The following is a 57,671-nucleotide window of genomic DNA, read 5'->3' on the forward strand; positions in this document are numbered from 1 at the left end:
GGATTTCTAACGTATCAAGGCTCATTCAATGGTAGTAAAATCGTAGTAATTTGAAGTATTTCAACCCTTGAAAATGCTGATAGATACAGTGTTTTAGCGGACAATCAGATTTTTAGTTGTTTATTATTATACAATTTCTGTGCATATAGGACAATAATAAATCTATAGTTGCACATAGATATGGCAATATTAAAAAAGAAAAAGATGTACATACATCTTTTTCTTGCACTATTCTGAAATAATGTCCATTTTCACATACTATTGATGATTGATGAAACGGATACAATATTTCAGACAGTTATTCCTTGCTGTTTCTCTATTTGAAAATTTCTTGACACTTCTTGAAACAGCCCACTAGAATTAACTCCTATCTTTATATCCTTAGTATACTATCATATATGCATGCTGTATAGCATAGTGGTAAAACCTGTATAAAAATTGGCATTATTGTATAATGGAATAATACGGAAGTGTAATTGTTTCTTCTTTATTCGTAATAGATTCATAGATTGCCATAGAGTGCAGGCATATAACTAATTTTTGAAAAAAAGATAATACATCGCTTGGTATGCTTTTACTTGCTTGAATAGCTTTTTGCAAGAGTTGCAGGCATATCTGTGCATCACCAGCTAAAATATTTAGATAATAAGCACCTAATTTCTGTGAAGTCAATGAAGTGTTTTGATTTTCATAAAATTGAATCAGCTGATATAAAACAATAAAATCCTGTTCATGTATATAACAATGACCATCCAAGCTTTTTTTTGCTCTTTCCAGCATATCTAATAATTGCTCGATTGTATCATAATGGATATGCATATAATAATGTTTGGTAATGTTCAATAGAATGCTTAGTTTTGCGATAGTCTGCTTGCAATCCAGTATTAAATCATCTTGATAAATTGATGTCCCCTCATTGAACTGCTTCATATAATCCCCTCTTTAAAATGCGCATTTCTTAGAAATCCGCGATTATTATTGCATAAATACATCAAAAAGTCTATGTATTTTTTTCTATATATAAAAAGAATGCTCATTGAGCATTCTTATTGCAAATCCGTTAACATTTTGTCAACAGCCGGGTGAATCAGCGAATCAATCTCTAACAATGTGCGTGCATCATATGTTTGATCTTTATGAATATTCATGATTGCTTTTAGCATTGGCAACTCACAATATAAATGCAGATCATTTTCACTCAAGAATTCTTCCATGTCACTTTGATCATATAAACGAATGATTTCATTGCAATTTGGACATTGAATGTAGCTCATATTTTCTACAACTCCAAGAACACGAATCTTTAGCTGTTTGCACATATTGATTGCTTTTGAAACAATCATAGAAACCATTGGCTGCGGTGTTGAAACCATTACCACACCAGTTACAGGCAGTGATTGTAAAACGGTTAAAGCCACATCGCCAGTTCCTGGAGGCATATCGATCAATAAGTAATCTAATTCTCCCCAAACAACATCCGTATAGAATTGTTTTACTGCATTCGCAACGATCGGACCACGCCATACAACCGGCTGATTTTCGTCCTCCATCAAGAAATTTAATGATATGCATTTGATACCTTCTTCACTGATGACTGGCTCAATGGCATCATTGGTTCCATATGCTTGTGATTTTTCCAATCCTAATAAACGAGGAATGCTAGGTCCTGTAATATCGGCATCCATGATACCTACTTTATATCCGCGTTTCGCAAGATCTTTCGCAAATAACACAGTGACGCTTGATTTACCTACTCCCCCTTTGCCGCTCATGATACCTATGATTTTATGGATTTTGTTTTTCGGATTATTGACAACCCCACATGATGCGGCATTTTTTCCGCAATTACCTTTACTTGGACAACCTTCACAACTCATTTGTAATTCCTCTCTTTCTAATATAGTTTATCAAATAGAAATAAAACATCAATCATTTTTCTTAAAAATATCGTCAATTTCTTTATTAGCGAATGGATGGTATGCATTATATGCATTGCGGATACGTTTGTTCTGCACATGTGTATAAATCTGTGTTGTTTGAATATCGCTATGACCTAACAGCTCTTGTACAACACGCAAATCGGCACCTCCATCCAATAGATGCGTTGCAAAACTGTGACGAAAGCTATGTGCAGAGTAAGAAGTATCCATTCCTAAGGATTTCAATTGTTCTTTGATCATATGATGGACGTATTGTCTGGTCAAAACATGCCCTTTGCTGTTGATAAATACATATGAAGTACGAGAACTTTCCCATTGGGGACGGACATACGTCAAATACTGCCGCAGGACATAGATGCCTTCTTTATGCAATGGAATCATGCGCTCTTTGTTTCCTTTTCCTACTACACGCAACAGGGCTTGATCTAAATGTAATTGAGATAGTTTTAAATCACAACATTCGCTTACACGCAGACCGCAACCATATAATAATTCTATGATGGCTTTATGAAAGATATCAAGATCATGGTTTGAAAAACTCTTTAATATAGATTGAATTTCTTTTTCATTCAAATAATGCGGCAAATGTGCCAGTTTCTTCCTGCCCTTTATAAATCTTGTTGGATCTAAATCATGCGTATTATTTTGTGATAAAAAATGATGAAAGGAACGCAAAGTAGATAGATAACGATTGACAGTAGAAGATTGGTATTCTTCGCTTAGATCAATCAAGAAATCTTGCACTTGTTCTTCTGTGATTTCATCTGTTTGATGAATACCCATATCATTTAGATAAGACTGATAGCGATGCAGATCGCTCAAATATGAATCAATCGTCCGTTTTGATTTATGTTCTACCATGTTAAGATAGTATTGATAATCAGATATGGCTTCTTTGATATTCATCAGTATCCCCCTTTGCTTACTTATTTTATCATAAATTGAGTTTAGAACACTATGCGTATGCTTAAATGAATAAAAAATAAGAGGTTTGCTTCAAGTTTCCCCTCCTATTTGTATTTTCTAAATGATGATTACTCTTTTGTAAGGTCTTTTAATGTATAGTTGACAGATGTTCCATCTGGCCGCAAAAGAACAGGATGTGGAATTTGACAAAGCGGTGATCCTCCAAGAACAGCTTCGACCAATACATTGACGGCTAATTCTTTCCGGTCATCAAATACAAATTGCATTGTTTTTATCTCTAAACGATTCTTTTTGCATTCAGCAACGATTTCTGTAATTCGCTCACTTCGATGGACCATATAGAAACGACCGTTTTCTTTTAGTGCTTTTCCTACACCTAACAGTAATTTCTCTAAAGGCAAAAAGAACTCATGTCTGGCAATGGATCGATAACTTTGTTCTGCACTGCGGTGACTTCCTATTTGAAAGAATGGAGGATTGCAGATGATCACATCAAAATTTTTTAAATCAGATTTTGTGAAATCAGCACAGATGATCTCTGCATTATTAATGCCATGATCCATCAGATTTTTTTTGGCAAGTTCACAAGCATCTTTCTGAATGTCGATGCCGCATAGATATGAAGGACAAAATTGATTTGCAAATAAGAGCAAGGCACCATTGTTTGTGCCGATATCCAACACACGATCCCCTTTTTTTATCTTCATAAAATGTGCCAACTGTGCAGTATCGGTATTGATGCGAAACATGTCTTTTCTTTGCCATAAATAAATGTTGCTATTTGGAATATAATCATATGTATAATTTTTTTTATTCATGCATTTATTATACACTGTTTACATCAAATTAAACAACTTGATAAATTCAATTCCTAAAGTGGCTTTTAAATAGGAACCAACTAATACAAAGAAAAAACAAAGAAAAATATCATTTAGTAATGAATTCATTAACTTTTTAAGATCTAATCGTTCACGATTTGTTGTGCTATAACAGATATACATGGAACATTGGATGGCACTTGCACTGATCAGATATAAAGCGAGAACATCAAAAAAGACCTGTGGGATCAGTGTGAGAAAAATACCTATCAATCCTTTTAATTGATAGCTATACAGAAATAAGGAACAAGAAAAACCAATCTGAACACCTTTGGTGAATACGATAAAACTGATGATCGGGATACCGATTAGGCTTGTACCAAATAGAAAAACAACAACGATCAAAAGAATTCCCAAGAAAAATTGATGAATAAAAAAGCTATATTGATCCATATCTTCTGATATCGTTGTCAATAAACTGGAAAGTGCCTGTATGTCTGAAGAGCGTATGTACGCAGAACCCAAACATCCTATTAAAAAACCGCCAATCACAAGAATAGAGATAAATACATAAACATGACGGTATTTATGTATAAAAGAATGATGTTTTTTCATTTTATATTTCAAGGGATTCACCTCACACTGTACTATATGCAAAAAGAAAAAACGATACAACTCGTATCGTTCTTCAAAGTCATTCATTTTTCGACTTTGTTCGTTTTGCATGTGCTGCTGTTGTCAAATTTGCGTTTGGCAGGAGATCATTTAATTTTGCAATTACATTTTCGATCGAATCTTCTTGCGGTTGTTCAAATACGCTGTATTGCGTAATGATTTCTTTCTTGCTTTTTAAAGATCCCAGATGAATCCCCAGATGCCGCACAGGCTCACCATTGTAATTTTGATCAAATAACCACATGACATGTTCATATATGCGATGTTCATCGTTTGTATATTCAGGCAAAGTCTTGCTGCGGATAACATTATGAAAATCACTATAACGAATGCTAGCAGATATCAGTTTCCCGCAAATCCCTTCTCTTTTTGCTTTTTGAGAAAGTCTTTGTGCCAGATGTTTAAATATAACGGAAATTTCCTGATAATCTTTGATATCTTCATCCATCGTTGTTGATTGTGAGATAGATTGAACACTGGTTGTAAAATCTAACATATTTTCGCCATTTCCTCGTGCATGCTGAATCATGCTATAAGCATGTTTTCCCAATATATGCATGATCAATGTTTCGTTTTTTGGATCTGCCATATCTTTGATCGTTGTGATACCGGCTTTTTGCAATACGGGAATACTTTTTTTTCCGATACCGAACATTTCTTCGATACCGAGAGGCCATAATTTTTTAGCGATCTCTTGTTTGCGCAAGATCGTGATTCCTAAAGGTTTGCGCATATCACTAGCCATCTTTGCTAAAAACTTGTTTGGAGCCACACCAATGCTGACAGGGAGGCGTAATTCATCTAATAGGCCTTGCTGGATTTGCCATGCCAGATCCATTGGACGGCGATAATGTTTGATCGTATCTGTTACATCCAAATATCCTTCGTCAATGCTAGCAGGTTCTACCAAAGGAGTAAACCGACGCAGATATTGAAAAAAACGATGGCTCAATTCTTCATACCACTCATAATCACCAGCAACAACTATCAAATCAGGGCATAAACGCAATGCTTCGTGAAGAGGCATTGCACTGTGCACACCATAAGCCCGTGCTTCATAACTTGCTGTGGTGACCACACTGCGTCTGCTCAATCCTGCAACGGCAACCGGTTGCCCGAGCAATGCGGAATTCTTCAATAATTCTGCACTTGCAAAATAGGCATTGATATCTACATGAAAAATTACTCTTCCTGCCACATTATTTCCTCCAAACACCAGTAGGAAAATTATAGCATATCTCTATCCTTATCGGTACTGTGGTACAAATACTTTTTTATTTTTTAAACGATGTTCCAGTCGCAATTTATCTGCAATCATCGCAATAAACTCTGAATTGGTCGGTTTAGCTTTTGAAGCGGATATCGTATAGCCGAATATATCATCGATAGCATCGATATTTCCTCGATTCCAGGCCACTTCGATAGCGTGACGAATGGCACGTTCCACCCGGCTTGCTGTCGTCTCATATTTTCTTGCGATTTCCGGATAAAGCACCTTTGTAATTTGTCCTAAAAAATCTACATTGAGATATGTTTCTAGTATTGCTGTTCGTAAGTACATATATCCTTTGATGTGGGCAGGTATCCCAACTTCATGCAATAATGATGTAATCTCACTTTCCAATTCAAGCTTTAAGATCCGCTGTTGTTCCTGTTCATCTAAATTCACTTGGATCATGGCATCTTTTGCGGCTTTATTTATGTTGAATCCGCAAATAATCCGTAATCTTTGTTCCAATGATTGCAGTTCAAAAGGTTTCATTAATATGTAGTCAACAGCATATTGTTGAATTTGTGATATGATAAAATCATTTAATAATGGCGTCGTACAAAGAATATGCCGGGGATGGATGGCATGTTCCTTTAAACTGGAAAGTACCTCCATACCATCTACACCAGGCATGATCAAATCTAAGATCAGTACATCGATGGAATGTCCATTAAGTTCATGCAAACATTGTTCTCCGTTTGTTGCACTGCCGATTACCTCAAATAAGCGGCTATTCTTTAAACAATTTTTCATTCTCTGAATCATTTCACTACTGTCATCTACTAAATATACTTGAAGTTTATTCTCCATTTTTTCCCAACTCCTCAAGTCTCATTATAAAAGAGTAGATTGCGAACTATGTCGAAGAACGATGAAAATGATTTTTTTATTCATGAAAAAGAAGAAGAATCGACGATTTCAGATTGAATCATCATCAAAATTCAAAAGAAAGTCGATTTTGGTCGTATTAAGACGAACGTGTATATTGCAGCATGTGTTCAATCAAAACACCATACCCTTTTTTAGGATCTGAGGTAACAACATGAGTGACTGCACCAACGATTTTTCCATTTTGTACGATAGGAGATCCGCTCATTCCTTGAATGATTCCGCCAGTTGTATGCAGCAAGTGCGTGTCGGTTACGACAAATTCAATACCTTTCATATCATCTTGTGTATTTGGATGAAGATCGGTAATTTCAATCTTGAAATTTTCAACTTTTTCTCCATCTAAAACTGTGTACATCTCAGCTTTCCCGATCATAACTTCCTCGCTCTTTGCCCACGGCAAGGAAATAAGATGATCCGGTAAGAATTGATAATTTCCATAGATGCCGATCGAGGTATTCTGGTCAATAGTTGCAATTACGTTGTCATAGTTAATATCTGCTTGTTTTTTTCCGGTTGCAGATGGAAATGCTTTTGTGTAAGAAATCACTGCCGCATCATATAGATAACCATTTCCCCTTCCATCCCATTTTTCTATTGTATGGCCTAATGCACCAAAACGCTGGGAAGAAGGATCATAATAAGTCATTGTCCCTACTCCGCTCATTTTTTCTTTGATGTAAAGACCACAGCTGACACTATGTCGTTTGGTATCATAAATACTATGCATGGAAGCACGAATAGTTTCTCCATCACGAAGCAAAGTCACGTCCAATGTGTTTATAGGGTTTTTATGTTCTTTGAGTATCATATAAAATGTTTGGATGTCCGTTACTTCTTGATGATCGATCTGTTGAATGATATCTCCCGGTGAAAAGGTATCAGAAGGATCGATCGATTCGTTGATCGGATAAGTTCCGCTCACATAAACGCCATTATATTTAATTTCGATGCCGATGCTGTTTCCTCCCAGATATAGTTCATCCTGTGCCAAGATTTGTATTGGAGAGAAACATAAAATGATAGCAAGGATACAATACCATTTTTGTTTCACAAAAAAACACCTCCTAAGAGGTATTTTGGACGATATAAGAGATTTACACACATTGTAAATATTACCTATGTGCCATTTCATATAACTCGCTTGCAGCCTGCAAGGAAGCTTCGCTTTGCGAACTGGAGGCAATCGATGCTAATTCATGAATACGTTCTTCTTCATTCAATTTTTTGATGGAAGTAGTGGTATAGGATCCATCATCTTTTTTTGAAACAAAGAGATGATGATCGCCGCAGGCAGCAACCTGTGCCAAATGGGTTACACAGAATACTTGGATATCTTCACTTAATAATTGCATTTTTTTGCCAATGGCTAAAGCTACTGGACCGCTCACTCCTGTATCTATTTCATCAAAGATGACAGTATCAATCCCCTGCAATTTGGTAAAAATACATTTTAACCCTAACATCAAACGAGATAATTCACCACCAGAGGCAGTTTTATGCAAAGGCACGAATCCGCTTTGTCTATTCATTTCAATTTGAAATTCTATCTGATCAACCCCTGTTTGAGCAGGCTGGCTTTCATGAAATGATATGCGAAATTGAGCATGCGGCAGCATCAAATCCGCTAGCTGCTGATTAACTAATTTTTCCAGTTCTTTTGCTTTGCTTTTTCTGATTTTGCGCAATTTCATGCTGAGCGTATCAAATTTTTGCCTTTTAGAGTCTAATTCTTTTTCTTTTTTCTCTATGTAATCTTGTCGATGCAGGATACGGTCAATTTTTGATTCGATAGATTGTTTTTCTTTCATTACTTCCTCATATGAGCCGCCGTATTTGCGATATAAACGGTGATAAAGAAAAATGCGTTCTTGTACCTCGTTTATCTTTTCCTCGTCATAATCGCTGTTTTCCAAAGCCGTACGCAAGGATGAAATCAAATCTTCAATTTGATAATAGGCATCCAGCAGCTGAGTATGAATCACATCGAAAGGCGCGATATCTTCAATGCTTTCCAATGAACGGATAGCTTCATATAAAGAGGGATTGCTGCCATGGTCCCCATCTAAGGACAACAATGCAGCAGCAGCTTGTTTTTGAATCGTTTCAATGCGGTTCATGACCTTGATTTCTTCTTCTAATGCAGGTAGTTCCTCTTTTTTTATTTTTGCATCTTCTATTTCATTGAAAGATGCAGTCAGATCATCAAGATCATCGGCATTCATATCTTCTTTTAAAGCCTGCTCCATTTCTGCTTTTAATGAGGCATATGCTTTATAAGCTTTCTTCACGTCATCCAATAAAGTTTTTACATCACAATACTGATCTAACAGAGAAAGATGATATTTAGGCTGTAATAAATATTGATTATCATGTTGTGAGTGGATATCCACGACATAGCTCATCAGTTCACGCAGGAAAGCGGCTGTACACGTACGTTGACAAATGCGAATCGTACTTTTCCCCATAGCAGTGATTTCACGAGAAACTATCAGGTCTTCTCCTTCTAAATCAAATCCTTGTTCTTTCAGCAAAGACAATGCTTTTTCATTCTTCTCAAGATCGAACACACCTTCGATAATAGCTTTGTCTTCTCCTTTTTTGACATAAGAAGCAAAAGCTCTATCTCCGCATAAAAGACCGATTGCATCGATCAACAGTGATTTTCCTGCACCAGTTTCACCGGTAAACACGCTCATTCGATCGCTAAAATCTAGATTTACTTGATCAATGAGCACAAAATTTTTTACATAGAGATGTGTCAACATCCACTTCACCTCCACTCACATGATTGATGTATAAATAATTGTATCTATCGCTTTTCTTTGTTATTTTTCACGATATTTCGATAGTCGTAAGTCAGTATACGTTTTTCGTTGGTCAGATGCATTAAAAATTCACGATTCCCGTCTCTTCCTTGAATGGAACTCTCTTTTAAATGCTTTACACAGTATCCTAATCTTGTTGTTTCTTCTACTACGTGACGAAGTACACGTATCAATACATTATCATCCTTAATGATGCCATGTTTATTCAAATAAGAAGGGCCTGCCTCAAATTGAGGCTTGATCAATACCAATGCCTCCACATCAGGAAATAATGGATAAATGCACTGCAGAGCAGTGATACACGAAAGGAAGGATACATCCATGCAGATAAAATCAATCTTTTCTTGAAACCATTCGGATCTGATATCGCGAATGCTGTGTCCTTCCATATTGATACATCGCGGATCATGCAATAGACTTGAATGCAATTGTCCGTGCCCAACATCTAAAGCATATACTAAACGAGCATTTCTTTTTAAACATACATCGCTGAAACCGCCTGTGCTTGCTCCTACATCCAGGACACATTTATTATTTAAATCAATAGAAAATGCATCTAACACATCAAAAATCTTTTTTCCTGCACGCGAGACGAACTCATGTTCTTTGCTCAATACATCAATTGTATCTTCAGCATATATCGGATAACTGCTCTTTAATATCACAACTCCGTTTACTTTTATTCTTCCTTCCTTGACTGCATCTTGTGCTTTGCTTCGAGAAGAAAAGTATTCATTTGCCAGCCATTGATCTAAACGCATGTTAAAAGCTCCTCTATTTTACGGAATAATGAATTGATATCGATTTTTTCTGCTTTTCGTAACTGCGCGATACTTCCCTGTTCTACGAAATGATCCCGAATTCCCATGCGAATCAAATGTTTATGTATATCATGATCATTGATGTATTGCAGCATTGCGCAGGATAAACCGCCATCTAGCATATCACTCTCGTATACGATGATTGGTATGTCACGATAAAGTATATAGTCTAGCATTTCTTCATCCATCGGTTTGAAGTAACGTGCATTGATCACTTCAATCGGCATTTCATTTGCTTTTGCTTTCGCGAGTATGCGATCGACATCAGTCCCATATGTGACGACACAGACTTTGATCGTATCACTTGAACAATAAGAGGTCCATGTTCCTATCGGGGCAGAAACATGCTGGTCACATGCAAATAGAGCACTTCCTCTTGGATAACGTATACAGAAAGGGTGATCTTGAGAAAAAGCTTCTTGTAACAGCGCCCTTGCTTCAATTGCGTCTTTTGGTTGTGAAAGGATCAAGTTAGGCAGCGAGTGGAGCATGGTGATATCAAATACACCATGATGGGTCGGTCCATCTTCTCCTACCAGGCCGCAGCGATCAATACCGATGACGACTGGCAGATCCATACGAGCTACATCATGATTCAGCTGGTCATACGCTCTTTGCAAAAAGGCAGAATAAATGGAAAGGAAGGGCCGCTTTCCATTTGCTGCCAATCCAGCTGCAAATGTCATCGCATGTTCTTCTGCAATACCGCAGTCAAAGAAACGATTTGGAAATTCCGTTGCAAAATTATTTAATTTTGATCCGCTTTTCATAGCAGGGGTAATCGTAACAATATTTCGGTTTTTCCTTGCAAGATCGCAAACATTGCGTGATATGATTTCGCTCCAGCTGCAGTGACCGGCGGGAAGTTTTGCTAAGGATTGGCCAGTTTTGGGATCAAATTGTGATACACCATGCCAAGTTCCTTCTTTATCATTTTCAGCATATGGATAGCCTTTACCTTTTTTAGTTAATACATGAATAACAATAGGTCCTTTATGACGTTTAGAAGCTTCTAAAACTTTGATCAAAGAAGCAAGATCATGTCCATTGATCGGACCGATGTAATCCAGATTAAATTCGCCAAAAATAGAAGTGTCGACTACATTTTCTTTGATTGCATTTTTTACGTTTTTCATTCCCTTTAAGACGGTTCGCCCTACTTTTGTTCCTGAGAGGCCCTGCTGCAGATCACTTTTTAAAGCTGCATACGGACGGCTTGTACGCAATTTTGTAAATGCAATATCCATTGCACCGACATTCTGTGAAATAGACATTGAATTATCATTAAAGATGATGATCATATTTCGCTGTTCTCCACCGATTTGATTCAAGGCTTCCATTGACATGCCGCTGGCCATGGCGCCATCTCCAATAACAGGAATTACTTGATAATCATCCCCATTCAGATCTCGTGCAACCGCCATTCCTAAAGCAGCGGATAACGAAGTTGAAGAATGCCCTGCTTCCCAGCAATCATGTTCGCTTTCATAGCGCTTTTGAAAGCCGGAAAGGCCTTTGTATTGACGAAGGGTAGAAAAACGACGAGAACGTCCTGTCAATATCTTATGCACATAACTTTGATGACCAACATCAAATAAGATCTTGTCTTTCGGAGAATGAAATACATAATGCAAGGCAATAGTCAGCTCTACCACTCCCAAATTGCTTGACAAGTGTCCTCCGGTTTTTGAAATGGACGATATCAAAAAATCACGAATTTCTTGTGCCAGTTCATTCAGTTCGTCTATCGTCATATGTTTAATATCTTGTGGACCTCGTATGTCATAGACATGCATCCTGCAACACCCCTTTTAAATCAATTTCGCCGTACCATCAATTTTTGTAAAAATGTACGTAACCCTATTGTATCAGCATGTATTTGATCGAGCATCTGTATTGCTCTTTCATAGTATTGATCACAAAGCGATTGAGCCTGTTCAATACCGAGCAATGAAACATAAGTAACTTTATGATTTTTTTCATCGCTTGTTGACTTTCCCAGCTCTTCCTGGGTTGCGATCACATCCATTATATCATCTTGTATTTGAAAAGAGAGACCTATATCATCTCCAATTTGTTTTAAAAGATCGATATCTTCTAAGTGATTTGATAATAAAGCCGCACACAACAATGGTAAAGTCAGAAGTTTTCCCGTTTTGTGCCGATGCACTTCTTCTAATTGTTCAATAGATAACATAGATGCTTGTTCTGCTTCCATATCATAAGTCTGACCTAAAATCATACCATCAATTCCTGCATACTGACTTAGCAATGTCACTAAACCAACTTTTATATCATTAGTACATGTGCTCCGCAATACTACTTGAAAAGCTTGCGTCAACAATGCATCTCCGGCTAAAATTGCAGTTGCTTCGTCGAAAGCAATATGGCATGTTTTTCTTCCTCTGCGAAGAGTGTCATTATCCATTGCTGGCAGATCATCATGAATTAAAGAATAGGTGTGGATCATTTCAATCGCAGCTGCACAGGGATAACCAAATTCTTCGCTTTGTCCATATCCTTTTAACAACTCAAATAACAGCCTAGGCCGAACTCTTTTACCTCCGGCAAGCAAAGAGTAAAACATGGCATCTCTTGTACGAGATGGCTGAAAATCCTGTTCTAGAGAGGCAAGATAGCTTTCAAATTTCTCCATCCGTTGCTTCCTCCTCATTTTCCTGTGCAATCAAGATATTCATTTTGTTTTCAAAAGTTTTTAGTTGAGCATCACAATCTTTTACTAAATGCAATCCTTCTTCAAATAAATGCATTGCTTCTTCTAGTTCTACTGTATTTTGATCCAAAGCAGCGATGATTTCATCTAATCGTTGCATCGATTGTTTAAATGTTGCTTTCTTAGCCATGATTTTCCTCCTTTTCTAACAAGCATGCCCTCCATTTGCCATCATGAAAACGAATGGATATTTGCGCTCCCGCTTGTAGATCTTCAGCATTTTTTATCAGATGTTGTTCATTTTCCACCAATGTATAACCGCGTTTTAGGATGGATAATGGACTATATGCATCCAACAGATGTATATTTCTATTTAATAACTGTTTTTGCTGATTTAAAAATTCGAACACCTTTTCTTCGATACTGTTTTTTTTCAATTTCGTTTGTGTCTGATAGAACAATAGATGCCTTCTCATCGCTTGAAACAATAAATCGTTTTTATGTAACAGATCACTTTGCTTTTTTTGCATCGCATCGCTATAACGTTCGAACCGGGTCGTGATGGTAGCTAAATGCATTTGCTGGTCTTTGATAAAACTGAGCGGATCTTGTAAATATTTTGTCTGTGCGCGATTAGATAATTGCTGTTTGCATGATTCGATCCGTCGCTTCATAATGGAAGACAATAACTGCTGTTTTGCAGACAATGCCTGCATGACTTCCTGTATGTCAGCTGTAGCTCTCTGGGCCGCTCCCGTTGGAGTTGCAGCACGTACATCACAAACGAAATCAACTAAAGTTGTATCACTTTCATGGCCTACGCCGCTGATGATCGGTGTTTTTAAATGGTAAATGCAGTGCACTAATTCCTCATTGTTAAATCCCCAAAGATCTTCAATGCTGCCTCCGCCTCGGACCAACAGCAAACAATCATGATGATGACGGTCCGCTTGCTGCAATGCTTTCATGATCGAGGAAGAAGCTTGTGCTCCTTGCACATAGGCTGGATACAACGTCAGCTTTGCAATTGGCCAATGCTTTTGTATTGTGCTTAAAACATCTTGTAAAGCCGCGCCTTCTTTTGCCGATATGATTCCAATATCGCTTGCATAAAGAGGAATCTTCTTTTTATGTTGCTCATCAAACCATCCTTCAGCGAATAATTTTTTCTTTAATTCCTCAAAACGGAGATAAAGATCTCCAATGCCATCATTGCGGATGGCAGTAACATAACATTGGATGCTGCCCTGTTGCTCATAAAGGGAGATAGATCCTTTAATGACCACTTTGCTTCCATCTTCTACTTTTGCTTTGCAACGCAATGCATAAGAAGCGAACATGACACAGGATAGCCGCGCTTGTTCATCTTTTAATGTAAAATACCAATGACCGCTTCGATGTTTTTTTAAGTTTGATATTTCCCCTTGTATCAGGATGCCGCTGAGATAGGGATTTTGATCTAATGTACTTTTTATGTATTTTACGATACTGCTGATCGGATAGATAGTTTCACTCATCTTATAGCTGATCTAAAACACCGTTAATCAATTTATAGGCATCCTCATCACAATATTTTTTGGCCAGATTAACCGCTTCATCAATTACAATTGCTTTGGGAACCAATTCCAGATCAATTTCACAACAAGCCATCAATAAGATAGCCTGCTCTACATATCCTAATCGATCAAATGTCCAATCCTTATTTAATTTATCGCTGATTTTATCAATATATGTATCTTTATATCGAATCGTGTCCATCGTGATCGTATAAAGAAAAGGATCTATTTCATTGCTGTCACAGTTTTCATAAACACATTCTCGAATGTCTTTGCCTAATAATAAATGTTGATACAATGAAGTCATTGCTACTTCTCGCATTTTATGCCGATTCATTTCCATCGTATATTCCTCCTGGTATTTATAAATATCTGTTCAATTAAACCTTTCACATTTTTAAGTCTTGCTCTTGTATGGAACACGAGCGCTCGGTACGACCTCACTTGCCTTTGATGCATGTACCTCCTGATCATCAAAAAAGATGTGCGCACCAAATTTTTCTAATACATCCTTTTTAGGGATACCTCCTAAAAAGAATGCTTCATCAATTCGTACATTCCATGCACGCAGGGTTCGAATCACGCGTTCCTGTGCTGGTGCATTTCTTGCTGTAACCAATGCTGTTCGGATAGGCGCTTGTCCAGGTGGAAAGCTCTCCTGCAGTTTAGACAAAGTCTTCAATAAATTCGCAAATGGTCCTTTTGGCAAGGGCTTTTTTGCATTTGCCCGCTCATATTCAATAAATGCTTTTAAACCTTGCTCTTGATAGATACGCTCTGATTCATCAGAAAACAAGACCGCATCTCCATCAAATGCAATTCGTATTTCTTGAATTTTAGCAAAGGGATATTGGTTCTTGTGCGGATAGATGATCCCAGCAGCAAATCCTGCGTCGATTGCTGCCTGTACATCCTCTTCATCTGCAGAAAGAAACAGATCGACACCAAATGCTGCTAAATAATTAGCAATGCTTTCCCCTCCGCTTAATACAGCCCTGGTAATATCCAGGTGATAATGCTCAATAGATTGAAAGATACGCAGGCTTGTTTCTGCTCCATTACGAGATAATATCAATACTTCAACTAAATGGGAATTGCTCAATTCATTTAGTTGTAACAATGCCTTCACCAATGCAAAACCACTTCCCGGCTGTAATATATCATCCTCGTGTTCGATTTGATAAGTACGATATGCATCTAAACCTTCTTTTTCAAATATCGCATTTTCTTTGCTCAGATCAAATAAGGCTCTTGAAGAGATTCCTACGACCAAACAATTTTCTAAAGTAAACGGCATATCCTTCCTCCTTAATAGTAAAAAAGAAATCCGTTAGGATTTCTTAAAAGACAAAACCAACCACCCGAATATCGATTTTTTCCGGAGTATATTCGCTCATATGAGATATGCTTTCAAAGATCTTTTTCTGCAGTTTACTGCATGCATCGCTAACGTTTACTGTATATTTTACTTTGATATCAATAGTTAACACCATCTTGTTGTCTACCAATTTACAACTGATAGGGTATTTGAACAATCCGCCACCCTCATTTAAGATGATTGCATCATCTTCATCTACCGCGATTTTTGCTATCGTCGTAAAAACAGATTTATTCAGCGCTACGATACCTATATCATTCTGTGGCTGAATCACAATATAATCCTGAGCCATAATTATCACCTTCTGCCATCATTATAGCAAATATTATGATGTTTTGAAAGTAACTTCCAATAAATAATTATCATTTACGACAGCATAAGCTTCTTTCATGACCGTATTGACATTTTCCTTGTTTTCTTCGCAATCAAATAACGTGATGCGGCAGGTACCATCGCTGATTTCTACGACAGAAGTAAATTCTTTTTTCTTTAGATTTTCCTGTATTTTTTGTTGTTGGTCTCTAACATTTTCCAATGTTTCAATCTTTTGCAAAGCAGCTTGTTTATCTTCTTCACTACTATCGGTATCTGCCATCACTGCATTTGCCTCATTTAATTGTTCATTTATGTTTTTGGTAATCGAATCTTGTAACGCTGTACTTTCATCTTGTTGCGATGTATCTGCTTTTTCTTCTTCTGCTTGCTCCGTATTTTCACTGATTACTGCTGTGACATCATTTGGTAATGTCACGTAATAGACAGAAAGCATCAAAATTAATGAGAACAATGTGAGAAAAGCCAACGCCTGCTTGTTCATAGGAATTCCCTCCTCTGCTATTGTATCCTATGAAAAAAGCAGGAGCCTTATGCCTTATCTGTGATTTGATTTACTCTTTATGAAATATCTCATCGACACGGCGAAGCCAATCAGCATGATATGCATCTTTGTATTGCATGAAGTCACGATATGAAATCGTTCGTTGTTCCAATTCTTCTACAAAATGGACAAAACAACGATTGATCCTTTTCATTTTGTCGTCATGCAAAATATGGATCGTACCGATGTATACCAAAGAGTCTGCCAGCATTTGCATGCATTCATGATGCAATATATCTGCTTCTGCCATTGAAAGTTTGACAAAACTTGTATTCAGCCAATAGTCATCGACCAAATAATTTTTGATTACTTGCAAGAACATGACAAAATCATGAATATTATTGCCTGGCTCAATGGCAAACAGCATACGGAAAAAGACATACCAATCATAATCATCATTTATGATAGATAACAAGTAACTGCCTACTCTTTGAATGAAAACATCGTCACTTTGCAATTGTTCTTCCATCATGATCTCATCTGTAAAATCGATCTGGATGGAATTCAATTTACGGAAAGTATGAAAAAGTGCTCCGATATGATCACTTCCTTGCCGATTATTTTGCAGATCATTCAAAAAAATGTAATGACCTAAAATAGTAGATGTATTTTTTATATTCATCGTAAATCCGACGGAATCTAACATTTTCATTGCGAATATATCGTTGATCCCTTTCGTGATCAGACTTTCAAATCCACTTTGTGTCACTTTTAAATTGTTTTGTGAAGTATCCTGCATTTGATTAAATAGAATGCTCATTTGCCGGTCGACGATTGTCAAAGAAGCTTTTAGCGAAGACAGCAGCTCTTTCATGAAATCATCGTACACATAATAATTTGAATTTTTATAGACTAGCTTGTGCTCGATCTCGCTCCAGAATGTGTTTACTAATGATTTGATCTGCAGCTCGACATTTACTCGATGCCCTTGAAAAATATAACAACCGTCAATCCGGTAAATAGAAAAACCATTTTTTTGGATCTGCGGCTGCTTTGATTGGATATCAAAACGCAAAGCAGGAAGATCTTCTCGATAATACAGATTCTCTTCATCGCAAAGTGTTAATTGTTCGCGTAACTGCTTTAATAACAAAAACTCTTCTTGTATAAAACGACATTCGATACTAACGCCGATCAGGTCACTCAGATGATTTAATATATCCTGTGCATGATCATACTCCATATAAAAACGATTACGTATGATTTTTTCTCGTAAGCTCTCTTTGGTTTTGATACGACCGCGAATATCTACGACCATTTCGTTGTGCTGACCTAATATGGTGTACAAGCCCTGATAGACCTCCGTTAAACATTGTGTATATAACGGCTGATTTTCTGACAACAATTGAAGCGTGTCATCAATAACAGAGAATACTTTTAAACGCATAAAGAATCCTCCTTCCAGTTTGGATGTTTCAAAAATAAACAATGAATATGTTCTTGATCATTCTTTAACTGCCAGATTAAGTCTTGTTGAGATTCAAAGCGCTTTTCTTCTCGAATAAACTGAACAAAATAAAAGGTAACGGGCTGATCATAGATCATTTCATGAAAATCAAATAGATTTGCTTCAATCGTCACATTATCATTTCCAAATGTCGGATTATTCCCCACGTTGATCATCGCTTCATAAATAGTATCCTCTGCTAAAACAAGACCAGCATACACTCCATTTTTTGGAATCAAGTAATTGGCATTCAATGCCAGATTAGCAGTAGGAAAATGCATCGTAGTTCCTCGGCGGTATCCCCGTGCGACAATGCCTCTTAAAAAATAATAACGTCCTAACAATACAGAGGCTTTATATACATTCCCTTCCATGATCAGCTGTTCGATAAGCGTTGAGGAAATACGAACACCTTCATATGTAATTGGATCAATGACAGATACCTCAAAATCATGCTGCTGCCGCAATGTCTGCACGCTGCCGCTGCCATATTTTCCATAATGAAAATCATATCCACAAATTAATTTTGTAATGTGATGCTTCACAAGCAAACTGTGAAATGCAGGAATCTCCATAGAGGCCATTTCCTTTGTAAAATCTAAGATGAGAAATAGCTTTATGCCCATTTTTTCGGCAATCTTTTCTCGATCTTCCATTGTGGTAAGATGAGCAGGATCATGCATCCCGCGCAAAACAACCCAAGGATCTGGATCAAATGTGATCATGGCAGGCAGCGTCCCGTCTTTTGCGGCGCTTTCTACCACCTCTTTTATAAGTTGCTGATGTCCTAGATGCAGACCATCGAAATAACCGATACAGGCAGTTATCATTTGATTTAAGAAAGGCTCTGTATCAAGAGAAATCACTTTTATCTCCATTTTATTCACCTACCATATTCCTCTTGCACAACGATATACATCGCCATGGCTATATTGATAAATTGCAATGGTTTGTTTTTGATCTTGAATGCGGATCCAACCCTTTTCTGAACAATTTGGAATATGCACACTTTTTCCATTATAAATATCTTCTAGTTTTTGATAACTGACGATAGGGATATGATCCAGCACAGCATCGAAAGGAAGTAACTGATAATTCCCTTCTTCCACATCTTTTAAAGTTTGGCTGTCCGCAATAGAAAAACGTCCTACTTTTGTTCTGGTCAGTTCAGACATACATCCTACATTATTGCTTAAAGCAGCCATATCACGACACAATGCACGTACATAAGTGCCGCTGCTGCAGGCAACGCGAAAGCGAAGGTTTGCTGCATCCAAAACATGGATGTCATAGATCTTAACTTTGCGCGGGGGAATTTCAATGCTCTGATGTGCTCGTGCATATTCATACAGTTTCTTACCATTGATCTTAATACTTGAGATCATTGGTGGAGTCTGCTCAATTTCGCCAAGAAAAGAAGAACAGATCTTTGCAAAATCTGAGATAGGTCGTATTTCTTTTTCCTCTATTACCTCGCCCCATATATCATCGCTGATTGTTTTTTTTCCTAATCTTAACTGACTTTCATATTCTTTATCCGTATCACTTAAAAAAGGTAATAATTTGCAAGCTTTTCCAATCATTACTAATAATACACCGCTCGCTTGTGGATCCAGTGTCCCGCTATGGCCGATCTTTTTTTCGTGCAAGATCCCTCTTAAACGGGCAACCACATCATGAGAGGTCATCCCTCTATCTTTATTTATGATCAAAATTCCATCCATCGTATATCACCTTCGCCTATTATAACATAAAAGGAAAGAACATGCTCTTTGATTTATTTATCACATCATTTTCTACCTTTCGTTGTTTTTTTTCACTATTCTAGATATAATTAAAAATTGTGAAGGAGGAATGCTATGAATTTACAAACGATCCTTCGTAAGATTCGAAGAGCGGATCATGATTATCATTTGATTGCAGACGGAGATGTAATCGCTGTAGGTGTTTCCGGAGGAAAAGATTCTATGGTCCTGCTTTGTGCCTTGCACATGTATTCAAAATTTAAAGATAAGAATTTTAAAGTCGTGGGCATTCATATTGAAATGGGATTTCCCAATATGGATTTTGCACAAGTAGATCAATTCTGTAAAACCTGGGGTATTGAATTACACCATTTCCCATCTCAAATTTATGCAATTTTAAAACGCAACCTGGCAAAAAACGGTGCATTGCAATGTTCACTTTGTTCTAAATTTAAAAAAGCAACCGTCATTACAGCAGCAAAAGAGCTTGGTTGTACGAAAGTAGCTTTTGGTCATCATAGTGATGATGCAGTAGAAACATTATTTTTAAATATGATTCATGGCGGCAAGATTGCCACATTTTTACCAAAAATGTATATGAGCCGTACGGATACCACATTTATTCGGCCTCTGATTTATTGCCATGAAAATGATATCGTACAAGCACAAAAATCAAATGATATTCCTTTTGTAAAAAGTACTTGTCCAAATGATGGTTTCACACAAAGACAGGACATCAAAGAATTATTGCAAAAATTATATGTAGAATATCCGATGGCAAAAGGCAATTTCATCTATATGCTTCATAACAAAGAACAAATCGCTCTATGGGATAAAGAAAACGATGATCAATAATGATCATCGTGCAGACTGTTGACAAAGTGGTACTTATAAATAAGTATCGCTTTTCTTTTTCCTTAAAATAGCTAATAATTATGTTTTTTTACGTAATATCGTGTGGTTTTAGAGATGCTTTTCCATCTCCATTTGGACATTCTTTTTAGATTATGACACGCAAAAATCATCAGCGATTGATGCTGTTTTTTTTCTAATCCTCTTAATCTGGTATATCTCAACGTATGATGTTCCTTGCAGTCTGCGAATACTCTCTCTATGCTTTCTTTTCGCTTAGGATAGATTTCCTTCCACTTTGGTGTATGCCGTATCTCATCCATTACTTCTTCCCGGTATTTCTCCCATACATGCCGTGTCACTACTTTCTGGAAGTTCTTTGATGATGTGCATCTTTTTCTTAGCGGACAGTTCTCACAATCTTTTGGATCTGATTTGTATTCTTTATATCCAAGCTTGTTTGTCGTGCTGTAGGACAGTACTTTATGATTCGGACACAGATAACAGTCGTATCCTTCATCATATACATATTCGTATTTCTTGTAATATCCCTGCTTCGTCATCGGTCTTTTATAAGGCGCATACATTTTTTGTCCATTTTCTAATATCGTCTTGCATATTGCCGGTGTTAGATATCCTGCATCCAAACATATATTTTTTATTTGATCCGTATATTTTTCATTCAATACTTTATATGCTGAAAAGAAAGATACGCTATCATGTATGTTTCCCGCAACACATACGCTTGCCAGCACAAATCCGTTTCTGTCACAAAACGTTTGATGTGAATATGCAAAACATTTTTCCTTTTCCCCTTTATGGAAACAGCCGCTTGCCGGATCCGTTTTGCTCATTTTTATATGTTTTGTTTCTATGTCCCGTTTTAATTTTCATCAAAATTCAATTCTTCTTTTTCATTCTTTTTGATTGGTTTCTTGCCATGTTCCTCACGATCTTTGTTTATCTCCTCCAGCAGATCGTTTTCATAAACCTTCTTCATGATTTCAACTTCTTCGTCGGTATACTTGTTTTTATTCGCATTTGCCTTTTGATGCGTGGAATCTCCATATACGCTATCCATATCCACAAAACCATAAGAGACCGCTTGTTTCAGTATCTGATCAAAGATTTTTTCAAATACTTCGCTATCGCTATATCTGCGGATATAATTTTGGCTCCATGTAGAATAATTTGGTACCTTTTCATCCATGGAGATCCCCAGAAACCAGCGATATGCAAGGTTTACCTGTATTTCTCTGCAGGTCTTTCTCATAGAGCCTATTCCGAAAATGATATTGATGAAGATCATTTTAAAAAGCACCACAGGATCTATGCTCGGTCTGCCAACATCGCTGTAAAGATTCTCTACAAGAGGGTAGATAAAATTCCAGTCAATGCAGCTTTCCAGCATTCTGACATCATGATCCTGTGGTACCAGTTCTTCTATCGTATTTAATATAATATTATCGTTTTTGTTGTTTCTTCTTGTCATTGCCATATCTTATCACTCCTATTTCACCCACTTTTATTATACCAGTTCAAGCATTATAAAAGGCAAAAAGAATCATATGTTTTTGGGTAAAATAGGAATCCTTTTTGCCTTTTTTATTCTATCATATAAAAAATAGACTGTCGACTCCTTTGTCAACAGTCTGAACGATGATCAATAATGATCATCGTGTTTTTTTTGCGCCTTAAGAAGCGAGATCTTTTCCCTGTATATACAGGTGGGTAACCTGTGTAAATTTTTAGGATTCCCGCGCGTAGCGGGCTTTCACACCAAATTACAACATCCGGTTTCCCGTATCTCAAATTGTCGGAAAAATGTGAACTTCTTAAGGCAACTTTAGTATAGCAAATTTTTTTTGAAAGTATACTCTTGACATTCTGAAAAACATATGAAATAACAATTTTAGGTAAAACAGGTTTAAATATTGGTAAGAATTGGATGTGACATTATGACAAATAAAGAAAAATTTATCGAGATTTATCAAACTCAAATACATCGTGAAGGAAGCAGTCGCTTATTGGAGTATTTATGCAGTCGTTCCTGTGATTTTTTTGAAGCACCTGCAAGTACTCGCTTTCACGGTTCTTATAAAGGCGGATTGCTGGAGCACAGCTTAAACGTCTATGCATGTTTAAAAGACTATCTTTCCAGGGATCGGGTGCAGCAAATGTATGGATTAAAAGATGTTAGTGAAGAAAGTATTGCAATTGTTGCATTATTGCATGATATCTGCAAAGTAAATGTATATCATCCCTCTAAACGCAATGTAAAGGTCAATGGACAATGGCAGAGTGTAGATACCTTTGAATTTCAAGATGATCTTCCTTATGGACATGGAGAAAAAAGTGTGTATATGATCACTGGTTTTATGCGTTTGACGCGGGATGAAAGCTTTGCTATTCGCTATCACATGGGTTTTGCAAATGAATACGACAATCCCCGCAGTATCAGCTATACTTTTGAACACTTCCCTTTGGCGTTTGCTCTGAGCACAGCCGATATGGAGGCTACTTATTTTCTAGAAGGTGAAAAAAAAGAAAATAAATAAAAAGGATCGATTCTTGTACCGGCCTTTCATCGTTAAACTTTTTGTCTAACTTTTCGGGATCGGCATAATGCAGGAATCAATCCTTTTTTCTATTCGTTTAACAAATACATTGCTTTATTCTTTGATCGAGATATGCAATTCATCTAATTGCTTCTTATCAACACCACTTGGTGCTTCGCTCATTAAATCACTTGCGCTGGCAGTCTTAGGGAAAGCAACTACATCACGAATATTGTCCGTTCCGGCTAGGATCATGACCAAACGTTCCAAGCCAATTCCAACACCTCCATGTGGAGGTGTACCATAACGGAATGCTTCCAAGAAGAATCCAAAGCGCTCTTTTGCTTCTTCTTTGCTTAGACCAATCGCTTCAAATACTTGTTCTTGCAGCTTTTGATCATGAATACGGATGGATCCGCTTAGCAGTTCATATCCGTTCAAAACAAGGTCGTAAGCACGAGAGTAACAATTTGCTTTATCCTCTTTTAATTTGTCGATATCCTCCAAATTAGGGGAAGTAAAAGGATGATGTGCTGCTACATAACGTTGTTCTTCTTCGCTGTATTCAAACATTGGAAAGTTGGTTACCCATAAGAATGCAAATTTATCTTGATCGATCAAATCTAATTCATGTCCCAATTTTACTCGTAATGCGCCCAGTGCAGTCTGTGAGATCGCACGTTTATCAGCTACAAACAAGATCAAATCATTCGCTGTAATATCCAATTTTTCGACCAGCGCATTTTTTTCCTGTTCACTGATAGCTTTTGCAATGCTTCCACTAAATCCATCTGCCCCATATTTCAAGAAGGAAAGTGCCTTTGCGCCATAAATACGCACATATTCTTGCAACTTATCCAAGCGTTTACGTGAAAATTGATCAGCAGCATTTTTAACAACGATTGCATTGACTTCTCCGCCTTGATTCAATATATTCTGAAAAATAGTGAATCCGGTATTTGCAAAAACATCATTTAACAATTGTAATTCCATACCAAAACGAATATCCGGCTTATCGCTGCCAAAACGGCGCATGCATTCCACATAAGGAATTCGTAAGAAGGCAGGCAATTCGACATTTTTTAATTTAGAGAATATTTCGCGCATCAATCCCTCAACAACTGCAAATACATCTTCTTCCTCAACAAAACTCATTTCGATGTCGATTTGCGTAAATTCAGGCTGACGATCCGCACGCAGATCTTCATCACGGAAACATCTGGCAATCTGGAAATATTTTTCAAATCCTGCGATCATCAACAGCTGCTTATAAATTTGTGGAGACTGTGGCAGGGCATAGAAACTGCCTTTGCTGATCCGGCTAGGAACCAGATAGTCACGTGCCCCTTCCGGTGTTGATTTACATAAGATAGGTGTTTCGATCTCTAAAAAGCCATGATCCGAAAGATAATTTCTTGTTAACATCGTTACTTTATGGCGTAACATCAAATTCTTTTGCAAACAAGGACGGCGAAGATCTAAATAGCGATATTTTAGACGTGTATCTTCTAACGCGTCTGTTTCATCTGCAATGATCAAAGGAGTTGTTTCCGCTGTATTGACAATATCAACGGAAGTAACTTTAATTTCAATATCGCCTGTAGCAAGATTCGGATTTTTATCTTGCCTTTCAACAACATCTCCTTCTACACATAAGACATATTCATTTCTTACATCAACGATCTGAGATGAAATTGTTTCATCAAAAACTAATTGAGTGATACCTTCCCGATCTCGTAAATCAACAAAGACCAAAGCTCCGAAGTTGCGGCGTTTAGCAACCCAGCCTTCCAATACGACTTTTTTTCCAACATCGCTTAAGCGAAGTTCTCCGTTAGTATGTGTTTTTCTCATATCTCTGTGCTCCTATTCATGGTGATGACCGCAAGCACAGCCATCTTCATCTGCTTCTATTTCACCAAATAATCGATCCATGACTGCGACCACATCATCTAGTGGAACTGTATGCTGTTGCTGTGTCGCAATTTCTTTGATCGTAATCTGTTTGGTTTCCAATTCTTTATCGCCTAGGAAAATTGCATATTTAGCATGCTTTCTTTCAATACTCTTAAATTGTGCTTTAAAAGAACGGCCTAAATAATCCATATCGCATCGATATCCATTGCTTCTAAGCTCTGTTACCATTTGTAAAGCAGCAATCTTTGCCTGCGGTGCCAAACATAAAATATAAGCATCCAATCCTTGCTGTTCTTCTAATTGAATTCCTTCTGCTTCACATGCTAAGAGGAGACGTTCTAATCCCATGGCCCAGCCAATACCGCTCATTCCTTTTGGTCCTCCAAAATATTCGACGAGGCCATCGTAACGACCGCCTGCAAATACAGTCGACTGTGCACCCATTTCTTTATTGACAGAAACTACTTCGAATACTGTATGTGTATAATAATCCAATCCTCGAACTAAACGATCATCAATTTCATATGGAATCCCTAATGCATCTAAACCTTCCAGAACTGCTGAAAAATATGTTTTGGAAGCTTCGTTCAAATAATCGCTCATTTTAGGGGCTGACTGCATGATAGGTAAATCGTGATCGATCTTGCAATCGAGTATACGTAATGGATTTTGTTCATAGCGTCTTTGGCAATCTGTGCACATCGAAGAAATATCATTCTTGAAATGTTCGCGGAGTGCAGCACGATACGCATCTCGTGACTCATCATCTCCTAATGTATTGATCAATACTTTTAGATCGCTTAATCCTAATGCTGAAACAAATGACCAGCCAAGCGCAATTGCTTCCACATCCAGCAGCGGATCTTTAGCACCTAATACTTCAACACCAAATTGATTAAAGATACGCATTCTGCCTTTCTGTGGACGTTCATGACGAAACTGCGGTCCGCAATAATACATTTTTAAAGGCAGATCAGGCTGTCCATATAATTTATGTTCTACAAAAGCACGAACCGCACCCGCTGTTCCTTCCGGTCGTAAAGTGAGTGACGTGCTGCTGTTTTCTAATCGAAATGTATACATTTCTTTATTTACCATGTCACTGGAATCATTGCCTCTTTTAAATACGTTTGTATGTTCAAAAATCGGTGTTCGAATTTCTTCATAGTCGTATACATAACAAAATTGTCGGATCAATTCCTCTAATCGATGCCATTTGCTTATTTCCTGCGGTAAAATGTCTTGTGTTCCTCTTGGTACTTGATAACTCATGGTTTCCTCCTTTGGTAACAATAAAAAAACGCCCTGTCTAAGGACGTTGATCACGCGGTACCACCTTAGTTCATATCAAAAGATATGCCCTTAATCGATAACGCCGAAATGCGATCACCCATTTCCTGGTGATTCCTCCGAAGTGTCTGTATTCAATCGGAAAGAAAGTGTTTCACCAACCCACTTTTCTCTTTGCTTTCCAAAATGAAGCCTCTCTTCATCAATAGATATACTTATAGTTTATTCATTGTAACGTTCTTTGTCAATCATTTTTAATGAATCCACTAATACCACTCACCATATGAATCGCCCCATCCATCGTGATGAGAATCAAAGTAATCGTCAAATATAGAAGAATCATCATGATCGGATATAGCATTTTCCCATTGATTGATATAAAAAGGATTCCATTGCATGATGATTGCTGTCATGCAGATCACAAATAAAAATCCGGCAAACAGAGATGCAAAGATCACAATCAGCGTTTTTCCAGCTCCGAAAGACTGCACAGATGTATTCGAAACAATCAATTCCTTAGCGTCGGAAGCAACAGGATTTGCTTGCATTTCCACTTCTTCCGCTGCTTTTTCTACATCTTGTGTATTCATTTCTACCTGCGGCAATGGCTGGCCGCAATAGGGACAAACCTTTTCTTCTCCGCATTCATATCCGCACACTGCACATTTCATTTTATACCTCCTATGAACGATTAGCGTAATATTCTTCTAAAGTGAAATTATTTTTGTGTAAGTAAGTAGCTAAATCTATACCCACATAGCGATAATGCCAAGGCTCATAGATATATTGCGTAATATTCTCTTTCCCTTGTGGATAACGTACGATCCAACCGTATCGGTAACTGTTTTCTTCCATCCATTTTCCTAAGGTACTGGTCTGTAGATCATCGTGCAACTCATAATCGTAACTGATGTCTAATGCTAATCCAAGCTCATGTTCGCTTGTACGAGGAAAAGCACTGTAACTAGCTGCATCTGGATCTGTTGCTAAATAGCTGTTGAACAAATTTTCTTGATAAGATTGCGTGCGAAAAGAACTAACTACATTGATATGTATACCTTCTTTTTTTGCCGCAGCATATAGTTCATCCCATGCGCTTGCTGCTGTCTTGCGTAAATATTGATTACTTTCACCATCATGCTGTATTAAAGTGAGATCTGCAGGTTCCCACCCGTCTGGCAGAGCATGAGTGGAATTTAATAAGACACTGTAATCTGACAGATCTTTTTGTATAAACGTTTGTTTTCCTTTAGCTGCTTTGTCTGCATCCGATCGAAAATGAATTTCAATAGAAAGTTGACTTATATTTCCACTTTGATCAGTGATCGTTGCCACAGCTTCCTGCAGCCCTTCTTTACTGCTGTCCACATTGCTTAATTGCAGCGAATCCAATACGTTCATATCATATGCATCATATACTTCTAAATCAAGATTTTCTTTTGTAAAAGCAGCATTCGTTTTTACGACATAAGATTGTGTTCCTGTGATGACAGGTGGGGTTGTATCGACAACCTTTATGTCATATGTAAAGATCGTATCATTGTCGATTCCAAAATGTAATGTATATTCTCCTAAAGATAGAACAGGAAGTTCTGTATCTAATAAATGAACCTGGTCAGTAATATCTTCACCGTTTTTCTTGATTTGCAATTTATCAATAACTGACTGGGAAATTTGTTGAAGATCCATGCCTTGCTGATATTCTAATGTCTCTTGATAATCACTTTTTACTTCATTCCCGTCATATAGAATTTGTATATTTGTTTTGAGCCACATCATACAGATAAGGATAATGACAAAAATAACAACTGCTATACTGACAATCCCTTTTCTTTTATTCATTTTATCACTCCTATCCGCTATTCTATCATATAATATACTATCCGTATATGAAAAAACCTCTATCAACTGATAGAGATCATTTTCTTATTCATGCAAATTGCTGACATTGTGATAAATGTTCTGCACATCATCTACATCATCTAACAAAGTAACTAAACGTTTGAATAATTCAAGGTCTTCTCCTTGCAACTCGACAGTCTCATTTGCCAGCATTGTGTCTTCCATAACTTGGAAAGTAACGTCTGGAATTAGTTGCTCAATTGCTTCCTTGGCTTTTGTCAGATCTTGCGGTTCTACAGTAATTGTCATCATACCATCTTCCACTTCAATGTCTTTCAGATCGACTTCACCCATGATCAATGCATCCATCATTGCTTCTTCATCTTCATATTCAATAACAATCAAACCAAGATGTTCATAATTGAAAGAAACAGAACCGCCAACACCTAATTTGGCATGTGACTTATTGAAACAAGCACGTAAGTTTGCAATGGTGCGATTTGGATTATCGGTCAAGCAATCGATAATGATGCTGGATCCTCCACCGCTGCCAAAACCTTCATAGCGTGCAGAAGAATAGTTTGCCGTATCATTGCTTTTTGCTTTTTCAATCGCACGTTTGATGACATCGGTAGGCACATTATTTGCTTTTGCACGTTCAATGGTCTTTTTCAACGTTTGATTCATTTCTGGATCTGGTTCTCCGTTTTTAGCAGCAACCAATATTTCTTTACTGTAACGTGAGTATACCTTTGCCTTCTGATTTGCCGTTTTCTGCATTGCAGCAGCACGTACTTCAAAATGTCTTCCCATTTTCTTCACCTCGTAAATAGACTACACAAGTATATCACAAACATAAAATCTCTTCAATCCCTCTTTCAATTCCCTTTTTTCTAAAAAAAGCAGGAGACAAAGAAAAAAGCCCGACAAAAAAGTGGGCCTTTCTTTATTGAATAGTCGTTTGACGAGGTATGTAAACGTAACTTAATTCCATCTCTTTATTTAGAATTTCATCACCTTCGTGCAACATCTTTGTCAACAAGCGCATGGACATAGCTCCCATATCATAATCAGGAATTTTAAACGCTGAAATCTGCGGACGCTGCATAGCATTGTATTTGCTGTCTAATACACAGACAAGTTCTGCATCTTTTGGTATCGTGAATCCGGCTTCTTTGCTGGCATTTAATACAGCAATTGCCTGAGAATCACGATAGGTCATAATTACTTTTGCAGGTTGATTGTTCTTGTAGTAATCACTTAAAAAGAGATAAGATGAACGATATTCTTTTGGAATACGAATAAATTTATCAAATGTCAAGCCATGTTCCGTAAATGCTCGATTTAACCCCTCTAAGATTTGATTGATCATGGAAGGATTTTTTCGATCTTCTACAAGAGAGATATCTGTTTTTCCTGCTGCGATACATTCATTGGCAAAGTTATAAGCTAAAGTTGCATAATCAACATAAACCGATCCAATCGTTTCTTCTGACATCCGGTTGCCGATTACGACAATTGGAACATTGTAATGATTCAACGTATTCAGCTCATCTTGATCAAGCTTGTCATTAAAGATAACTACGCCATCTACTCTTGATTTGATGATACTTTCAATTACGTCTGTCATTTCATTGATTCCGGCGGATGTTGAATGTAACATGATATTGTATTTATAGATTTTTGCAGTATCCAGCAATCCGTTTAGAATCCCGCCTGTGTAAAAGAAACTAGACTCAGGCATGACAACAGCAATTGTTGTTGTTTTTTGTAATGCAAGTCCTTGTGCAATTGCATTTGGTTTATAACCTAATTTCTCTATAGCCTCTTGTACCTTTACACGTGTATCTTCCCGGACAACTTCTGAACCATTGATCACTCTTGATACGGTGGCTAATGATACATCTGCCTCTTTGGCAACATCGTAAATTGTGATTCGCTTCATAACTGATCTCCTTTCCGATTCCTATTTTTCTTCATCATCCTTATTTAAGAAGCGCTTTATACCGTCATAAGCACGGTCTGCGATCTTCATCGTCCCTTCGCGTAAACGTTGTGTTCCTTCCTGCACACGTTCATCTTCTTTTAAATCTTCTACTTTATCGTTTACTTTATTCACAAAAGTAGCAATTTTATCATTTTCCATCAATTTATCTGCACCGGCACGCATACCAGACGCAATCAAACGTCCGCTGCCTACGATAAAATCTTTTCCGCTTTGCAAAGTAGCTTGAAAATCTTCATTTTTAGATAAAGCAATTGCTTTTTCTTTGGTTTGTCCAAGTAATTGCATACATTCATCACGTAAATGTGTCAAATTAGAGAGGAGTTTATCACGCTCTGTATTCTCTTTTAACCACTTAGATGAATCTGCAATCAGTTTTGCCAATTTTTCGCGTGCTTCTTCGATCATACGATGGCTTTCTTCATTTCCTTTTTCTTCTAATTCTGTCAATTGCTGTTGTACATTTTCACAAATGGTTTCAACTTCATTTTTTGCTTCCTCAATTAATTCATTATATTCCATCGTTTTTTTCCTCCTGCGCATCGTAGATCTTTGAATCCTCTGATTTTCGTTTGGAAAGTATCCATTCTTTGATATTCGAGGCATTCTCTATGATTGTCACTAAAGCGCTACGTACCGCATTGCGACTTGCTTCATGAACTAAATCAACCGTTTCGCTCAATTCATTGATCGTATGCAAAGGTTTATCTAATTTCTTCAAATCATCATCAATTGTTTCCAAAGTTTTCTTTGTCTGCTTTGTTAAGTCAATTGCCTGACGAACAAGCAAGATACCATAGATCAACAATACAACAATGACAACAGGGACTAATTTCCAGGCTGTATCGCTTAATAAAACAAGAAAATCATCCAATGTCATATTTTCACACCTCATTCTTTTTATATATTACCATATATTGTAAGTGGTTACAATCTTTATTGAAAATTTTTCACTTTATTCTTGAGCTTATAGATATCTTTGCTGCTCATGAATAAATAAACTGCAGGACCGCGTTGTGCTAAGAATCGTGCAGCCTCATCATCTTCTTTGATCAGTTGTGCTTTGCTGCTCGCCTTCACCAAATCATCAATAGTCACCGTAATTCCTGGTTCACGGACAGCATTTGCAGGGAAATCGCAAAGATATACTTCATCTGCATCATCTAATGCTTTTGCAAAGTCATTCAAAAAGTATGAAACACGAGAAAAACGATCCGGTTTAAATATTGCAATAACTTTTTTATCAGGATATTTGATCCGAGCAGCTTCGATCATATAGCGAACGGCTGTAGGGTGATGGGCATAATCATCGATATATACATTTTGTCCATTTTCTTCAACAATAAACCTGCGTTGTACTCCTGGGAATGTTTTTAAAGATTCCTGTAATGTAGCAGCATCTACATGGAGCATGATCCCTAATGCAATAACACCGATACTATTATATAGAAGCGGATGTCCTACGTATGGAAGATCAAAATGACCAAAAGGATTACCTTGAAATAAAATATCAAATGTCATCCCATCAGCATGTTGTACTACATTGATTGCACGCACATCATTTGTATCTGACAAACCATAAGAATAAGCAGGAACCTCATAAGTAAAACCAGGTAAATGTGGATCATCGCCAAAATATACGATACCTTTTTTTACTTGATTGGCAAAAGTTTGAAATGCGTCGCAATAATCATCAATTCCGTGATAATAATCTACATGGTCCAATTCGACATTCGTGATAATAGCATAATCAGGATGATATGCTAAAAAATGACGTTGAAACTCACAAGATTCCAAAACGAAATTTTTTGCGTGTTTCGGCATCTCTCCATGTCCATCGCCAATGAGAAAACCCGTTGGCGCAACATGTGAAAGAACATAAGATAACATTCCGGTAGTCGTTGTTTTACCATGTGTACCGGCAACTGAAATCGATGTATAGTGTTTTAATAATTCACCTAGAAATTCATTATACCAATACGCTTTTATACCTGGGGTATGCAATGCTTTTTTTACTTCCGGGTTGCTTTCATCAAATGCAAGGCCAATAATGACTGTGTCACCTTCTTTAATGTTCTCTGCATTAAATGAGGTAATAGGAATGCCTCTGTCTTCTAAAGGCTTTTGTGTAAATATGTATTTTTCAATATCTGAGCCTGTTACTTCTTCTCCTCGATCTGCTACGATTTCAGCTAAAGAAGCCATACCTGATCCTTTAATACCGATAAAATGATAACGCATCTTCATTCACATCCTATTCTTTTTCTTGATAGACTGTATCTTCTTTTATCGCAACATCTTTGATAGGTGTACTGTCGCCAAATAAAGATATCTGAACTGGTTCATTATCGTCATCTTCTTCAGAGGATAACATATCCTCTAAAGAAAACATGCCATTTTCATCTTCATCATCATTCTGTGCATCATGCATAAGAGAAGATTCAACTTGTAAACTTTTTTCTTTATCCTTGCGTTTCTGAATAGTATCTTTCGCTTCTTGTTCAAACTGTTCCAGTTCATATTCTCCATACATAGGTGATAATACAGTATTCAAAGGGTTTTTCGTCTTAGCCTTATTTAAATGAATAGCATCATGAACTTCTTTTGGATTCTTTTCCGATTCATTCATATTACCGAAAATAGGAGATAAGACCGGACGAAATTCATATTCAGCAGAGACATCAGTTTTTGTTTCTTTCTGTTTTTTATGAATTTCTTTTTCTCTTGTTTTTATTTCCTGTTTCTTAGGCTTTTCCACATCTACGTTGATGCCGGTAAATGGACGTTGTTCATTACTTTGCTCTTCTTTTTCTGCTTGCGCTAAAGGTGTTTCCATGTATATATTTTTAGGCTCCTTTTTTGGCAGCTCAATATCTGTTACAGTGCCTTCTTCACTGACATCATCCATCTCTGTGTTGAATAATAATTTTTTTAGACCCTTCAGCATACAGATATCCTCCTATCCATTCAATGATTGTAAAAATGCATCAATTTCTGCTTCTGTTTTACGATTTTTAGAAACAAATCTTCCAATTTCTTTTCCAGATTTTAAAGCAATAAAACTCGGGATGCCCATCACGTTAAAATCTGCACAAACCTGTAACCATTCATCGCGGTCTACATACCAGAAATGATAGGTAGAATAACGTTGAATAAGCTTTGGCAGGAATGGTTCTATAAAGCGGCAATCCGGGCACCAGGTTGCACTAAATACCAATACATTAACATCATCACTTGTTTTGATTTCTTCTAATTGTTTTAAACCCGCAAGTTCATTCATCATTTCTTTCATCAATAACCTCCACTTTTCGCTGCCACACAGCACGATAGATCGGCTGTCCAGCATTCAAAAAACGTCTCTCATATTCAGTAATTACATCTTCTTCATGTGTTTCACGTCGATAATCCACACTAAAATCTTTTAATATCCAGCCTGCTTCTTGGAACTGAAGAATAGAAAATTCAAATAAGGAAGAGTTATCCGTTTTCATCTGAACAATTCCGTCATTTGTTAAAATCGAACGATATTGTGCTAAGAAAGCAGGACTGCTCAGCCGTTTCTTATGTGCTCTTTTTTTCGGCCATGGATCAGAAAAATTCAAATGAATCACATCAATTTCTCCTTTATCAAACCATTCGTCTAATGCTTGGGCATCTCCCCAGATAAAACGCATATGTGATAAATCATTTTCCATCTGATTGAATTTACGAACGGCTATCCCAGCAACACTGACATTCTTCTCAATAGCGATCCAGCCATCTTGCGGATATTGTTTGGCCATCAAATTCCAATAGTCGCCTTTCCCGCAGCCAATTTCTAAATGCAGTTTGTCTCCTTGAATGGTTTCTCTCCATTTTCCTTTTAACTTTTCAGGCTGTTTGACAACAACTTGAGCCTCTTGAAGATATTCTTCTGCCCATGGCAGCTTTCGCATTCGCATGGTCTTCCTCCTACTTATTTTGTTAAGGTTTCTAAAGCTGCAGCATAAATTGCAGTAGCTTTCATAAGATCCTCTATCTTCACGCCCTCATCTTTTTGATGTGGACCTCCTACAAAATCTTCAATGGTTTTTTCACTGTTTGGGAACTCTGATCCAAAGGCCACAAAATTCTCGAATTTTCTTGCATAAGTACCGCCGCCGATTGTTTTGGCTGGAGAAAAATGATCTCCTGAATACTGACGGTAAACATCCATCAATGAAGTTACCAATGGCGATGTAGGATCGACAAACAGCGGCTTGGAGTCGCTTTCTAAGACTGGTTTCAAATCATAATTGCGCTGTTTGCATGCATTTTCAAATCCCTGCATGATTTTTTCAACATTTGCATCATTTGGATAGCGGATATCAATCGTGATCGTACAATCTCCATTTTCTTTTAATGAAATAATTCCTGTATTCATTGTCAAAAATCCCATATAAGCGCCATTCATAGCAATTCCCAACGGTTTGCCTTGCCAGTCGCATAACATTTCATAAGTATTCCGTGCAAAAGCATCGTCATACGCATTTCCAACGAAATTAAGCAAATGAAGAGCAGCATTCACACCATTATACGGTTCTGCAGCATGAGAGAAGACACCATCGATATGCAGGCAAACATGTTCGCCGAGCATTTTTGCATATCCTTCCAACTGATTGCAATGCAGATAAAAATCAAACTGCTGCTGCAGCTGTTCATTCCAATAAGGCATTTCTAATTCAGCTTTTCCAATAACGATATTTGGTCGGCTTCCTACCTCCATGGATACGATCTTAGTATTTGCTTTTCCCTTTAAAAGTACATGTAATCCGCCCTTTTCTCCATAAGTTGCAGGGAAATCAGCATCAGGAACAAATCCGCACTGCGGTATTTCGCCATGTTTTTTGTAATATTCGATACATTCCATACCGCTTTCTTCATCGCAACCTAAGATCAGCATAATTTTTTTCTTCAACGGGATCTGTTGATCCTTTAACATTTTTAATGCATAAAAAGCAGCTAACGCAGGCCCTTTGTCATCAGTAACACCGCGTCCAAATAAATAACCATCTTTTTCTGTCAGCGCAAGCGGCTCTTTTGTCCATCCTTCACCGATTGGAACGATATCAAGATGTGCTAACATCCCGACACTTTCCTCACCATCACCATATCGGATGACACCGGCATATCCATCTACATCTTCTGTTGAAAAACCGTGCTTTTCTGCTAATGCCAGCATATAATCCAAAGCTTTTCGCGGTCCTTCTCCAAAAGGAGCACCGTCTCTTGCTTCCTCCTTATTTCGCAAAGATGGAATTTGTACCAAACCATCTAGATCTTTGATCATTTCATCTTTATATTTTTCTGCTTCTTTCATCCAGTTAATCATATTTACATCACCTCTCATCTATTCTATCATAAAGCATATAAAAACCGTAGAACTTTTTTCATTTTCTTTCATAAATAGCGAAAACGCTTGCGCAAGAAGCAATTTCTTTTTTGCAAGCGTTTCTTTATTACTCATCTGTTTTCGTTAAATCTTTATTTTCTTCTTTTGACTCAACATGCTCTGTTTTATCTTTTTTCGGCTTAGGAAGCAAAGCCTTTGCACTAACATTGATACGGCCTTTATTGTCAATTTCCATGACCTTTACTTCGATCTTATCGCCTACTTTTAAAACATCTTCTACTTTTTCTACACGATTATGTGAGATTTTTGAAATATGCAATAATCCGTCTGTACCAGGGAACAAGGTAACAAACGCACCAAACTTCTCAATTCGTGCTACTGTCGCATCATAGACATCTCCTACTTTTGCTTCGCGAACGATATTTTCGATCATTTCAGCAGCCTTGTTAATAGCTTCGCGATCTGTATGATAGATGACAACTTGACCATCATCATCAATATCGATCTTCACATTATCGCACGCTTCAATGATCTGATTGATCATCTTTCCACCTGGACCGATCACATCTTTGATCTTGTCTGTCTTGATATGCATCACATGCGTCTTAGGAGCATAAGGGCTGACATCCGGACGTGGCTCGCTGATTGCGGTCATCATATTTGCTAAGATTTCTTTGCGGGCTACTTTGGCTTGGGCAAGTGCCTCTTCAAAGATTTCTTTTGTAATGCCCGTTACTTTGATATCCATTTGCAGTGCTGTGATACCTGCTTCTGTTCCTGCTACTTTAAAGTCCATATCGCCAAAATGGTCTTCCATTCCTTGAATATCTGTCAAAACTGTATATTTTCCAGATTTTTCGTCCATGATCAACCCCATTGCAATACCAGCAACTGGAGCTTTGATTGGGACACCTGCAGCCATCAAAGACATCGTTCCTGCACAAATGGAAGCTTGTGAAGAAGAACCATTGGATTCTAATACCTCTGCTACAGTACGAATCGTATAAGGAAATTCTTCTAACGGCGGCAAGACTTGCAATAAAGCACGTTCCCCCAGTGCACCATGTCCAATTTCACGACGACCAGGACTGCCCATGCGTCCAGTCTCTCCAACAGAATACGGCGGGAAATTGTAATGATGCATAAAACGTTTGCAGTCAACTTCTGTAAGATCGTCAATGATCTGATTGTCATTGATAGCACCTAAAGTAGTTACTGACAAGACCTGTGTTTCCCCACGTGTAAACATTGCGCTGCCATGTACACGAGGCAATAAATCTACCTGTGAATCCAATGGGCGGATTTCATTGATCTTTCGGCCGTCTGGACGAACCTTGTCTTCGATGATCAAGCGGCGTACTTCATCTGCTTCAATTGAACGGCAAATTTCTTTTACCTGCTTGATTGCCGTATTCTTTTCCTTTTCACTCGGATATTCTTTTTCTTCAAAAAGAGCAACTGCTTCTTCACTTAATTCATCAATCTTGGCGTAACGCTCTAGTTTCTTTTCGATAGAAACTGCTTCGCGAATCGGCTGTTCAAATTTAGCACGCACCTCTGCATCAATTTTTTCATCAACTGTATACAATTGAATTTCACGTTTTTCTTTTCCTACAGCTGCAACGATTTCTTCTTGGAATGCGCATAATTTTTTAATATATTCATGACCAAACATCAAAGCGCCCAGCATGTCTTCTTCGCTTACTTCTTTAGCGCCTGCTTCTACCATGTTAATTGCCTGCTTCGTACCAGCAACAGTCAATGAAATATCACTTTTTTCGGCTTGTTCTACTGTTGGATTGATGATGTATTTTCCATCGATACGGCCCACCTGCACACCGGCAATTGGTCCGTTGAATGGAATATCAGAAATACACAATGCCAAGGAAGCGCCTAACATGGCAGTCATTTCCGGTGTACAATCTTGATCAACAGAAAGTACCGTATTTACCACTTGCACTTCATTACGGAATCCTTCCGCAAACAAAGGACGGATTGGGCGGTCAATCATACGAGCAGTCAAAGTCGCATGTTCACTTGGTCTGCCCTCTCGGCGTAAAAAACCTCCTGGAATCTTTCCTACCGAATACAATTTTTCTTCAAAACTTACTGTTAAAGGAAAAAAGTCAATTCCTTCTTTTGGCTGATTGCTTGCTGTAGCGGTTGATAATACTACAGTATCTTCATAGCGTACAAGAGCAGAACCTCCTGCTTGCTTTGCAATCTCGCCTGTCTCTACTGTGATCACCCGACCACAGAAATCTAAACGAAATACCTGTTTAGCCATTCTTTCACCTCTTATTTTTCTCAATCTATCTTATAATACCATACTTTAAAACGGAAAACAAAAGAATAATGCATACAATTTTGCTGATCAAAAAGAAAAAGTCCCTGACGGGACTTTCTGTGACTATTTACGCAGACCTAAACGCTCAATCAATGTTTTATAACGATCTAAGTCTTTCTTTTTCAAATATGCTAACAAGTTTCTACGACGACCAACCATTTTCATCAATCCACGTTGTGAATGATAATCATGTTTGTGCTCTTTAAAATGCTCTGTCAATCGATTGATACGTGCTGTTAAGACCGCAACCTGTACCTCTGGAGAACCAGTGTCGCCTTCAAAACGAGCATACTCTTTCATAATAGCCTGTTTTTCGCTTTTCAATAACATATATTTTCCTCCTGCTCATTCTATGACCTTTTTCACCGAGCAATCGTTTGAGGATAGCAGATCCCCAGTGAAAAAGCAATATGATTATACCATAAGTAAAACAAAATTCAACTGTTTTCTAAAGAAAATCAATTAAGATATCATGTAAAATAAATTTCCCCTCTTCTGTCGTTTTTAAATGCCCCTCTTGAACGACTAAATTTTTTTCTATATGTTTCATTATCGCATCATGAAATTGTTCCAGCAATGAAACGCGGTAACGCTTTTCGAACGAACATAAATCAATACCTTCTTTTAAACGAAGTCCCATCATGATCGTTTCAAACATCTGTTCCTTTGCATCTAATAAAGTCCAGCTTGGATCTGCACCATATTGAAGATAGTGTTTCAGATCACGGGTATTATCATAACGGCCTTTCTCTGTTTTTCCGCTTGCTCCACAACCAATCCCGTAAAAATCTTCGTAGTGCCAGTAAGTAAGATTATGCATGGAACAAGTATTATTTTTAGCAAAATTGGCAATCTCATATTGATGAAAACCATGTTTTTCTAGAAAAGCAATTGCCTCTGCATACATTTGATATTCTAATTCATCATCTGCTTTTTGGATGCCTTGCTTGCCAAAAACAGAGTTTTCTTCGATCGTTAAAGAATAAAGAGATATATGATTGATAGGCAGCTGCACAGCCTGTTGCAGATCCTCTTTCCATTTTTCTACAGTTTGTCCAGGCAAACCATACATCAGATCAACTGAAATGTTATGAATCCCGGATTCATGCAACAGATTCACTTTTTCAAAAATATCCCTCGCATCATGTTTTCGATTCATTAATTGCAAAAGATCTTTTTGAAAACTTTGTACACCGAGTGAAATGCGATTTACCCCATGCCTCACACATTGAGCAATACATTCGGCGTTTAAAAGCTCCGGGTTAGCTTCCATCGTATATTCTTTTACATTTTTTGCTGCTGGATCTAAAGCTGCTAGCAGAACTTCTAATTGTTCAATCGATAATGCATTCGGAGTACCGCCCCCAATATAAATCGTATCCAGAGAATCCTTTATTTCTGTGTGTATATCTTGGCATATTCGTAACAACCATTGTCGCGCCAATTCATCTTGATATGACCAACGGGTAAAATCACAATAAGAACAAATTGATTTACAGAACGGAACATGGATATAAGCGCTTTTTGTCACTGTACCCCTTCTTTCTTTTAGATAATACCTTTTAAACAAGTATATACATACATGATGATTTTACGATTCGTCGGATCTCCATGAAATAAATCAGAATATTTTTTAGGCATTTTTGCTGAATGAATTGCACTACGGATACATTTTTCTACACGGCTAGAAGTAGAATGATACTGTTTTGCAATAATAGAATATAAATTTTTCATAAACACTTGTCGATTGGTCGGTATGGATACTGCAATCATACAAGCCATTTTTAGATAGTGAAACCCGTTCATATGCGTTGGAATCATCAATCTTAATAAGATCGTTGTGATCTTGCGATCTAGATCCTCCTGTAAATGCGAGTATTCATCATCGACTTGCTGTTGCTGATGGATCATAGCATAAAGCTGTTCTCCATCGAAAGGTTCCATCAGATAAGACTCGATCGAATACCGTAAAAGAAATAAGATCTGTTCCTCGTTTAATGATGAAAATGAAACAATCAAACGAATATTCTGCTTCTCCATCTGCTGAGACATTACATTGATCCATTGCTGCCAATGCTGCTCAATTTGTGAAAATTGCACATACATAACATCTATGTTATTTTTTGCCAAGATCAGGGGATCGTAAAGCGGACGCGAGCTGAAACCCTGAATATGAAAATCTTGCTTTTTACATTGGATTGCAATAAGTTGGGCAAGCAATTCATAATTCTCACTACAAACAAATACATTGAGCATGAGCTTTCCTATCCCCTCTCTATTTAAAGCCCGAATGCCCAGCGAGTGTCGTATAATAAAACCGTTTTCCAATCTTTCTACGGTGATACCACTTATAATGTACAAAACGTTCCATTGCTATTCTAGCCGTTTCATAACATACATGGGAATAGCGCATGTATTCTTGAATAGAATAGTAATCATACGGGTTACGATGTGTTACAAAAAAAGCAATTTGCTGTTTCGAAAAAAAAGGATACCGATGAAATAATTGTTCTTTTGACATCTTCAGAAAATCACCACAATCACTTTTTAATAATAACAGACATTCTTCAAAATTCAACTCTAGCAAAGAAAGAAATTTTAAAAAAAGATATGTTTTATCTTTCTCAACAAACATATTTTTATAGAGCATTGGATCAACAAAAAAAGCTTTTACATCTATTGGTATATTTGGCATTAACAATTGCTTCCATAGCCTGCACATTTCTTCACACAGCGGCACTGGCAGCAATGTAAAACAAAATAAAACAAGCAACTGATCACAATACATATCTTCTAATAACAGATAGAGCAATGAATCTTTTCGTAACTGCATTTTTTGAAACATCAACTCTTTTTTTATCGTATCTGCAAATGAAAGAAGGGCATCTCCATGAAAAAGCTGAACGCATTGATTACATAATGAAAAAAGCTGATTTTCTCGTTTTAATACAAATGGAGTCATGCAAAGGTAATCGTTCAAAGAAAGCAAGCCGCCTTTTAAACGATAAAACATCCTTTCCTTTTCTAACTCTTCCCATAGTGCTTCTCCAGCTAAATTGCCTTGCTGTTTGCAAAGAGATATGTATGATGGATAGTCGTCGTGCATCAACTGTGTTATGAGTTTCATTTGTTCACCCATGATAAAGAATAACACAAATGATTTATTATGCTCATTTTTTCGTCAAAAGAAGAAATAAATTGACAACCGATCATTTGTTTTAAGCTGATTTCATACAAAAAAGACTGTCGCAAAAGCAACAGTCTGATCTAAGGTACTACTCATCATCCATGGAAAGAACAGCCATGAAAGCTTCTTGAGGAATTTCTACGCTTCCAACTGATTTCATACGCTTCTTTCCTTCTTTTTGTTTCTCCAATAACTTTTTCTTTCGTGATATGTCTCCGCCATAACACTTTGCCAATACATTTTTTCGCAAAGATTTGATGTTGGTCCGGGCGATGATCTTGCCACCGATTGCAGCTTGTACAGGAATCTCAAACTGATGCTTAGGTATCAATTCTTTCAGCTTTTGTGTCATCTGATTTCCTCTGTGATAAGCAAAGTCACGATGAACAATGATACTTAATGCATCTACAATTTCTCCATTTAATAAAATATCCATCTTCACCAGATTGCTTTCTTTATATTCAGAAAGTTCATAATCTAAAGAAGCATATCCTTTTGTACAAGATTTTAACCGATCGAAAAAATCAAAAATAATTTCCGCTAACGGCATTTCGTAAACAATATTCATTCGATGATCATCAATCACTTGCATATCTTGATAGATGCCGCGCTTTTTCTGGCAAAGTTCCATGACGGCACCTACATAATCATTTGGAACAATGATCTGTGCGGTAACATAGGGTTCCTCGATGTGATCCGTTTTCTGCGGTTCAGGTAAAAATGCCGGATTGTCAACCTGAATCATCGTTCCGTCTGTAAGATATACGTGATAGATAACGGAAGGTGAAGTCGCAATCAGATTAATGTTATATTCACGTTCGATACGTTCCTGAACGACATCCATATGCAATAAACCTAAAAAACCGCAACGAAATCCAAATCCCAATGCCTGAGAAGTTTCCGGTTCAAATTGTAATGATGCATCATTCAATTTTAACTTTTCCAGTGCATCGCGCAGGTCATTGTATTTTGCATTATCGATCGGATATAGTCCGCAATAGACCATAGGATTCATTTTTCGATAACCTGGAAGAGCTTCTTTTGCCGGATTGTCAACTAAAGTGATCGTATCTCCAACATGTACATCTCCGATATCTTTGATAGCAGCTGTGATCCAGCCGACCTCTCCACAATGCAATGTCTGATGCTTTACTTCTTTTGGATTTCGAATACCAACTTCTAGTACTTCATATTCTGCCTTGCTGGCCATAAATCGAATTCGATCACCAACGGAAATACTGCCTTGCTTGATGCTGACAAAGGCAATTACACCGCGATAAGAATCATACAAAGAATCAAATACCAATGCTTGCAATGGTGCATCGATATCTCCTTTTGGTGCTGGAATCTTATGCACGATCGCTTCTAATACCTCTTCTACATGAAGACCTGTTTTGGCAGAAATCATCGGTGCATCGCTGCAGTCTAAACCGATGATATCTTCAATTTCTTTTTTGACCACATCTGGTTGAGCACTCGGCAGATCGATCTTGTTGATGACCGGTACAATTTCAAGATCATTGTCTAATGCCAAATACACATTTGCTAAAGTTTGTGCTTCTACACCTTGTGCAGCATCTACGACCAATACTGCACCTTCGCAGGCGGCTAAAGAGCGAGATACCTCATAACTGAAATCGACGTGACCTGGCGTATCGATCAAATGAAAAAGATATTCTTCACCGTTTTTGGCTTGATATCGAAGCTGTACGGCATTTAATTTGATTGTAATGCCTCGCTCCTGTTCTAGGTCCATCGAATCTAAGATCTGTGCCTTCATCTCTCTTTTTTCTACTGTTTTTGTCAGCTCTAAAATCCGGTCTGCAAGAGTTGATTTCCCATGATCGATATGGGCAATGATAGAAAAATTACGAATATGACTTTGATCCATACGCTACCTCCTAAAATCAGAACAATTATAGCAAATCTTTGCGTTATTGCAAAGAAAAAGACAGAGATTCTGTCTTTTTACTCAAAACATGAACGGACCCACTGTTTACCAACTCCGTTATAAAACGATTTGGCATCTGTCCGTTTTTTCCCTTCTAATTGAATTTCATCGACGAGGAGATACCCATCTTGCACAGCAATCGCCATGCCGCCATCCATCAACCCGACAAATTCACCGATTGGACAGTGATGGGAACCAGCTTTTTTACGAACTTTATGCAGCTTTACTTTTTTTCCTTGATGCAATACATAGCCTGCCGGAAAAGGAATCAACCCCCTCGCCTGATTATAAACTTCTTGTAAGGGTCGCTGAAGATCGATCTTTTCTTCCTGAGGCGTAATGGTATATGCAAATGTAGCCTGAGCTTCGTCTTGTTCATGGAATACTGCGCTGCCATCAAAGATAGAAGGCAGCTGTTCGATCAATAATGCGGCCCCAGCTGCAGCCAGCTTTTCAAATAAAGATCCTGCGGTATCATCTTCTGCAATTTTCACTCTGCATTGCGCCATTACTGCACCAGCATCCATCTTCTTGACCATGCGCATGATCGACATGCCGCTTTCTTTATCACCTTCGATGATTGCTTTATGTACTGGTGCTCCTCCACGCAATTTTGGCAATAGCGAAGCATGCAAGTTGATTGCTCCATATTTTGGCATTTCTAACAATTCTTCCGGAACAAATTGTCCATATGCACAGGTAACGATCAGATCTGCATCTATTCCCATGATTTCCTTATATTCTGACTTAATGTTTTGCGGCTGAAACAACGGAATATCTTGTAAAAGAGCATATTCTTTCACTGCTGACATCGTGATTTTCTGTTTTCTCCCGCTTTTACGATCTGGCTGTGTCACCGCTAACACGATATCATATTCTTCTTCCACCAAACGTCTTAATATCGTTTGTGCAATGGGTGGTGTTCCCATAAAAATTATTTTCTCTTTTTTCATATTCTCACTTCCATTGCTATCTATTATACACTTATACAAGAAGTGCTGTAAAGAAATCCGTGACTGCAATTGTTCCAACACGCACACCTTCAACGATTAGATTGCTCATAGAAAGCGCAAAAGAAGAGGATTTGTTTTCTTCAATTTCATAAAAACTTTTGGCTTGTTTTGTTGTGTCCCATGGAATCACATCTGCTTGCTCAAACTGTTGGATTTGTTCATCTACGCTGCTTGCAGTATCATTTTTCCATGAAGAACCAACGATGACTAAAATGGCGATTAATGTCGCATCAACAAGAAAACGTTTCATATATTCCTCCATTTCCCCGCGCCTAAGGTCGCGCGGACACAAATATTTCATCAATAAATCTCACACGTCTCATTTTTTCGTGTTACCATATAAGAGAGGTGGTACACTACAGAGCACGTGGAGGTGAGTAGGAATTCTACTCAATTGAATATCCTGTATATATATAAGTTGCCGTCATCATCTCAAGCACAAATAAGTAGGACTTTGAGCCTGGACACTTATGATTGTTCAATCAACTGTTGTCGATTCGCTTTGATGACAGTCAATGCCACCTCTCCTTTTGCATGAAAGGAGTTTTTTTATGGTAATGAAAATCGTTCGTTTCAACTGTTGTGGCATGGATGTTCACAAAAACCTGGTTGTCGCTACTATTGGGATCACCGATAGAAAGACCAACATTACAGAATACTTCCAACGATCCTTCTCCACTTTAAACTCCGACCTATACCGTTTAAAGGATTGGCTGCGATCTCATCACTGTTCTGATGTCTGTATGGAGTCTACCGGTAAATACTGGATCCCGATCTTTAACATTCTTGAAGATGAGACCAATGTCCATTTAACTCACCCCAAGTATGTCAAAGCCATCAAAGGCAAGAAGACAGATAAGAAAGATTCCAAATGGATCTGTGATCTCTTCAAACATGATCTGATCAAGTTTTCGTTTATCCCTCCCAAAGAAATTCGGGAGATGCGTGAGATCGCACGTTACAGATACAAACTGGTCTGCATGCGTTCTTCAGAACGGAATCGTTATCAAAACTGTATGACCATTTCTAATGTCGGTCTGGCTTCTGTTGTTTCAGATCCTTTTGGCAAGACGGCTTCCAACATTATGAAAGAAGTCATGAAATCCAATGTGATCGATGATGACAAGATCCTAAAGCTCGTTCACAAAAACTGTAAGAACAAAGATAAGATACTGGACTCTCTTCATGGCTATCACATTGAATCGGATCAACGATTCAAGATGGAAAAATCTTTGGATCATATGGAATATTTAGATCAGCTCATTGATTCATGCGAAGTGGAATTGATTAAGCGTGCGTATCCTTTTCGCAGATCTTTTCAGCACATCACACAAATAAAAGGAATCAGTGCTTTATCTGCTATTCTTATCATCTCTGAAATAGGAATTGATATGTCTCAGTTCGAATCCGACAAACAGCTTGTCAGTTGGGCCGGACTTTCTCCTGCCAACAACGAGAGTGCCGGCAAGAAAAAGTCAGTCCGTATCTCAAAAGCTGGACAGTATCTCAAACCTCTGCTTGTCCAATGTGCTTTATCGGCCATCAAAGATAAGACATCTTATTTTGGAAGAAAGTATTCCAATATCAAGAAACGACGAGGTCATAAGAAAGCAATCATTGCGATCGCACGCATGATGCTGGTCAGCATCTACCACATGATCCTTACAGGAGAAGAATTTAATCCATGTGACCATGAATCCTTTATGGATCCAAAACCAAACGCCAATCCTTCACTTACAGTTGAAAAAGCATTGAACTTTTTAAAACAATCTGGCATTGATATTTCTTCTATTCCAGTCAACTTATAAATTTTTTCGATATCTTTTACCTCCTGTTTTTAAGTCGGCCCTTTTTGCGCATTTTTATTCACACTTTCACCTCTATGACAAATATTGATTGATTCCGGAAGCCAGGACCTCAACAGAGCTTTCTACTTCTTCAAAAGTATTATGATCAGAACCAACTTCAATCAAGATCATATTTTCACTCATCTCCTGATTGTAATAGGCTTCCCTTATCATTGTCTTCTTCATTATACCAGGCTGGATTTGTTCAATGTTGTCGTATAATGATTTTGCCAATGCTTGTGTTTCATCGCTTCTTCCGCTCAGATTGCCAACAACAAACATCATGCGTGCATAATTTGTTCCATTGAGATTGACATAACTGCTTTCTCTAGGTACTGCATCCCGATGAAAATCGATAATCAAGTCAAAAGGACCATAATTTACCAAGATATCATTTAAAAAGTTAGAAGATACTAAATAACTATCATTATAATCTAAACCGTGATCTTTCATATAATCGGAAAATGAATTTGTTTCAACAATTACTTCATAACCATGTTCTTTTAATAACTCCCCTAATAATTTGGCACCATCTAATACCGTTTTGCCATCCATATATTCTTCGCTTTGATGCGTATCATAAATGTATATTTTTTTCTTGTTTGTCTGTGAATCTATCTGAGGAACGCTGATTGGTGTATTTGCTGTTGAAATTGTCTCTTCAATCACTTTATCATCTGTTGCTTGACTTGGAATAGAAAAAACATTCAATTGTTTTTTTAAGGAAAACTCTTCTGTTGTCGTTGCTTGCTTTACGACCAAAAGATCTAAAAAATGGCTGTTTTTGATCAGTTCACGCAGGCCGTCAAAAAAAGGAGTATACAGAAAAAATAAGATCAAAACAATGACTTTGCAGATGATCTTTAGGTGAAAACGCATATTCTTTCCTCCCCATAGTGAGCCTATGTCTGAATTGGATAAAAAATGCCTATCCTGATTCCAATCCGGAATGAAATGCACGATTCATTCCAGAAGCAATGATCATAGAAAGATAAGTTAATTCCTCGTCCATCGATTTTGGCGTAACGATCATATTTTGTTCCAGCTTTTCATATTCACAAGCTTCCATATGATTTTTTTCTAATAGCTCTTCGATGATAGCTTGAATGCTCGTTACAGTAGCTACTCCTATGGCAATGACAGGAACATGTACCGTAGATTGATCGATTCTGCGTCGATGATTGCCAATCCCGCTGCCGGGTTGTATACCGGTGTCAGACATTTGAATCACACGATTGATACGTTTTAAATAACGCGTTGCTAACGCATCCACGGCTACGATCAAATCAGGCTGATAGGCTTTTGCAACATTTTCTATGATCACACTGCTTTCTAATCCAGTTTGTCCCATAACTCCCGGAGCCAATACGGCAACATTTCGCATACCGTTTAACCATGAGCGATCCTCTTGTTGAAATAGGTGTGCCGTTACAAGTACTTCACCAGCTACTTTGGGTCCAAGAGCGTCACTGACAAAGCTACGGTTTCCCAGCCCAACTACTAAAATTCGCTGAATATCACTTTTTTCTTTCATTAAAAAAGATAGGTAATAGCGGATGGTCTCTATTAACTCTTTTCTTTGATCATTCTCCTTTAATGAAGTGAAAGAGATGCTTACATAATTTCCTGGTTCTTTTTGCAATGGATTCTCTTTATCTAAAACATGAATATGGCTGACCGTAACATACTTGCCCTTTTTCTTTTGATGAACATATCCATGTGCTTTATTTTCTTCTATGAGCTCGTCTGCAAAATCTGTGTACAAATATTTATTTTTTCGTTTCAAGAACATCACCCAAGGGATAGTATGGCTTTTTTTTCGCTTATTATTGCTTTTTCTAAGCAGGTTTGCTATAATTTACAAGCATTGAAATGAAAACAGGAGGTGTCATCATGCCACAAATTAAATCACAGAAGAAACGTGTAAAGACTAACAACAAAAGACACTTGGCAGTTGTTTCTCAGAAATCAGCTCTGAAAACAGCAATCAAAAAAGTGTTGAACGCTGTTGAAGCAAAAGATAAGGACGCTGCTGTTGTTGCATACAAAGAAGCATGCTCTAAGCTGGACAAGGCGGTAGCAAAAGGTCTGCATCACAAGAACTATGCAAATCGTCAAAAATCACGTTTGAGCAAGGCTGTAAACAGCATCGCTTAAGTGTAAAAAGCTGTCAGCTTTCCTATAAAAAAACAGAGATCTTTGTCATCTCTGTTTTTTTATTCCATTTTTTAACAAGTATAATTCGAATCCCAATTTTTTATCGATCTGCCCGCCTTTTATTTTTTGATCTAAATCAGCTAATTCTTGCAATTCAGTCAATAGTGAATCAATTCCTATCCATTGGCATTGCTCCATTGCTTTTTGCACACGATAGGGATGTGCTTGTGTTTCTGAAACGATTCCCTTTTTCGTAAATCCTTGGTTCATCAATAACTTTACTTGGTATAAAAAACGAAATTGAGAGGCTAAAGTGGCAATCAGATAGATCGGTTCAATTTGCTGGGCCTCCAGATCTTTCCAAAGACGAAATGTTTTTTTCATATCTTTTTTCAGCATTGCTTCAGCTATATCAAATACATTCTCTTCTAATGCACGAATGGTGAGCTCATGAATGGTATTTACATCGATCTCCTTCTCAAAAAGGGAAAGTTTATCAAATTCATTTTCAATAATAGCCAAGTCTAACGGCATCCGATCAATAAAAAGTTGTAAAGCATCTGTTTTGATTGACAGCTTTCTTCGTTTTACCAATGTGCGGATCACATCTTCTTTGTCTCTTTCATTCATACGTGAACATTCGAATACTTTACTACATTGAATGATTTCTTTTACGATTTTTTTTCTCTGGTCTAATTTTGTACAAGCACAGGTTAAAATCAACGTGGAAAAATTCATCGGATCTTTAAGATATGATAGGAGCGGTGCCAGATCATATCCAGTCGTATCTTTAGAAGAAAGAAATGTAGCATTCTGTACAAGAACCACTTTATTCTCTTCAAAAAAAGGAATGCTGCTCACATCTTCGAGAATTACTTTTAAAGGTACTTGCTGCGCATCATAGATTGATACTTGTTCCATATTTAAATGAAGATCCTTTACAATAGAATGAATCTTCTTTTTCATAGTCGCTGCTTCTTCGCCATATAAAATGTAATTCATCTTGATCACCTGTCTTTTATTATAACAAAATCCCCTGTTGCTGTGGTGATATATTTTAACAGCTTAGTTGAACGTATGCATATCCCTCCATTCTCCGCAGTACTGAAATACGGAATTTCTTCATCTTTCAAGCGCTTTAATACATCTGGAGAAGGATGTCCATAGCGATTGTTTTTTTCAACAGAGATCAAAGCATATTGTGGCTTCATATCATGCAGAAATTCTAATGAGGAACTTGTATCGCTTCCATGATGACCAAGTTTTAAGAAATGAACCGGCAGTTGATCATATAGCTCAAGCAATTTCATTTCTTCAACAATGCCTGCATCTCCCATGAACAGATAATACAAATCATCTTGCCCAAACCAAGTAATGATGCTATCTGCATTTTCATCTTTTCCTTCATGATCTTTCAAAAGTGTATATATTTTCATGGGTTGTGCAATATCTTCTTTTATGGTTTGTATTTTATCGACCTTAACGATTTTTTTTAGTTCTTCTAATCCGCCACTGTGATCAAAATCCTCGTGCGTAATAATCAAAAGATCGATCGAACGAATCTGCAAGTCCTGTAAAATCGGCTGAATAATGTCCTGTGGTATATTTTTATACATACTGCCAGCTATGTCGATCATGATCGTGCCTTGATGATGAGGCAATGTGATCAATGTGCAATCTCCTTGTCCTACATCGAATATATGCACTTCAAAGAAAGGATCTAAATAAGGCTCAATAGTACTATAACCTAGTAAAAAAAAGATGCATAACAACAGTTCCCACGTATAGCGGTGTAGCCAGAACCACAAAAAAATCAACCAGCAGATGATCCACAATATGCTTGGAACATAATGATATACCCATGTTTTCGTCCATGAAAACAATATGTCGATTCCCGAAAAAAGGACAAATAAAAGAGAAAAAAGCGGTGGGAAGCATACGGCAATCACCACAAAGACATAAAGAACGCAATACAGCTTACGAAAACAGGAAAAGAAAATAGTTTGTAGCCAATATATTTCATGAAAATAGCATAGTTGAAAGAAAATCAATATAGAAAATCCAAGTAATTTATTACGTCCCTTTTTATTTGCAAAATAATACATCAGGCGAAAACAAAAGGGTAGTAAAAAAGTTATTTCGTTCAGAAGATAATGACGAAGCAAAAGAATCAATAGAATGCTTGCTCCTATTCGATTCCCCTCTTTTTTAAAAATAAGACAAGGCAAACGAAAACAAAAAACACGAAACAAAGAATCGAAAAAACCCCAAACACAGCCCATAGCAAATAGAAACAAACAGATGCCTTTATCCGCAAAAGATATTGAAAAACGTTTTTTCATCCATCGGTGCAATGTATATGCAAGCGTGGCAAGATGAAGACCGCAAGCCTGTATAAAGTAATTGTTATCCTCCGTTGGAATGCCAAATAACATGGACCTTGCAATAGCACCTTCCTGTTGTGGCAAAGACTGCAGGTAACGATAAAGATGACTTCTCCAAGATGAACCTTGTTTTAGAATATAACTATTTTCAGCATTTATGCTGAAATATATATCTCTGCGCGCCAGATATTCATCAAAACTAAATTGAAAAAAATTATGAGTCGAATGTATTTGTTCCCAATCTCCCTCAACAAAAACAACATCATCATAACTGACATCATCCAATCCATAGACTATCACTTTTTGATCATCCGCTTTTGCTATCACGTAAGCAGGAGCAATCGAATCAATCTCAAGCATCGTTGTAGATGGAACGGCAATCGATTGCTGTGTATAAAAACAAGATAAGATAAATAACAATGATAAAAGAATGATAGTCCCTAACTGTCTCCTTCGAAACCATAGGAAAACAATAGCAACTATCATTTTTTGCCAAGGATTTGAAAAATAAAACAGCAGGATTGCAGCAATACCGCATCCCAGCAAATCAATTGTATCAAAGTATGATATCATCTTTGATTTTGTCAAAGATCTTATCGCCAATACCTTTTACCTCCTTTAATTGTTCCAATGATACAAACGGTTGCTTTTTACGGTAATCGATAATACGTTGGGCAATGGCTGGTCCAATACCGTTTAGTGTGTCTAATTCATCTAAGCTGGCAAAATTAATGGATATCTTCTTTTTCGCACTTTGTTTAGGAATCACGATAATCGAATTATTTTCTACGATCTTGGAAAGATTGATTGCAGAAAGATCCGCAAGTTCGTTGGTTCCTCCTGCTTTTTTTATGATAGCGTCAATATTTGCATCCCAATCCATCTCATAAACACCCGGATAACGTACCTCCCCTTTTATTTCTATCGTTTTTACCAATCTTTTAAAATCTTCTGGAGACCATGTTGATGTCAAAGATGGTAGGAAGCAAAAGAAAACAAGTGATGCAAGCAGTATTCCAGACAATACTTTTTTCATATCACCGCATCCTTTCATCGAATATATGCGTTAATACGAAACGATAAACTAAAAAAAAGCCGTTAAACGGCTAAAATGATTGTATGCATGACAGCAGTTCATCGAAACGATCTATCTTGGCATCATAATGATCCACTTCACCAAAACCATAAGATGCATATATAAAAGGCACATTTGCCAATACACATGCTTCCTGATCTTTCTTTGTATCCCCTATATAAACAGCTTTTTGAATTTGATTGCGTTTCATGATCAGACGAATGTTTTCACCCTTCACCAATTGTGTACGTCCATACATTTCAAAGTCTAGAAAATATTGTCCAATTGCGTGAGCAGCAAACATAGCTTGTACATATCCATCATCTGCATTTGTAACAATCATCAATGGATGCTCCTGGGATAAAAGTGCTAAGGTCTCTTCTACATGCGGATATAAAGTTCCTCCATGTATCGACAGATATTGATTTTCATACACCATGCATTCTTTTGTTAATTGCAGGCGTTCTTGAGGTTCTAATTGAGGAAATAAAGCATTTGCAATTTCTTCAATCTCTAATCCGGTAATACGCACAATGTCTTCATGTGTCAAAAAATTGTGCCAGCCTTTTTTCTGATACAAATAGGCATTATATGCATCTGTTACACCTTGTGTAGCATCCCATAAGGTACCATCCATATCAAAAATCATACAAATCTTATCTTTTTTCATATGTTCTCCTTAAAAAAGCAGCCCATTGGACTGCTTTATTTACTTCAGTGCCAAGATTTTTACATCATAAGGCTCTTCTACATTCGTAATATGCACGATATCGTTCACTTTATGATCCATCAAAGCAACGGCCAGCGGTGTAATATTGGATAAACGACCATTCATTGGATCTGCTTCGATCGAACCAACGATCGTATAAGTATCTTCCGTATTATCGCTAAGATCTAAAAGGGTTACGGTTGAACCCAATGTGACAGATCTTGAAGAAACAGCTTCTTTGTCGCCTTCAATGATCACTGCATTGGAAATCATATTTTCCAATTCACGAATACGTGCTTCAACTTGCGCCTGATGATCACGTGCAGCGTCGTAATCGGCGTTTTCACTAAGGTCACCTTGTGCACGTGCTTCTTGCAACTCAATGATTACTTGTTGACGTACAACATGAATTAAATTATCTTGCTCTTTTAATAACTCATCTAAACCTTCTTTAGTTACATAAAACTTTTGTTCATTTTCCTGAGCCATTGTATCACTCCTATTCGTTCGGTATTATATCATGTTTTTTAGCAAATTCAAATAGGAATTTGTTGTATTAGAATACCAGATTCAGTTCTTCTTGTAGTTGCTTGTGTTCTGCATACGTCTTGCTGTAATAAACTTTTCCAGCTTCACCTCGAACACCATGAATATCAGCAATAAAATAATAATAGTCATTTGTTTCCGGATGCAGTACAGCATCGATCGCTGCTTCCCCCGGATTTACGATTGGTCCGATAGGCAAACCTTTATGCAAGTATGTGTTATATGGTGAATCAATGTCTGTGCTTGCCTCACAAGTTTTCCAACTATCTTCATCATTGCGGTCAAGATCATCATATAATGCATAGCAAACTGTCACCGTTGATTGCAAAGGCATACCTTCTTTCAATCGGTTATAGAATACGCCTGCTATCATCTTCATATCTTCACTTGTTGCAGACTCATACTGAACGATACTGGCCAATGTAAGAATTTCCTGTAATGAATAATCGCTTTTCTTGATATCTTCCTCGTATTTATCATAAATTTCGCTGAAGTGATCTAAAAAAGTTCTTGTTACCTCATCTGCAGTTGCATCTTTATCAAATGCATAAGTTTCTGGAAATAAATAACCTTCCAGTTTTACACGATAATCAGCATTGTCAAGTACATCTGTATCCAAAAATGGATAATCTGCGGCTAGCTCCTCTATGTATTTCGTATCATTCCATAAAGACAATATCTCATTTTCATCAATAGAAAGCTGTTCACTGATCTGTTTTGCATAGTCTTTTGCCCAACGGCCTTCTGTAAAAGTGATCAACACTTGGTCTGTGCGGGCTTGTGAAGGATCGTTCAGTATACGCAAGATCTCATCAGCAGACATTTTATCATTCAAAATGAAAATTCCAGCTTTATTTTGCGTAAGATTTGTCAGCTTTGCATGAATATTTGCAAAAGTACTGCTCTTGATTAATCCTTGTTCCTGCAGGTGATCTAAAACAGTTCCGATGGTCTCTCCTTCTTCTACAACAAATACAACATCTTGTTTTTTGTTATTTACTGCAGAAAGTTCATTTAAATAGAATCCATAACCTATTCCTATCAAAACAACCACAGCAGCAACAATAGAAAGAAGGATTTTTTTTTGTTTACTCAGCTTCTTCATCTTCTGTAAACGCTCCAATTACTTCTTCGATCATTGCCCATTCTTCATCGCTTTCAACAGGCAATAAATTTCCTTCTTCGTCATATGCAGAAGCAAAGACCTCTTCGCTTTCAAGCGAAGGATCTTCAAATACGACATATTTCCGCTGATACTCGTCATTTTCAAAAGTGAATAAGATCGTCATTCTTTTTTCATTACCATTTTCATCTACAACATACAAACTGTTTGAATCCAGCATATATATCCTCCTAATTCATAGAAAGGGGCTATATCAGCCCCTATTTGAATAATCCAAATAACTTTGAAGTATCTGAACTGCTGCCATTTGATCAATGACTTTTTTTCTTTTTTTGCGGGAAACATCTCCTTCAAGCAAAATGCGATTTGCCGCCACTGTAGTCAAACGTTCATCCCATAACACAACTTTGATACCAACATCTTCAAAACGTTTTGAAAATGCGATGGATATTTCGCCGCGCTCCCCCACGTCGCCATTCATATGTTTCGGCAATCCCAAGACAATTGTATCTGCTTTTTCTTCCTTAATAACTGCCATGGCTTGTTGAAAAGCGTCATCATAATCATCACTTTGGAAACGAACAGTGGTCAATGCACGAGCAATCATCCCTAAGGGATCACTGATGCTGATGCCTAATGTCTTGCTTCCAAGATCAAAACCTAATATTCTATTCATTTTCCTCCAAATATGCTCTCACGAGTTCTTCAATTATCTCATAGCGCTCAACACTTTGAATAATAGTACGAGCATTTTTATGTGAAGAAATATAAGCAGGATCATTTGAAATCAAGTAACCCGCCAATTGGTTTACTGAATTATAACCTCTTTCTTCTAATGCTTCCTGTACCAAACGCAGTACATGTTTGATCGTATCCCTTCTTAGGTCTTCCGAACGAAACGACATTGTTTCAGTAATATCCTTCATACTATTACCTCCTGTTCAATCTATAGCACTATTTTAACCCATTTTTTATTAAATTGAAAGTGTTTCATTCAGCATATTTTCGACTGCTGAGATTGCTTCATCCAATTTTTGTGCATTTTTTCCGCCTGCTTGTGCAAGATCCGGCTTTCCGCCACCTTTTCCTTCACAAATCGTAGCGGCCTGTTTTACCAAATTTCCACAATGAATGCCTTTGGCAACAGCCTCTTTCCCTGCTCCTGCAACGAATACGATCTTATCATTATTTACACTTGCTAAGAATACCACGCTGTTTGCTTTTTGTGCTTTGATATTTGATGCAATATCTTTTAAAGCTTTTGCATCTATAGCATCAAAGCGTTTGATCAACACATTGCCGCTTCCGCACGGGCGCAGCTGATTGATCAGATCGTTTGCTTTTAAAGCAAGCATCTGTTCTTTTAGATGTGCACAGTCTTTATTAGCATTCGATAATTCGCTAGCCAGCTGGCTGACTTTTTGTTCCACATTCGTGATGCCATTCATCTTTAAGGTGTGTGCGATATTTAATAGAGTTTTTTGATTTGCAGCAAACTCTTGATATGCAGCATAGCCCGTTTTAGCCGTAATTCGGCGTACACCGGAACCAATGCTTTCTTCAGAGATGATCTTGCAAATACCAATCTGATTTGTATTATCGACATGACAACCTCCACAGAATTCACAAGAGACGTCACCCATCGTCACGACACGAACGATATCCCCGTATTTTTCATCAAATAATGCAGTCGCATTGCGTTTCTTTGCTTCATCAATTGGCAATTCTTCTTTGATGACTGGATAACATCCTGTAATGTACTGATTGACCAATGCTTCAATTTCCATCAATTGTTCTTCACTGATCTTTTCAAAATGCGTAAAATCAAAGCGCAGATAATCAGGACAGTTGTAAGAACCAGCCTGTGCAACATGTGAACCGACGACCTTTTTTAATGCACTCTGTAATAAATGTGTACAAGAGTGGTTTGCTGTTGTCTGTGCTCGTTTTTGTTGATCAACTGTTAATGTCAGCTCATCTCCGACATGCAATGTACCTTTTTTCATTACGATATGATGCAACGGCTGTCCATGCGGTGCTTTGTGCACCTCGTTTACAATTGCATATGAACCCGCATTTTCAATGATGCCTTGGTCACCGACTTGCCCTCCACTTTCGGCATAGAAACAAGTCGTATCAAAGATCACGCTGCCCTCTTCCGTGATTTCATCTACTGTCACACCGTCTTTAAACAATGCAATGACCTTTCCCGTACATGTCAGATGATCATAGCCGACAAATGTGCTGTCTTCTTCAAAATTCATCAAATCAGCTGCTTGTGAGCTCATGGAATTGACATCTCCGCGTGCAGCACGTGCACGTTCTTTTTGCAGGCGCATTTCTTCTTCAAATTCATCATGATTTACTTGTAAACCTTTTTCACTTGCAATCTCAGCGGTCAGCTCATAAGGAAATCCATAAGTATCATAGAGACGGAAAACGACCTTTCCACTTAAAACACCGTTTATTGCTTTCTCCATTTCTTCATTTAATAAACGTTCTCCATTTGCTAACGTTTTATGGAACGTTTCTTCTTCGATTCGAATAAGATTTTCATTATATGCTACTTTATCCTGCAAATATGGATAAAAATCTTTCATTTCATCTGCTACGACTTTTACTAATTGATACATAAACGGTTTATCAATGCCTAATTTGATTCCATAACGAACTGCACGGCGCAACACTCGACGCAGCACATAACCGCGTCCATTATTGGAAAAATTAGCTCCATCACTTAATGCAAAAGTAACTGTACGGATATGATCAGCAATGACACGATATGCCATTTTATACTCTCCCTCATATGGGTATTTCGCTAATTTTTCCGTTGCATGAATGATTGGTAAAAATAAATCTGTATCAAAGTTTGTTTCGCCTCCTTGGATCAAGGAAACAAGGCGCTCTAATCCCATACCTGTATCAATATTTTTTTGCGGAAGTTCTTTATATTCCTTTCTTGGAATACTTGGATCACAATCATATTGTGAGAATACGACATTCCACACTTCGATATATCGATCATTTTCCAGTTCTTCAAAAAACAAACGTTCTCCCAGACCTTGCGGATCATATTTTTCTCCGCGGTCATAAAAGATTTCTGAATCCGGTCCACCCGGCCCTTCTCCAATCTCCCAGAAATTATCATCCGTTCGAAGAATATGAGAAGGATCTACACCGCATTCTTGTGTCCATACGCGATAGGCTTCATCATCATCTGTATAAACAGAGATATAAAGCTTTTCTTTTGGAAATCCGATCCATTTTGGATCTGTCAAAAATTCCCATGCAAAGTGAATGGCCTCTTTCTTGAAATAGTCACCGATAGAAAAATTTCCCAGCATTTCAAAAAAAGTATGATGTCTGGCTGTCTTTCCTACATTTTCAATATCATTTGTACGAATCGATTTCTGTGCATTTGCAATTCGATTGCATTTTGGCTTTTCCGTACCATCAAAATATTTTTTCAATGCAGCAACTCCTGCATTGATCCATAATAACGTCGGATCATTATGTGGTACAAGTGATGCCCCCGGTTCGATCATATGTCCATGCTGTTCAAAATAATCCAGGAACATTTGACGAACTTGATTTCCTGTCAATTGCTTCATTAATAATTCCTCCTTGCAATAAAAAAACGTCCCCTATCCAGG

General features: G+C 37.5%; 60 protein-coding genes, 1 other RNA gene and 1 other annotated feature. Of the genes, 4 read left to right on the plus strand and 57 right to left on the minus strand.

Annotated features, from left to right (window positions below; translation table 11 throughout):
- Positions 1–444: 444 nt before the first annotated feature.
- The 21 genes from BQ9859_RS00855 to truB all read right to left on the minus strand — a co-directional run bounded on the left by BQ9859_RS00855 (position 445) and on the right by truB (position 19,823).
- Positions 445–930 carry a hypothetical protein gene (locus tag BQ9859_RS00855; protein ID WP_075876304.1) on the minus strand — a complete coding sequence of 162 codons (486 nt, stop codon included), beginning with the start codon at positions 928–930 and terminating at the stop codon, positions 445–447.
- Positions 931–1,046: 116 nt separating this feature from the next.
- Positions 1,047–1,877 carry an Mrp/NBP35 family ATP-binding protein gene (locus tag BQ9859_RS00860; protein ID WP_075876305.1) on the minus strand — a complete coding sequence of 277 codons (831 nt, stop codon included), beginning with the start codon at positions 1,875–1,877 and terminating at the stop codon, positions 1,047–1,049.
- A gap of 48 nt (positions 1,878–1,925) precedes the next feature.
- Entirely contained in the window at positions 1,926–2,846 is a 921-nt protein-coding gene (locus BQ9859_RS00865) for a tyrosine recombinase (protein ID WP_075876306.1), read from the minus strand.
- 128 nt (positions 2,847–2,974) lie between these two features.
- Positions 2,975–3,616 carry a tRNA1(Val) (adenine(37)-N6)-methyltransferase gene (locus tag BQ9859_RS00870; RefSeq protein WP_235846360.1) on the minus strand — a complete coding sequence of 214 codons (642 nt, stop codon included), beginning with the start codon at positions 3,614–3,616 and terminating at the stop codon, positions 2,975–2,977.
- 87 nt (positions 3,617–3,703) lie between these two features.
- Positions 3,704–4,312: a stage II sporulation protein M gene (locus tag BQ9859_RS00875; RefSeq protein ID WP_456237765.1), complete on the minus strand. Its 609-nt coding sequence runs from the start codon at positions 4,310–4,312 to the stop codon at positions 3,704–3,706.
- A 67-nt stretch (positions 4,313–4,379) separates the two neighbouring features.
- Positions 4,380–5,558: a DNA polymerase IV gene (locus tag BQ9859_RS00880; RefSeq protein WP_075876308.1), complete on the minus strand. Its 1,179-nt coding sequence runs from the start codon at positions 5,556–5,558 to the stop codon at positions 4,380–4,382.
- 48 nt (positions 5,559–5,606) lie between these two features.
- Positions 5,607–6,440 carry a sporulation transcription factor Spo0A gene (gene spo0A, locus BQ9859_RS00885; protein WP_075876309.1) on the minus strand — a complete coding sequence of 278 codons (834 nt, stop codon included), beginning with the start codon at positions 6,438–6,440 and terminating at the stop codon, positions 5,607–5,609.
- Between the two features lie 157 nt (positions 6,441–6,597).
- Complete coding sequence (locus tag BQ9859_RS00890) at positions 6,598–7,572, minus strand: SpoIVB peptidase S55 domain-containing protein (protein WP_075876310.1); 975 nt, start codon at positions 7,570–7,572, stop codon at positions 6,598–6,600.
- Between the two features lie 61 nt (positions 7,573–7,633).
- Positions 7,634–9,286: a DNA repair protein RecN gene (gene recN / locus BQ9859_RS00895; protein ID WP_075876311.1), complete on the minus strand. Its 1,653-nt coding sequence runs from the start codon at positions 9,284–9,286 to the stop codon at positions 7,634–7,636.
- Between the two features lie 44 nt (positions 9,287–9,330).
- Complete coding sequence (locus BQ9859_RS00900; protein WP_075876312.1) at positions 9,331–10,107, minus strand: TlyA family RNA methyltransferase; 777 nt, start codon at positions 10,105–10,107, stop codon at positions 9,331–9,333.
- Positions 10,098–11,963, minus strand: a complete 1,866-nt coding sequence (gene dxs / locus BQ9859_RS00905) for a 1-deoxy-D-xylulose-5-phosphate synthase (protein WP_075876313.1) — start codon at positions 11,961–11,963, stop codon at positions 10,098–10,100. Before dxs ends, BQ9859_RS00900 begins: the two co-directional genes overlap by 10 nt.
- 20 nt (positions 11,964–11,983) lie before the next feature.
- Complete coding sequence (locus tag BQ9859_RS00910; protein WP_075876314.1) at positions 11,984–12,823, minus strand: polyprenyl synthetase family protein; 840 nt, start codon at positions 12,821–12,823, stop codon at positions 11,984–11,986.
- Entirely contained in the window at positions 12,810–13,031 is a 222-nt protein-coding gene (xseB, locus tag BQ9859_RS00915) for an exodeoxyribonuclease VII small subunit (RefSeq protein WP_075876315.1), read from the minus strand. The genes BQ9859_RS00910 and xseB overlap by 14 nt, the downstream gene beginning before the upstream one ends.
- Positions 13,024–14,358 carry an exodeoxyribonuclease VII large subunit gene (gene xseA / locus BQ9859_RS00920; protein WP_075876316.1) on the minus strand — a complete coding sequence of 445 codons (1,335 nt, stop codon included), beginning with the start codon at positions 14,356–14,358 and terminating at the stop codon, positions 13,024–13,026. Before xseA ends, xseB begins: the two co-directional genes overlap by 8 nt.
- Before the next feature lies 1 nt (position 14,359).
- Positions 14,360–14,740, minus strand: a complete 381-nt coding sequence (gene nusB, locus BQ9859_RS00925) for a transcription antitermination factor NusB (RefSeq protein ID WP_075876317.1) — start codon at positions 14,738–14,740, stop codon at positions 14,360–14,362.
- Positions 14,741–14,794: 54 nt separating this feature from the next.
- Positions 14,795–15,694, minus strand: a complete 900-nt coding sequence (locus BQ9859_RS00930) for a 5'-nucleotidase (protein WP_075876318.1) — start codon at positions 15,692–15,694, stop codon at positions 14,795–14,797.
- 43 nt (positions 15,695–15,737) lie between these two features.
- Complete coding sequence (locus BQ9859_RS00935) at positions 15,738–16,067, minus strand: Asp23/Gls24 family envelope stress response protein (protein WP_075876319.1); 330 nt, start codon at positions 16,065–16,067, stop codon at positions 15,738–15,740.
- A 33-nt stretch (positions 16,068–16,100) separates the two neighbouring features.
- Entirely contained in the window at positions 16,101–16,592 is a 492-nt protein-coding gene (locus BQ9859_RS00940) for a hypothetical protein (protein ID WP_075876320.1), read from the minus strand.
- A 70-nt stretch (positions 16,593–16,662) separates the two neighbouring features.
- Positions 16,663–18,039: a nucleotidyltransferase family protein gene (locus tag BQ9859_RS00945; RefSeq protein ID WP_075876321.1), complete on the minus strand. Its 1,377-nt coding sequence runs from the start codon at positions 18,037–18,039 to the stop codon at positions 16,663–16,665.
- Positions 18,030–18,977, minus strand: coding sequence for a bifunctional riboflavin kinase/FAD synthetase (locus BQ9859_RS00950; RefSeq protein WP_075876322.1), 948 nt, complete (start codon positions 18,975–18,977; stop codon positions 18,030–18,032). Before BQ9859_RS00950 ends, BQ9859_RS00945 begins: the two co-directional genes overlap by 10 nt.
- A gap of 9 nt (positions 18,978–18,986) precedes the next feature.
- Positions 18,987–19,823, minus strand: coding sequence for a tRNA pseudouridine(55) synthase TruB (truB, locus tag BQ9859_RS00955; RefSeq protein ID WP_075876323.1), 837 nt, complete (start codon positions 19,821–19,823; stop codon positions 18,987–18,989).
- 135 nt (positions 19,824–19,958) lie between these two features.
- Between truB and BQ9859_RS00960 the strand changes: the two genes are divergently transcribed.
- Positions 19,959–20,699, plus strand: coding sequence for a tRNA 2-thiocytidine biosynthesis TtcA family protein (locus BQ9859_RS00960; RefSeq protein WP_075876324.1), 741 nt, complete (start codon positions 19,959–19,961; stop codon positions 20,697–20,699).
- A gap of 71 nt (positions 20,700–20,770) precedes the next feature.
- Here BQ9859_RS00960 and BQ9859_RS12885 read toward each other — a convergent pair whose 3' ends face one another.
- From BQ9859_RS12885 to ssrS, 3 genes are all read right to left on the minus strand, one after another.
- Positions 20,771–21,550 carry a transposase gene (locus tag BQ9859_RS12885; protein ID WP_407940054.1) on the minus strand — a complete coding sequence of 260 codons (780 nt, stop codon included), beginning with the start codon at positions 21,548–21,550 and terminating at the stop codon, positions 20,771–20,773.
- 29 nt (positions 21,551–21,579) lie between these two features.
- On the minus strand, positions 21,580–22,194 hold the full coding sequence (locus BQ9859_RS12890) for a transposase (RefSeq protein WP_407940055.1): 615 nt from the start codon (positions 22,192–22,194) through the stop codon (positions 21,580–21,582).
- Positions 22,195–22,379: 185 nt separating this feature from the next.
- A non-coding RNA gene (gene ssrS, locus BQ9859_RS00970) (6S RNA) lies at positions 22,380–22,543 on the minus strand.
- 111 nt (positions 22,544–22,654) lie between these two features.
- On the opposite strand from ssrS, the gene BQ9859_RS00975 reads away from it, so the two are divergent.
- The gene (locus BQ9859_RS00975; protein WP_075876325.1) at positions 22,655–23,254 is read left to right on the plus strand and encodes an HD domain-containing protein; all 600 of its coding nucleotides are present in this window, start codon (positions 22,655–22,657) and stop codon (positions 23,252–23,254) included.
- A 114-nt stretch (positions 23,255–23,368) separates the two neighbouring features.
- Here BQ9859_RS00975 and aspS read toward each other — a convergent pair whose 3' ends face one another.
- The 21 genes from aspS to BQ9859_RS01080 form a co-directional block, all read right to left on the minus strand.
- Positions 23,369–25,108 carry an aspartate--tRNA ligase gene (aspS, locus tag BQ9859_RS00980; RefSeq protein ID WP_075876326.1) on the minus strand — a complete coding sequence of 580 codons (1,740 nt, stop codon included), beginning with the start codon at positions 25,106–25,108 and terminating at the stop codon, positions 23,369–23,371.
- 12 nt (positions 25,109–25,120) lie between these two features.
- Complete coding sequence (gene hisS / locus BQ9859_RS00985) at positions 25,121–26,443, minus strand: histidine--tRNA ligase (RefSeq protein ID WP_075876327.1); 1,323 nt, start codon at positions 26,441–26,443, stop codon at positions 25,121–25,123.
- A gap of 36 nt (positions 26,444–26,479) precedes the next feature.
- Positions 26,480–26,676, minus strand: a binding site (T-box leader).
- 51 nt (positions 26,677–26,727) lie between these two features.
- Positions 26,728–27,132: a zinc ribbon domain-containing protein gene (locus tag BQ9859_RS00990; RefSeq protein WP_075876328.1), complete on the minus strand. Its 405-nt coding sequence runs from the start codon at positions 27,130–27,132 to the stop codon at positions 26,728–26,730.
- A gap of 10 nt (positions 27,133–27,142) precedes the next feature.
- Positions 27,143–28,303, minus strand: a complete 1,161-nt coding sequence (locus tag BQ9859_RS00995) for a M15 family metallopeptidase (protein WP_075876329.1) — start codon at positions 28,301–28,303, stop codon at positions 27,143–27,145.
- A gap of 84 nt (positions 28,304–28,387) precedes the next feature.
- Positions 28,388–29,116 (minus strand): YebC/PmpR family DNA-binding transcriptional regulator, encoded by a 729-nt coding sequence (locus BQ9859_RS01000; protein WP_075876330.1) that lies wholly within the window; start codon positions 29,114–29,116, stop codon positions 28,388–28,390.
- A 133-nt stretch (positions 29,117–29,249) separates the two neighbouring features.
- Entirely contained in the window at positions 29,250–30,248 is a 999-nt protein-coding gene (locus BQ9859_RS01005; protein WP_075876331.1) for a LacI family DNA-binding transcriptional regulator, read from the minus strand.
- A gap of 21 nt (positions 30,249–30,269) precedes the next feature.
- On the minus strand, positions 30,270–30,830 hold the full coding sequence (locus BQ9859_RS01010) for a hypothetical protein (protein ID WP_075876332.1): 561 nt from the start codon (positions 30,828–30,830) through the stop codon (positions 30,270–30,272).
- Positions 30,820–31,188, minus strand: coding sequence for a hypothetical protein (locus BQ9859_RS01015; RefSeq protein ID WP_075876333.1), 369 nt, complete (start codon positions 31,186–31,188; stop codon positions 30,820–30,822). The genes BQ9859_RS01010 and BQ9859_RS01015 overlap by 11 nt, the downstream gene beginning before the upstream one ends.
- 56 nt (positions 31,189–31,244) lie before the next feature.
- Entirely contained in the window at positions 31,245–32,549 is a 1,305-nt protein-coding gene (gene murC, locus BQ9859_RS01020; protein WP_075876334.1) for a UDP-N-acetylmuramate--L-alanine ligase, read from the minus strand.
- Between the two features lie 13 nt (positions 32,550–32,562).
- Positions 32,563–33,255 (minus strand): hypothetical protein, encoded by a 693-nt coding sequence (locus BQ9859_RS01025; RefSeq protein ID WP_075876335.1) that lies wholly within the window; start codon positions 33,253–33,255, stop codon positions 32,563–32,565.
- Positions 33,256–33,267: 12 nt separating this feature from the next.
- Positions 33,268–33,600 carry a thioredoxin family protein gene (locus tag BQ9859_RS01030; RefSeq protein WP_083662582.1) on the minus strand — a complete coding sequence of 111 codons (333 nt, stop codon included), beginning with the start codon at positions 33,598–33,600 and terminating at the stop codon, positions 33,268–33,270.
- Positions 33,581–34,267, minus strand: a complete 687-nt coding sequence (gene trmB / locus BQ9859_RS01035; RefSeq protein WP_268874584.1) for a tRNA (guanosine(46)-N7)-methyltransferase TrmB — start codon at positions 34,265–34,267, stop codon at positions 33,581–33,583. The genes BQ9859_RS01030 and trmB overlap by 20 nt, the downstream gene beginning before the upstream one ends.
- Entirely contained in the window at positions 34,264–35,658 is a 1,395-nt protein-coding gene (gene pepV / locus BQ9859_RS01040) for a dipeptidase PepV (RefSeq protein ID WP_456237766.1), read from the minus strand. Before pepV ends, trmB begins: the two co-directional genes overlap by 4 nt.
- 127 nt (positions 35,659–35,785) lie before the next feature.
- The gene (gene pnp / locus BQ9859_RS01045) at positions 35,786–37,966 is read right to left on the minus strand and encodes a polyribonucleotide nucleotidyltransferase (protein ID WP_075876337.1); all 2,181 of its coding nucleotides are present in this window, start codon (positions 37,964–37,966) and stop codon (positions 35,786–35,788) included.
- Between the two features lie 123 nt (positions 37,967–38,089).
- Positions 38,090–38,356: a 30S ribosomal protein S15 gene (rpsO, locus tag BQ9859_RS01050; RefSeq protein ID WP_075876338.1), complete on the minus strand. Its 267-nt coding sequence runs from the start codon at positions 38,354–38,356 to the stop codon at positions 38,090–38,092.
- Between the two features lie 118 nt (positions 38,357–38,474).
- Positions 38,475–39,557, minus strand: coding sequence for a radical SAM family heme chaperone HemW (gene hemW / locus BQ9859_RS01055; RefSeq protein WP_075876339.1), 1,083 nt, complete (start codon positions 39,555–39,557; stop codon positions 38,475–38,477).
- Between the two features lie 17 nt (positions 39,558–39,574).
- On the minus strand, positions 39,575–40,282 hold the full coding sequence (locus BQ9859_RS01060; RefSeq protein ID WP_075876340.1) for a sporulation initiation factor Spo0A C-terminal domain-containing protein: 708 nt from the start codon (positions 40,280–40,282) through the stop codon (positions 39,575–39,577).
- A 19-nt stretch (positions 40,283–40,301) separates the two neighbouring features.
- Positions 40,302–41,153 carry a hypothetical protein gene (locus BQ9859_RS01065; protein WP_075876341.1) on the minus strand — a complete coding sequence of 284 codons (852 nt, stop codon included), beginning with the start codon at positions 41,151–41,153 and terminating at the stop codon, positions 40,302–40,304.
- A 148-nt stretch (positions 41,154–41,301) separates the two neighbouring features.
- Positions 41,302–43,104 (minus strand): translation elongation factor 4, encoded by a 1,803-nt coding sequence (lepA, locus tag BQ9859_RS01070; RefSeq protein WP_075876342.1) that lies wholly within the window; start codon positions 43,102–43,104, stop codon positions 41,302–41,304.
- 77 nt (positions 43,105–43,181) lie between these two features.
- Positions 43,182–44,117, minus strand: a complete 936-nt coding sequence (gene fmt / locus BQ9859_RS01075) for a methionyl-tRNA formyltransferase (protein WP_075876343.1) — start codon at positions 44,115–44,117, stop codon at positions 43,182–43,184.
- Between the two features lie 31 nt (positions 44,118–44,148).
- Positions 44,149–44,478, minus strand: coding sequence for a hypothetical protein (locus tag BQ9859_RS01080; RefSeq protein ID WP_143404350.1), 330 nt, complete (start codon positions 44,476–44,478; stop codon positions 44,149–44,151).
- A gap of 250 nt (positions 44,479–44,728) precedes the next feature.
- Here BQ9859_RS01080 and BQ9859_RS01085 point away from each other — a divergent pair, with 250 nt between their 5' ends.
- A complete protein-coding gene (locus tag BQ9859_RS01085) occupies positions 44,729–45,985 on the plus strand; it encodes an IS110 family RNA-guided transposase (protein WP_075876229.1) in 1,257 nt (418 codons plus the stop codon).
- A gap of 72 nt (positions 45,986–46,057) precedes the next feature.
- On the opposite strand, the gene spoIIP is transcribed toward BQ9859_RS01085, so the two are convergent.
- Both spoIIP and gpr read right to left on the minus strand, forming a co-directional pair.
- On the minus strand, positions 46,058–46,903 hold the full coding sequence (gene spoIIP, locus BQ9859_RS01090; protein ID WP_075876345.1) for a stage II sporulation protein P: 846 nt from the start codon (positions 46,901–46,903) through the stop codon (positions 46,058–46,060).
- Positions 46,904–46,952: 49 nt separating this feature from the next.
- On the minus strand, positions 46,953–47,810 hold the full coding sequence (gene gpr, locus BQ9859_RS01095; protein WP_235846361.1) for a GPR endopeptidase: 858 nt from the start codon (positions 47,808–47,810) through the stop codon (positions 46,953–46,955).
- A gap of 107 nt (positions 47,811–47,917) precedes the next feature.
- On the opposite strand from gpr, the gene rpsT reads away from it, so the two are divergent.
- Positions 47,918–48,181 (plus strand): 30S ribosomal protein S20, encoded by a 264-nt coding sequence (gene rpsT / locus BQ9859_RS01100; RefSeq protein ID WP_075876347.1) that lies wholly within the window; start codon positions 47,918–47,920, stop codon positions 48,179–48,181.
- Positions 48,182–48,226: 45 nt separating this feature from the next.
- Here the strand turns inward: rpsT and holA are convergent, their stop codons facing one another.
- The 10 genes from holA to alaS form a co-directional block, all read right to left on the minus strand.
- On the minus strand, positions 48,227–49,183 hold the full coding sequence (gene holA / locus BQ9859_RS01105) for a DNA polymerase III subunit delta (protein ID WP_075876348.1): 957 nt from the start codon (positions 49,181–49,183) through the stop codon (positions 48,227–48,229).
- 5 nt (positions 49,184–49,188) lie between these two features.
- Entirely contained in the window at positions 49,189–51,168 is a 1,980-nt protein-coding gene (locus tag BQ9859_RS01110) for a ComEC/Rec2 family competence protein (protein WP_075876349.1), read from the minus strand.
- Positions 51,122–51,601, minus strand: coding sequence for a ComEA family DNA-binding protein (locus BQ9859_RS01115; protein WP_075876350.1), 480 nt, complete (start codon positions 51,599–51,601; stop codon positions 51,122–51,124). The genes BQ9859_RS01110 and BQ9859_RS01115 overlap by 47 nt, the downstream gene beginning before the upstream one ends.
- A 70-nt stretch (positions 51,602–51,671) precedes the next feature.
- A complete protein-coding gene (locus tag BQ9859_RS01120; protein ID WP_075876351.1) occupies positions 51,672–52,310 on the minus strand; it encodes an HAD family hydrolase in 639 nt (212 codons plus the stop codon).
- Between the two features lie 39 nt (positions 52,311–52,349).
- Positions 52,350–52,838 (minus strand): transcription elongation factor GreA, encoded by a 489-nt coding sequence (greA, locus tag BQ9859_RS01125; RefSeq protein WP_075876352.1) that lies wholly within the window; start codon positions 52,836–52,838, stop codon positions 52,350–52,352.
- Between the two features lie 67 nt (positions 52,839–52,905).
- Complete coding sequence (mltG, locus tag BQ9859_RS01130) at positions 52,906–54,000, minus strand: endolytic transglycosylase MltG (RefSeq protein ID WP_075876353.1); 1,095 nt, start codon at positions 53,998–54,000, stop codon at positions 52,906–52,908.
- Positions 53,984–54,238 (minus strand): DUF1292 domain-containing protein, encoded by a 255-nt coding sequence (locus tag BQ9859_RS01135; RefSeq protein ID WP_075876354.1) that lies wholly within the window; start codon positions 54,236–54,238, stop codon positions 53,984–53,986. Before BQ9859_RS01135 ends, mltG begins: the two co-directional genes overlap by 17 nt.
- A 33-nt stretch (positions 54,239–54,271) precedes the next feature.
- Positions 54,272–54,694, minus strand: a complete 423-nt coding sequence (gene ruvX, locus BQ9859_RS01140) for a Holliday junction resolvase RuvX (protein WP_075876355.1) — start codon at positions 54,692–54,694, stop codon at positions 54,272–54,274.
- The gene (locus BQ9859_RS01145; RefSeq protein ID WP_075876356.1) at positions 54,687–54,944 is read right to left on the minus strand and encodes an IreB family regulatory phosphoprotein; all 258 of its coding nucleotides are present in this window, start codon (positions 54,942–54,944) and stop codon (positions 54,687–54,689) included. The genes ruvX and BQ9859_RS01145 overlap by 8 nt, the downstream gene beginning before the upstream one ends.
- 48 nt (positions 54,945–54,992) lie before the next feature.
- Positions 54,993–57,629, minus strand: a complete 2,637-nt coding sequence (gene alaS / locus BQ9859_RS01150) for an alanine--tRNA ligase (RefSeq protein WP_075876357.1) — start codon at positions 57,627–57,629, stop codon at positions 54,993–54,995.
- Between the last annotated feature and the right edge of the window lie 42 nt (positions 57,630–57,671).

Origin of the sequence: Merdibacter massiliensis (assembly GCF_900155395.1) — a bacterium.
Classification (GTDB): domain Bacteria; phylum Bacillota_I; class Bacilli_A; order Erysipelotrichales; family Erysipelotrichaceae; genus Merdibacter; species Merdibacter massiliensis.

Coding starts and splice junctions, on each gene's coding strand:
- BQ9859_RS01080 (WP_143404350.1), bottom strand. CDS start 44,478: ATGAAATATTTGTGTCCGCGCGACCTTAGGCGCGGGGAAATGGAGGAA.
- BQ9859_RS12890 (WP_407940055.1), bottom strand. CDS start 22,194: ATGGCAATGACAAGAAGAAACAACAAAAACGATAATATTATATTAAAT.
- mltG (WP_075876353.1), bottom strand. CDS start 54,000: ATGAAGAAGCTGAGTAAACAAAAAAAAATCCTTCTTTCTATTGTTGCT.
- BQ9859_RS00910 (WP_075876314.1), bottom strand. CDS start 12,823: ATGGAGAAATTTGAAAGCTATCTTGCCTCTCTAGAACAGGATTTTCAG.
- pnp (WP_075876337.1), bottom strand. CDS start 37,966: ATGGCTAAACAGGTATTTCGTTTAGATTTCTGTGGTCGGGTGATCACA.
- BQ9859_RS00995 (WP_075876329.1), bottom strand. CDS start 28,303: ATGAATAAAAGAAAAGGGATTGTCAGTATAGCAGTTGTTATTTTTGTC.
- recN (WP_075876311.1), bottom strand. CDS start 9,286: ATGTTGACACATCTCTATGTAAAAAATTTTGTGCTCATTGATCAAGTA.
- ruvX (WP_075876355.1), bottom strand. CDS start 54,694: ATGAATAGAATATTAGGTTTTGATCTTGGAAGCAAGACATTAGGCATC.
- BQ9859_RS01115 (WP_075876350.1), bottom strand. CDS start 51,601: ATGAAAAAAGTATTGTCTGGAATACTGCTTGCATCACTTGTTTTCTTT.
- xseB (WP_075876315.1), bottom strand. CDS start 13,031: ATGGCTAAGAAAGCAACATTTAAACAATCGATGCAACGATTAGATGAA.
- BQ9859_RS01030 (WP_083662582.1), bottom strand. CDS start 33,600: ATGAAAGAAATGATGAATGAACTTGCGGGTTTAAAACAATTAGAAGAA.
- holA (WP_075876348.1), bottom strand. CDS start 49,183: ATGAATTACATTTTATATGGCGAAGAAGCAGCGACTATGAAAAAGAAG.
- BQ9859_RS01005 (WP_075876331.1), bottom strand. CDS start 30,248: ATGAAGCGAATCACAATTTACGATGTTGCCAAAGAGGCAGATGTATCA.
- BQ9859_RS01120 (WP_075876351.1), bottom strand. CDS start 52,310: ATGAAAAAAGATAAGATTTGTATGATTTTTGATATGGATGGTACCTTA.
- lepA (WP_075876342.1), bottom strand. CDS start 43,104: ATGGATCAAAGTCATATTCGTAATTTTTCTATCATTGCCCATATCGAT.
- xseA (WP_075876316.1), bottom strand. CDS start 14,358: ATGAGTGAAACTATCTATCCGATCAGCAGTATCGTAAAATACATAAAA.
- pepV (WP_456237766.1), bottom strand. CDS start 35,658: ATGATTAACTGGATGAAAGAAGCAGAAAAATATAAAGATGAAATGATC.
- BQ9859_RS12885 (WP_407940054.1), bottom strand. CDS start 21,550: ATGAGCAAAACGGATCCGGCAAGCGGCTGTTTCCATAAAGGGGAAAAG.
- alaS (WP_075876357.1), bottom strand. CDS start 57,629: ATGAAGCAATTGACAGGAAATCAAGTTCGTCAAATGTTCCTGGATTAT.
- BQ9859_RS00855 (WP_075876304.1), bottom strand. CDS start 930: ATGAAGCAGTTCAATGAGGGGACATCAATTTATCAAGATGATTTAATA.
- BQ9859_RS01010 (WP_075876332.1), bottom strand. CDS start 30,830: ATGGAATATAATGAATTAATTGAGGAAGCAAAAAATGAAGTTGAAACC.
- BQ9859_RS01145 (WP_075876356.1), bottom strand. CDS start 54,944: ATGAAGGATATTACTGAAACAATGTCGTTTCGTTCGGAAGACCTAAGA.
- hisS (WP_075876327.1), bottom strand. CDS start 26,443: ATGAGTTATCAAGTACCAAGAGGAACACAAGACATTTTACCGCAGGAA.
- BQ9859_RS01025 (WP_075876335.1), bottom strand. CDS start 33,255: ATGCTGAAGGGTCTAAAAAAATTATTATTCAACACAGAGATGGATGAT.
- truB (WP_075876323.1), bottom strand. CDS start 19,823: ATGGATGGAATTTTGATCATAAATAAAGATAGAGGGATGACCTCTCAT.
- BQ9859_RS00990 (WP_075876328.1), bottom strand. CDS start 27,132: ATGAAATGTGCAGTGTGCGGATATGAATGCGGAGAAGAAAAGGTTTGT.
- aspS (WP_075876326.1), bottom strand. CDS start 25,108: ATGAGAAAAACACATACTAACGGAGAACTTCGCTTAAGCGATGTTGGA.
- BQ9859_RS00950 (WP_075876322.1), bottom strand. CDS start 18,977: ATGGAGATAAAAGTGATTTCTCTTGATACAGAGCCTTTCTTAAATCAA.
- BQ9859_RS00870 (WP_235846360.1), bottom strand. CDS start 3,616: ATGTTTCGCATCAATACCGATACTGCACAGTTGGCACATTTTATGAAG.
- spo0A (WP_075876309.1), bottom strand. CDS start 6,440: ATGGAGAATAAACTTCAAGTATATTTAGTAGATGACAGTAGTGAAATG.
- BQ9859_RS00935 (WP_075876319.1), bottom strand. CDS start 16,067: ATGGCTCAGGATTATATTGTGATTCAGCCACAGAATGATATAGGTATC.
- spoIIP (WP_075876345.1), bottom strand. CDS start 46,903: ATGCGTTTTCACCTAAAGATCATCTGCAAAGTCATTGTTTTGATCTTA.
- BQ9859_RS00860 (WP_075876305.1), bottom strand. CDS start 1,877: ATGAGTTGTGAAGGTTGTCCAAGTAAAGGTAATTGCGGAAAAAATGCC.
- BQ9859_RS01000 (WP_075876330.1), bottom strand. CDS start 29,116: ATGGGAAGACATTTTGAAGTACGTGCTGCTGCAATGCAGAAAACGGCA.
- BQ9859_RS01085 (WP_075876229.1), top strand. CDS start 44,729: ATGGTAATGAAAATCGTTCGTTTCAACTGTTGTGGCATGGATGTTCAC.
- BQ9859_RS00975 (WP_075876325.1), top strand. CDS start 22,655: ATGACAAATAAAGAAAAATTTATCGAGATTTATCAAACTCAAATACAT.
- greA (WP_075876352.1), bottom strand. CDS start 52,838: ATGGCTCAGGAAAATGAACAAAAGTTTTATGTAACTAAAGAAGGTTTA.
- dxs (WP_075876313.1), bottom strand. CDS start 11,963: ATGCATGTCTATGACATACGAGGTCCACAAGATATTAAACATATGACG.
- BQ9859_RS01135 (WP_075876354.1), bottom strand. CDS start 54,238: ATGCTGGATTCAAACAGTTTGTATGTTGTAGATGAAAATGGTAATGAA.
- BQ9859_RS01015 (WP_075876333.1), bottom strand. CDS start 31,188: ATGACATTGGATGATTTTCTTGTTTTATTAAGCGATACAGCCTGGAAA.
- BQ9859_RS00960 (WP_075876324.1), top strand. CDS start 19,959: ATGAATTTACAAACGATCCTTCGTAAGATTCGAAGAGCGGATCATGAT.
- rpsT (WP_075876347.1), top strand. CDS start 47,918: ATGCCACAAATTAAATCACAGAAGAAACGTGTAAAGACTAACAACAAA.
- BQ9859_RS00865 (WP_075876306.1), bottom strand. CDS start 2,846: ATGAATATCAAAGAAGCCATATCTGATTATCAATACTATCTTAACATG.
- BQ9859_RS01060 (WP_075876340.1), bottom strand. CDS start 40,282: ATGCTCAATGTATTTGTTTGTAGTGAGAATTATGAATTGCTTGCCCAA.
- BQ9859_RS00900 (WP_075876312.1), bottom strand. CDS start 10,107: ATGCGTTTAGATCAATGGCTGGCAAATGAATACTTTTCTTCTCGAAGC.
- murC (WP_075876334.1), bottom strand. CDS start 32,549: ATGCGTTATCATTTTATCGGTATTAAAGGATCAGGTATGGCTTCTTTA.
- fmt (WP_075876343.1), bottom strand. CDS start 44,117: ATGAAAAAAGAGAAAATAATTTTTATGGGAACACCACCCATTGCACAA.
- BQ9859_RS00930 (WP_075876318.1), bottom strand. CDS start 15,694: ATGCCGTTTACTTTAGAAAATTGTTTGGTCGTAGGAATCTCTTCAAGA.
- BQ9859_RS01065 (WP_075876341.1), bottom strand. CDS start 41,153: ATGAAACTCATAACACAGTTGATGCACGACGACTATCCATCATACATA.
- rpsO (WP_075876338.1), bottom strand. CDS start 38,356: ATGTTATTGAAAAGCGAAAAACAGGCTATTATGAAAGAGTATGCTCGT.
- nusB (WP_075876317.1), bottom strand. CDS start 14,740: ATGGAAATGAATCGGCATAAAATGCGAGAAGTAGCAATGACTTCATTG.
- BQ9859_RS00940 (WP_075876320.1), bottom strand. CDS start 16,592: ATGAACAAGCAGGCGTTGGCTTTTCTCACATTGTTCTCATTAATTTTG.
- BQ9859_RS00945 (WP_075876321.1), bottom strand. CDS start 18,039: ATGCGTTTAAAAGTATTCTCTGTTATTGATGACACGCTTCAATTGTTG.